The sequence below is a fragment of the Marinovum sp. PR37 genome (assembly GCF_028807375.1).
Lineage (GTDB): Bacteria > Pseudomonadota > Alphaproteobacteria > Rhodobacterales > Rhodobacteraceae > Marinovum > Marinovum algicola.
In genome coordinates, this window is the sequence record NZ_JARAML010000019.1 from 1 (window position 1) to 55,998 (window position 55,998).

Genomic DNA, 55,998 nt, shown 5'->3' on the forward strand with positions numbered 1-55,998 from the left:
AGGGCTTTGTCGGCCATGCCGAGCAATGCAACATCCGGGTCCGCCGCTATGGTGGCGTCAACGTGCCCTACGGCGCAGCCGCGCCGGCCCGCGACGCGGCAGAGTGAGCCCGATCATGGATGTGCCTACCAGAAACAAGGCCGTGATCGCCCGGCTGAGGGCGGCGATGGTGGATTTCGAAGCCGCAGCCGTACGCCGCGCCCTGGACGAGGTCTGTGCGCCCGACGCGGTGTTTCACCTCAGCCATCCGCTCGGCGACAGCACCGGGCCGGAGGCCTTTTACGACGGCGCCTACGCGCCCCTGCTCGCGGCCTGGCCGGATCTGGAGCGGCGCGATTACATCGTCATGGCGGGCCCGGACGAACATGGTGCCGACTGGGTCGGCTGTGGCGGCTATTACACCGGGGTCTTTACCGGGCCCTGGCTGGATATTCCGCCCACCGGCCATCAGGTGACCCTGCGGTTCCACGAATTCTTTCGGATCGAGGCCGGCAAGGTGGTCGAGGTGCAGGCGCTCTGGGACATCCCGGAGGTGATGATGCAGGCCGGGGCCTGGCCGATGGCCCCGTCGCTGGGACGCGAATTCCTGGTGCCGGGCCCGGCCACGCAGGACGGTTTCGTGCCGGGGCCGCATGACCCCGACCGGTCGCTGGCGACGCGGCAACATATTGTCGAGATGCTGGACCATCTCAAGAAGCACCCGAGCGAAGGCGGCCCGGAGGTGATGGAACTGGAGCGGTTCTGGCATCCGCGGATGAACTGGTACGGGCCGGCCGGGATCGGCACCGGCCGCGGAATTGCCGGCTTCCGCAACTGGCACCAGATCCCCTTTCTCGACGCCATGCCCGACCGCGGCAAGGACCGGCACGAGATCACCTATCATTTCTTCGGCGATGGCGATTATGCCGCCGTCACCGGCTGGCCCAACATGGTTCAGACGGTCACCCATGACGGCTGGATGGGGATTGCGCCGACCGGGCAGCGGATCACCATGCGCAGCCTTGATTTCTGGCGCCTCGAGAATGGCCGCATCCGCGAGAACTGGGTGCTGGTCGACCTGCTTGACGCCTATCGCCAGCTTGGGGTTGATGTCTTTGCCCGGCTGCGCGCCTTCAACAAGGCGCGCAACATGGGCCGGATCGAGATACCCGACGGAATGAACGCATGAGGAAACGGCCAGCCCCCCAGTGGTTGCGGCCTGAGGGCCCGCTGTTCCCGGTGACCGGCGGGGCGCGGCCGCTCGCTGGCGGATGGAAGGTGCGCTGATGGCAGAGAAAGTGACATCCCTCAAGGTGGCCGAGCGCGCCGGGGTCAGCCAGTCGGCGGTGAGCCGGGTGTTCACGCCCGGCGCCTCGGTCAGCAAGAAGACCGCGGACAAAGTGCGCAAGGCCGCGGCGGAACTGGGCTATCGGCCCAATGTGCTGGCCCGCGCCATGGTGTCGGGCAAGAGCCGGATCATCGGTCTCGTGGTCGCCTATCTCGAGAATTACTTTTACCCCGAGGCGTTGGAAAAGCTGTCGAATGCCTTGCAGGAAAAAGGTTACCACGTGCTCGTCTTCATGGCCTCGCAGACCGCCGGCAATGTCGACAAGGTTGTCGAGGAGATCCTCGACTATCAGGTCGACGGCATCGTCATGGCCTCGGTCGCCATGTCGTCGGACATTGCCGAGCGCTGTCAGCAGGCCGGCGTGCCGGTGGTGCTGTTCAACCGCTACGAAGATCGCGAAGGCGTTGCCGCCGTCACTTCCGACAATTTCGCCGGCGGCCGCAAGGCGGCCGAGTTCCTGCTGGCCGGCGGGCATCAGCGCATCGCCCTCATCGCCGGCTGGGAAGGCGCCTCGACCCAGCGTGACCGCGAAGCCGGTTTTCGTTCCGCGCTTTCCCAGGCGGGCCAGCCGGTCTTTGCCCGTGGCAAGGGGGAGTTCAAGGCCGAGGCGGCGCGGGATGCGGCGCGCAGCATGTTCGACGTCCCCCCCGACCAGCGGCCCGACGCGGTTTTTGTCGCCAATGACCACATGGCCTTTTCGGTGATGGATGTGATCCGCTTCGAACTGGGCCTGTCGATCCCTGGCGACGTCTCGGTGGTGGGCTATGACGACGTGCCACCGGCGGCCTGGCTCGCCTATGACCTGACCACCCTGCGCCAGCGCGCCAACCTGATGGTCGCCGAGACCGTCGCCACGCTGATGCGCCTTATCGAAACCCCCGATGCCGCCGCGCCCCGGAAAACCGCACTGGACTGCCCGCTAATCGTGCGCGGTTCGGCCCGGGTGCCCCTAGGCTGGACTTCCGAAGGATGACCCAAATGCAAGGCTTTGACCCCAAGTTCGTCGATTTTCCCGATTACATCATCGGCATCACCAAGGAAATCTGGGAAGATCGCGGCATCGCCACGCTGCACGAGTATTACGCCAAGGATATCGTCGTGCGTTCGCCCGCCTCGGTGGTGATCGGCAATGACGGGGTGATCGCGGCCACCATGGCAACGCTGGCCGAATTTCCCGACCGCACGCTGCTGGGCGAGGATGTGATCTGGTCGGGCACGCCCGAGACCGGGATGCTGTCGTCACACCGTTTGCTGTCGACGGCGACGCATCTTGGCGACGGCGTCTACGGCAAGGCCTCGGGGCGCAAGCTTGTCTATCGGATCCTGGCCGATTGCCACGCCAGAAACAATGCCATCGACGATGAATGGCTGATCCGCGACCAGGGCGCGATCGTGCGGCAGATGGGGCTCGATCCCAAGGAATACGCCGCCGCGATGATCGCCCGCGAAGGCGGGCCCGAGGTGGCGGCGCGCCCGCTCTCGCCCGAGACCGACCGGCGCGGACCGTACACCGGCCAAGGCAATGAAAATGCCTGGGGCGACCGCTATGCGGATATCATACGCCGGATCATGACCGCCGACATGGCGGTGATCGAGCGGGACTATGATCGCGCGGTCCATTCGGAATACCCCGGCGGTGTGACCGGGCATGGGCGCGGGCCGGTCGACCGGTTCTGGATGGGGCTCAGAGCCTCCTTTCCCAATGCCGAGTTCACCATCCACCACCAGATTGGGCGCGACGATCCGATGATGCCGCCCCGCGCCGCGCTGCGCTGGAGCCTCTGGGGCAAGCACGACGGCTGGGGCGCCTTTGGCGCGCCGACCGGAGCGCAGGTCTATGTCCTGGGGATCTCGCATGCCGAATTCGGCGCGCTGATCGGCGGCCAGCCGCAGCTGCGCCGGGAGTATACGCTTTATGACGAAACGGCGGTCTGGAAACAGATCCTGATGCACGCCGGCTGACGTTCGACACACGCGTGCCCCGGGCCTGACCCGGGGCCTCATGGTTACCGCAAGAGGTCCCGGATCAGGTCCGGGACGGGAATGGACAAGATGACAAACGACACCCAGATGGCCGACCGCATCGTCCGGTACGGCGCGCTCAAACCCTGCAAGACCGCCTTCATCGACGCCCATACCCCGGGCTCGGACCGCAAGGAGAACTTTACCATCATCGGCGGCGGCGTCTCGGAAAGCCCCGATCAGCACGTTCACGTCACCCTGCCTCACGGCTTCAACATCGGCGCTGCCGGACAGCCGCCGAACTGCCGCAACTCGCTGCATTCGCACCGTACCGCCGAGGTCTTTTTTGTACTGTCCGGTCGCTGGCGCTTTTTCTGGGGCCGCTGGGGCGACGCCGGTGAAGTGGTGCTTGAAAAGGGCGACATCTTCAACATTCCCACTGGCATCTTTCGCGGCTTCGAGAACATCGGCGATGACTACGGTATGATCATGGCTGTGCTCGGCGGCGACGATGCCGGCGGCGGGGTGATCTGGGCGCCGCAGGTGATCGAGGATGCCCGCGACCACGGGTTGATCCTGTCGGAAGAGAGCAAGCTCTACGACAGCAAGCAGGGCGAACATCTGCCGGAGGGCATCTCGCCGATGCCGCTGCTCAGCGAGGACGAGCTGCGCGCCTTTCCCGAACCGGGCACCCGCGATGTCGTGCCCGGCTACGTTGCGCGCTACTGGGATCTGCATGCCCTGGCCGACCGCACGCCGGCGCTGGTGATCGGCGAAAACGGCGTGTTGCGCGACAAGCCCGGCTTCGAGGTGGGTCTGCTGACCCGCGGCTCGTCGACCGAGGAGATGCACCGGCATGACCGGCCTTCGGTGCTCATGCCTGTCACCGGCCACTGGAACGTCGTCTGGGCCGGCAATGACAGCTATTCCGCCGGCGAAACCGTGCTTGCCCCCGGCGACACGATGTCGGTGCCCGAGGGGCTCGATCACACCGCCTATCCGTCGATGTCGGGCGATGCGGCGCTGTATCACGTGGTTGCCACCGGCGACGCCCCCGGCGCCACCTGGACCGAATGACCGACGCAAGGAGGCCCTGAAATGCCCGTATCCACCACCCATGTCGGCTCGTTGCCGCGCAGCCAGAAAGTCGTCGACTTCATCTTTGCCCGCGAGAAGGACGAACCCTACGATCCGGCCGCCTTCGACGCCGCCATGACCGAAGCGGTGTCCGACACCGTGCGGAAACAGGCCGAGGCCGGCATCGAGATCGTGTCTGACGGTGAAACCTCCAAGATCAGCTATGCCACCTACGTCAAGGACCGGTACACCGGGTTTTCCGGCGACAGCCCGCGCAACGCGCCGGCCGATCTCAAGATGTTTCCCGGCTTTCTGAAACGCATCGCCGACGAAGGCGGCACGCCGCAATATGCAAGGCCGATGTGCGTCGATGCGGTGACTTCCAAAGGTCAGGACGAGCTGAACAAGGACATCGCCAACCTCAAGGCGGCAATGGCGGCTCATGGTGTCGAGCGCGGCTTCATGAATGCCGCCTCGCCCGGCGTGATCTCGCTCTTTCTGCAAAACGATTATTACAAGACCCGCGAAGCCTATCTCGCCGCCCTCGCCGATGCGATGAAGGCGGAATACGAAACCATCGTCGCCGCCGGGCTCGATCTGCAACTCGACTGCCCCGACCTGGCCCTGTCGCGCCACATGCTGTTTGGCGATCTCACCGACGCCGAATTCCTCAAGGTCGCGGCCGCCCATGTCGAGGCGCTCAACCACGCGCTGACCGAGGTGCCGCAAGATCGCGTTCGCGTGCACATCTGCTGGGGCAACTACGAGGGCCCGCATTGCTGCGACATCGGCATGGACAAGGTGTTTTCCACCCTGATGGCCACCCGGTCGCGGTATGTGCTATTCGAGACCTCAAACCCCCGCCACGGCCATGAGTGGACCGTGTTCCGCGACCGGAAGTCCGAGATCCCCGATGACAAGGTGCTGGTGCCCGGCGTGGTCGACACGACGACCAATTTCGTCGAACACCCCGACCTCGTGACCCAGCGGATCGAACGCTTTACGGAAATCGTCGGGGCCGAGCGGGTGATCGCCGGATCGGATTGCGGCTTTGGCACCTTCGCGGGCTTTGGCGCGGTCGATCCCGACATTGCCTATGCCAAGTTGCAGGCCCTCTCGGACGGCGCCGCGCAGGCGCGATGACCCCGCTTGTCCTGATCCCCGGAATGATGTGCGACGCGCGGCTGTTCGCGCCGCAGATCGCCGCGTTTTCGGGCAACCGCGGCCTTCATCTGGCACCGATCGCTGCACAGGACAGCGTGCCGGCGCTTGCCGCCCAAATCCTCGCCAGCGCGCCGCCGCGATTTGCGTTGGCGGGGCTATCGATGGGCGGAATCGTGGCGATGGAGGTGCTGCGGCAGGCGCCCGACCGGGTTGACCGGATCGCCCTGATGGATACCAACCCGCGCGCCGAAAACGACGCGGTCAAAGTCCGTCGCCGGCCACAGCTCGAAGCCGTGGCGCAGGGCCGGCTGGCGCAGGTGATGCGCGAGGAGATGAAGCCCAACTATCTCGCGCCCGGACCGCGCCGGGCCGACATTCTCGACCTCTGCCTCGAGATGGCGCTGGCGCTCGGGCCCGAGGTCTTTGCCCGCCAGTCCCGTGCCTTGATGGACCGGCCCGACCAATGCGACACCCTGCGCGCGGCGCGGCTGCCGGCGCTGGTGCTCTGCGGCCGGGCGGATGCGCTCTGCCCGGTTCATCGCCATGAGTTGATGGCCAATCTGATCCCCGGCGCGCGGCTCGAAATTGTCGAGGAGGCTGGCCATTTGCCCACCCTCGAACGCCCCGAGTTCGTCAACGCAGCGCTTGGACGCTGGCTGGAGGCCGCATGAACGACCCGCTGCTGACCTTGCTGTGCAAGGTCGATACCCCCACCGTCTGCAACGCCATCGAAGTGGCCCAGGGCCAACGCGGATTCGATGCCTTCACGCGTGGCACCATCCTGGCCTCGGCGCCGGACAGCCCGGCCATGGTGGGCTATGCCCGCACCGCAAGGATCGCCGCCAACCAGCCCCCCGAGGATCCGGCCGAGGTGATCAGGGCCCGGCGCATGGATTATTACCGCCACATGGCCAGCGGCCCGCGCCCGGCCATCACCGTGGTCGAAGACCTCGATTTCCCGGCCTGCACCGGTGCCTTCTGGGGCGAGATCAACGCCACCGTGCACAAGGGTTTTGGCTTGGGTGGCGCGCTGACCAATGGCGTGATGCGCGACCTCGGCGACCTGCCGACGGGCTTTCCGGTTCTGGCGGGCTCGGTCGGCCCGAGCCACGCCTTTGTTCATGTCCGTGACGTGGGCACGGCGGTCACCCTGTTCGGCCTGACCATCAATGACGGCGATCTCGTCCACGCCGACCGCCACGGCGCGGTGGTGATCCCGCCAGACGTCCTGCCCGGGCTGGAGGCCGCGATCGCCCAGCTGATGGTGACCGAAAGGATCGTGCTCGACGCCGCGCGCCGCCCGGATTTCGATATCGCCCGCTTCGAGACCGCCTGGGCCGCCTTCGAGAAAGCCCGGACCTGAAGCCGGGCATTCGGGCGCCCCGGCCTCAGCTGCGCCAGGCGCCCGCCAACCCGATGCCCCCCACCGCGACCAGCGACACCGCCCAGACCAGATCGAGGTTGAACCAGGTCTTCGAGACCACCCGCACCCCGAGCCAGAGGTAGACCAGCAAGGCCAGGGCTCCCCCGGCCAGCACCATGGCCAGGGTGTGCACCGCCGCGACCGCCAGCGCGGTGCCGAGATTGGCCGCCATGAGCGCGGTCGCCGCCGCGTGCCCGGCGTCGAGGCCATCGGCCGCGCAAAGCCCCAGATACATCGGCACCAGCATCAGCCCCGCGCCATGTGCCAGCGCGGCGAGGAAAGACCAGAGCGCCAGTTTCGATGGCGGCACCCGCGAAAGAATGCGCGGGTGCCGCCGGTTGACCAGCAGATAGGCCCCCATGGCGATGACGATCAGCGCCGCCAGGATGCGGATCTCGCGTTGCCAGTCGACCAGCGCCACCATCAGCGAGAACGGCAGCAGGATCGCCGTCATCGACAGGAAATGCCCGGTCGCCAGCCCCGCCAGCGCCTGTGGCAAGGCCGTGGCCCGGCGCTCCATCAGCGCCGAAGACACCGCCAGTGGCCAGCCCATGCCTGGGTTCAGCCCGTGATAGACGCCGACGGCCACGACCGCCCACCAGAGCCCGGCATCACCGCTCAAGACAACGCCCGCCCCGGACTTGATCCGGGGCCTCTTGGTCAGCCGTAGCGAATAGGTCCCGGGGCGAACCCGGGACGGGCGCGGCGCCGCTCACGCCGACGGGTAGCAGAAGCTGTCGGTCGAACAATCGCCGCCCTCGAGCCGGATCTGGTGGCTGCGATAGCCCTTCGGGAAATCGACCCAGAAATCCGGGTCGAGCGCGAAACTGCCGTTTTCGTTCCGGGCCATCACCATCGCGGCCCCGCGATCGCCAGGATAGAACTGGTCATCCCAGGTCGAATAAAGCGAATTGGTCCAGTAGACCCGTTTGCCGTCGCGGCTGATCTCGACCATCTGCGGCCCATAGCCGAAATCCGCGCCATTGGGATGCTTGGTCTTCTTGACGATGCCACCGATCTCGACCTTGCCGGCAAGCACAGGGTTCATCGGATCGCTGACGTCATACTGATGCATCTCGCCGGTGCCCCAACAGGAGACATAGAGATACTTGTCATCCAGCGACAGGTCGATGTCGGTCACCAGTGGCGGCACCGCCTCGAACCCCTTGAGCAGCTCGGGCAACGCGTCAGCGGCAGCCGGTTGCGGATCGATGGTGACGGTCTTCTTGGCGTCAAAGCTGCCATCCTCGTTGCGCCACCAGGTAAAGATCGCGCCTTGCAGGTTGGTGGTGTCCACCACCACGCCACAGAACCCGTATTGTTTGGCCGGATCATGCGCCGGGCGGATCTCCAGCGCCATCTGATGATTTTCGCCGAGGTCAATGGTCTGCACGCATTTGCGCGCCCGCAGATCCCAGAAGTGGATCGAGTGACCATATTTGTTCGACAGCAGGTCTTCGGGCACGATACCATTCTCGAACTGCGGCGGCAGGCCCCATTCCGAGCTGACCATGTAGTCGCGCGGCAGATTCCACCAGAAATCGTAGTGTTTGTCCTGCGCGCCCCGGTCCATTTCATAGCGGCCGCGGATCTCGAAAGTCTCGCAATCCATGATGAAGATGCCCGGAGGCCCATCGGTGCCGTCCTTGCCGCCGCCGCCCAGGGTCGAGACATAGATGCCCTCGGGGCCGCAATGGATGGTGTGCGGGCGGGAATAGCCGGTCTTTTCGAAGAGTTCTTCCGGCTCGATGATCTTGTGGATCTTGGCCTTCAACGGCTCTTTCACATCGATCACGTAGATCCGCGACGAACGGATGCCGGGAATGATCAGGTAGCGCCGTTCGAGGAAGGCATGGCCGGTCAAAGGCGACAGCGCCGAAGAACAGGCGTTCCAGCCGAAATGGTGAAATTCGTCGCCCTTGTTGGGCATGAAGAGGCTGTGCTTGATCTCGCCGAAACTGTCCGACGCGGGGTCCACGTCGACAACGGCAAGACCATCGGGCTGCGTGCCGTCGGGGCTGAGCAATAGGGTAAAGGCAAGTTTTTCTACAGGCCCCTGCATCGCCGCCTTGGCCGAGGGGTAAAACGTCGGATCCGGTCTCAAAGTCATTACAGTTCCTCCCTTGAAAAAACGATGTGGTGGATCGTAATGCTCGGCCCCTGTTGCGGGCAGCTTGTGCCGCCGCCCTGCAATCTCTTGCGATCCGGGCGACCCTCCCTGCCGCCCGAAGGGTCATCGGCTCAGCCCGTCACATCGACGACGACTCGGCCCTTGACCTGTCCTTTGAGGATATCACGCCCCAGTTGCGGCAGATCCGACAATACCGCCGGCTGCACCATGGCCTCGAGCTTGTCCATCGGCAGATCCCGGGCGATGCGCTTCCAGGCGCGGACCCGGTTGTCATAGGGCTGCATCACGCTGTCGATGCCCAGCAGGTTGACGCCCCGCAGGATGAAGGGGGTGATCAGCGCGCCTTCGATCGCCGCCCCGCCGGCCAGGCCGATGGCCGCGACCGACGAGCCGTATTGCATCTGCTTGAGCACCCGGCCCAGCATCGAACCCGCCACCGCATCGACGCAGCCACCCCATTGTTCGGCTTCCAGCGGCTTTTTCGACACGTCGCTCAGATCGTCGCGAGCGACGATCTGGCTGGCGCCGAGGCCCTTGAGATAGCCCTCCTGTTCCGGCCGCCCGGTGACCGCCGCCACCTCGTGCCCCAGCTTGGCCAGCAGCGCCGTCGCCACCGAGCCCACACCGCCTGCCGCGCCGGTGACCAGCACCGGCCCGTCCTTGAGCCCCTGATCCTCCAGCGCCATCACCGCCAGCATCGCGGTCAGACCGGCGGTGCCCACCGCCATCGCCTGACGGGTGTCGAGACCCTCGGGCAGCGGCACCAGCATGTCGGCCTTGACCCGGGCCTTCTCGGCATAGCCGCCCCAGCGGTTCTCACCGACGCGCCAGCCGGTCAGCACCACCTTGTCGCCGGGCTTGTAACGGGCGTCGTCAGAGCTCTCGACCGTGCCGGCGAAGTCAATGCCGGGCACATGCGGATAGTTGCGCACCAGCCCGCCGCCCGGCCCGATGCAGAGCCCGTCTTTGTAGTTCACCGTCGAATATTCCACCGCCACGGTCACGTCGCCCTCGGGCAGCTGGTCTTCGCTGACCTGCGCCACGCTGGCGGATGTCTTGCCCTCGTCGTTCTTTTCGACAAGCAGTGCCTTGAACATGTGGTCTCTCCTTAAATCCAGAAATTGTCTTTGACGGTCGCCGGGCGCGTACCGTCCGGGGCCTCGACCGTCACTTCGGTGCCGGGGTCCCAATGGGTCATGCGGATCATGCCGATGGCCACGTTGGTGTCGAAATCCGGTGACCAGGCTGCCGAGGACACGCGGCCCACGATCTTGTCTCCCGCCCGGATCGGCCAGAACCGGTCACAGCCGCCGGGCAGCGGATCGCCACCCATGGCGATCGGCCGGATCTGCTTGACCGGCCCTTCCACCGCCACCCGAAGCAGCGCGTCACGGCCGATACAGCCAATCGCCGTCTGGGTGTTGCAGAACTTGCCCAACCCGCATTCATGCGGCGTGTTGTCGTCGGTCATGTCATTGCCGTAAGACAGCAGCCCGCCCTCGACACGCTCGATCCCGTTGGGGCAGCCGGCGTGCACATCCAGCGACCTGCCGGCCTCCATCAGCGCATGCCATAGCGGCATGCCGATGTCGGAGCCTTCGACGTAGATCTCGAACCCGCCCTGCTTGGAATAGCCCGAGCGCGCGACCACCAGATCGCGGCCCTGGAAATCAAGCACCTTGTAGCGGAAAAAGCGGATGTCGCGCACGGTGTCGCCGAACACCGCCGCCATCAGATCATCCGACTTCGGCCCCTGCACCGCCAGCGGCGAGACATCGGGCTCATCCACCAGAACATCGAGCCGGTAGCCATAGGCCAGCCCCTTGACCCAGTAGAGCAGATCACTGTCGGCGATCGAAATCCACCAGCGGTCCTCGGCCAGTTTCACCGCCACCGGGTCGTTCAGCATGCCGCCGGTCTCGTCGACGATGGGCACGTAGTAGCATTGCCCCGGCAGCATCGAGCGCAGGTCGCGTGGAGTGAGCAATTGCATCAGCCGGCTGGCGTCGGGGCCGCGCAGCTCGACCTGCCGTTCACAGGCCACGTCCCAGACCTGCACCGCCTCTTTCAGATGCCGGTAATCCTCCTGCATCGAGCGGAAGACGGTCGGCAGCAGCATGTGGTTGTAGACCGTATAAGCCTTGACGCCGGCGGCCTCGACGCCTTCGGAAAACGGCGTGCGGCGAAGACGACGGGAAGGGGAAATCAGCGCCATCAGCCAAGCTCCTTGATGCGGTTGCGCAGTTGAAATTTCTGGACCTTGCCGGTCGATGTCTTGGGGATCGGCTCGAAGATCACCGATTTCGGCGTCTTGAACCCGGCCAGATGCTCGCGACAGAAGGCGATGATACTGGCCTCGTCGGCCTGCGATCCGGCGCGCAGCTCGACAAAGGCGCAGGGCGCCTCGCCCCATTTCGGATGTGGTCGGGCGACCACGGCGGCAGTCTGGATGTCGGGGTGGCGATAGAGCACCGCCTCGACCTCGACGGAAGAGACATTCTCGCCGCCGGAAATGATGACATCCTTGAGCCGGTCGCGGATCTGGATGTAGCCGTCGTCGAACACCACCGCGCCATCGCCCGACCAGAACCAGCCGTCCTGCATCGCCTCGGCGGTGGCCTGCGGGTTTTTGTAATAGCCCTTCATCACCGTATTGGCGCGGATCGCGATCTCTCCTTGCGTCTCGCCATCGGCAGGCACCAGCCGGCCGGTCTTGCGGTCGAACACCGCGACATCCTCGACCATGGGCAGCGCCACGCCCTGCCGGGCGCGATGGCTGGCCTGGGTGCCGGCGTCCAGCCCGACCCATCCCGGTTGCGGCAGGCATTGCGAGATATGGCCGTAGGTTTCGGTCAACCCATAGACATGCATCACCTCGGCTCCCAGAGCGGCCATCCGTTCGAGGATGGCAGGCGGCGGCGGCGCGCCGGCGGTCATGACGTTGAGCGGCGGGTCGAAGCGCGGCGCGTCGGGGCTCTCGGCCAGCATTTGCAGGATCACCGGCGCAGCCCCGAAATGCGTCACGCCATTGGCCTGGATCGCGGCAAAGAGGTCTTCGGGGGCGTAGGATTTCGGAAACACCATGGTGCCGCCCATGATCGCGACCATCCAGGGATGGCCCCAACCGTTGCAATGAAACATCGGCACCACCGACATGTAGACCGGCCGTTGCGGCATGGCCCAGGCCGCCACCGTGCCCATCGCCATCAGATAGGCACCGCGATGATGATAGATCACACCCTTGGGCCGGCCGGAGGTGCCCGAGGTGTAATTCAGCGCCATCGCCTGCCATTCGTCGGCCGGCAGCCCGTCGCCGTCGAACGGCGCGGCGAGGAAATCGTCAAACGTTGTGGCGCTCTGCGCTGCGCCCCCGGGCAGCGGGATCTCGATGACCTCAGGCCGGTTTTCCGCCAGCGTCAGCGCATCCCGCACCAGCCCGAGCATGTCGGTCGAAGCAAGAATCAGCCGGCTGTCGGAATGGTCGAGGATATAGCCGATGGTCTCGGCTTCGAGCCGGGTGTTCAGCGCCGACAGCACTGCCCCGGCCATCGGCACCGCGAAATGCGCCTCGAACAGTTCCGGCAGGTTGGGCGCGATCACCGTGACTGTGTCGCCGACCCCGATGCCCCGGGCCGTCAGCCCGCCGGCAAAGCGGCGCACGCGGTCGTGAACCTCGCCCCAGGTGCGGCGCACATCGCCCTGCACCGTCGCGACGTGATCCGGGTGGACAACAGCGGCGCGTTTCAGGAAAGACACCGGCGAGAGCGGCACATGATTGGCCGCCCCCGGTGCGAAAGCGTCGAAATGCTCCTGCATCCCCTGCCTCCCGGCGTTAACGTGGTCCGTGCCAGTCGATCTGGCAGATCTCGGCCGAGCGACCGTCGAAATCCCAGACCCGGCCGTGGGCGCGTACCCGGCTCTTGGTGGCGGTGGCGACGGTGATGTCGGGGCCCATCCAGTAATCGGTGTTGGTGATCACGGTTTCCTTGCCCTGGGCGTTGGTCACCGGCACCACTTCGCCCTGGATCTTCTTGCCGACCATCAACCGGCGGGCGTTGCCCTCGGTCTCGAAGCTCACCGGTGCGCGCTCGGCGCCGAGGAATTCGCTGACCAGCATGCCGAAAAGCCCGGTGGTGCCCCGCGCCGCGCCCGAGAAGATGGCGACCAGCGCGTCATAGGCCGCCTCGCTGGCATTTTCGTCGATATAGGCGGCGGCCTTCCAGTTGCCGCGGCCCATGTTGCCGGGGATGTCCATGATCAGCCCGACGTTGAGGCCCGACAGCGTCTCATCGCCATAGGCGCCGTCGTCGATCCGGATGCCGACCCAGGCCTGGCAATAGCCTTCGGTGGGCGGGTGCTTGCCCAGGCTGACAACGCAGGGACAGAACACCGTGCAGTTGCAGTTCAGGATCAGCTCCCCCTTGATGGTCCAATCGGGGATTTGGGTGGCGTCGAGTGGCATGGTTCCTCCCTAGAACAATGGCAGTGCAAAGCCTGCGGCAATCAGCGCCAGGCCCAGCGGTTTCGTCAGATAGCGCCCGATGTCGGGCAGTTTTTCCAAAGTCATCAGCACCATGGCGAGCCCCATGAAGGCCAGGTTCATGGTGCCGCCGATGAAGGCGAGCAGCATCAGCGCCCAGCAGCAGCCCACGCAGTCGAGCCCCAGCCGCAACCCGTTGCGGAACGGGCCTTCCTCCCAATGCTGGATGAAGAAGGTCAGCGGCGCGCGGCAGCGCGACAGGCAGGCGGCCTTCATCTCGGTGAACTGATAGGCCCCGGCGCCGATCAGCAGCAGAGCGGTCAGCGGCACCGACAGGCTCTGCCCGAGCGTGCCGATCAAGCCTGCGCGAAAGAGCGCCACCTGCGCTGCGGCGGCCACCAGCGAAAAGCCGAGCCAGGCGCTCAGATAACCGCCCACCAGCTTGCCGAACCCGGTCGACGTGACATGGCCAAGGTCATCGTAGGTGCGCAGGGCGGGCAAGGCCGTCGGGGCCATCATCGCCGCCGACATCAACGCCCACATGGCAAAGGCGGGGCCAAAGCCCGACGCCCCCAAAAGGCCGCCGCACAGCAGCTCGATCACGCCCGCGCCATAGGTCGCCTCGAGGGCGCGCAGCTCATTGGGGATCGCCATGGCAAACAACGCCAGCCAGGCCAGCAACAGCACCGCGAAGAAGCCCAGCCAGTGCATCCGGCCGACCGAAATGCCACGCAATGCCTGCACGCGCCCTCTCCTTCTTGCCTTGGGCCCCCTGTCTGGGGTAAAAATGCCTGACAATTAAATGTAAGACAAATGAAAAAAACGGAACGAAATCAACGTAGCGATCTGCCAGCACAGATCGCCAAGGCGCTGCGGGATGCGATTCTCTCGGGAGAGCTGACCGCCGATGACCGGCTTCCTTCCGAATCGGACCTGGCCGAAACCTTCGAGGTGTCCCGCCCCACCGTGCGCGAAGCGCTCAAACGGCTGGCGGCGCAATCGCTGATCCGCACCGAGCGCGGCGCCTTTGGCGGGGCCTTCGTGCGGCGGCTGTCTTATGACGAGGCGCAGGCCCAGCACGCCAGCACCTCGACGCTGCTGCTGTCGATCAACGAGGTCGATTTCGCCGTCGCCTGCGAGGCGCGCTATGCGCTGGAGACCTCGGTCACTGCGCTAGCCTGCGCCCGCCGCAGCGCCGACGACCTGGCGGCAATGCGCGAAGAGATTGCGCGGCAGGGGCGCGGCGGCCTGTCGGACGAGGAGTTCTGCGCCTCAGACGTGGCGCTGCACCGCCGGCTGGTCGATGCGGCGGGCAACCCGATCCTCTCGTATCAGCTTGCCGGGGCGGTCGAGGCGATGCAGCCGTTGATGAACATGATCACCTTTTCCGCCCGCTCGCGCGAGGAAATCATCACTCTGCACACCCGCCTGACCGACGCCGTCGAGGCGGGTGTCCCTGAGGCAGCGAATGCCACGCTTGCCGCGCTCGAGCGCTATACGCTGGAGCTGGGCCAAGGCGTGATCGCCCTGCGCGCCAGGCGGTCTCGGCCCGAGACCGGCTGAGGCCGGAGCCCGGCCCGAATTCGCATCGGGCGCGGGTGGTTTTCCATTGCATGCGCCGGAATTCTCCGCTTGCATCCGGTTGCAAGCAGCAGGGGGCATCGGGCATGAAAACGCGAACCAAGGCAGTGGTCATCGGCGGCGGTATCGCCGGGTGTTCGACGCTTTACCACCTTGTACAGGAAGGCTGGAGCGACGCGGTGCTCGTCGAACGTGACGAGCTGACCTCGGGCACCACCTGGCATTCGGCCGCCCAGGTGACCAATTTCGGCATGACCCAGACCATGGTGGGGCTGAAAAGCCATTCCATCGCGCTCTACAAGAGGCTGCGCGACGATCCCGACTATCCGGTCGGCTACCACCACGGCGACGGCGGCATCCGGCTGGCCAATACCGAGGCGCAGATGCAGGGCTATCGCCACTTCGCCTCGATGGCACGCGGCATGGGAGTGGAATTCGATGTGATCGACGCCGCGGAATGCGCCCGGCGGCATCCGCTGATCTCGACCGATAACCTGCTTGGCGGGCTCTGGGACGGCGCGGATGGCGATATCGATCCGGCGCAGCTTTGTCAGGCGCTGGCCTTTCACGCCCGCAGGGGCGGCGCCGAGGTCTATCGCAGCACCGAGGTAACCGGGTTGACGCAAAGGTCCGATGACACCTGGACGGTGCACACCGACAAGGGCGATATCGAATGCGATGTGGTGGTCAACGCCTGCGGCTACCGGGTCAACGAGGTGGGCGCCATGATGGGGGTGCAGCATCCGGTGGCCTCGATGGAGCACCAGTATTTTGTCACCGAGGATATCCCGGCGATTGCCGAGGCCGGCCACCGCATGCCGCTGCTGCGCTGTCCGATCAGCGATTACTACTGCCGGCAGGAAAAGAACGGGCTGCTGCTCGGATTCTATGAACAGGACTGCAAGACCTGGGGGATGGACGGCATCAGCCCCGGGTTTTCAAACGATCTCTGCCCGGATGATCTCGACCGGGTGATGGATGTGCTGGAAGGTGCGTTTGCGCGCATGCCCGCGCTGACCGAGGCCGGTATCAAGCGGGTGGTGAACGGCCCGATCACCTATACCATCGACGGCGCGCCGCTGGTCGGGCCGATCCCGGGCAAGCGCAATGCCTTTTGCATCATCGGCCTGCGCGCAGGCGTTGGCGAAGGCGGTGGCCATGGCTGGCTTCTGGCGCAGCAGATCGTGCATGGCGAAGCCTGTTATGACACCTGGGTGGTGGACCCGCGCCGCTTTGGCCCGCAGTGCAATGTCGAGCTGACCGCGCTCAAAGCGATCGAGGACTACCAGAACGAATTCCGCTTTCACTTCCCGCATGAACACCGCCCCGCAGGCCGCAATGCCCGCGTCACGCCGCTGACCCCGGTACTGGCGGCCGAGGGCGCCGAATTCACCGTCGTCAATGGATGGGAGCGGGTGGACTACATCAAGCCGACACCGGATTTTCACCCCTCGCTGACCTTCGATTTCGACGAGACCTTCGAAACCGTCGGCGCCGAGGTGAAGAATGTCCAGGAAAATGTCGGCCTCTGCGAGGTCAACGGATTCAACCGCTTCGAGATCACCGGCGCCGACCGGCATGAATTCCTTGACCGGATGTTCTGTGGCACGGTCACGCGCCGGCCCGGCCGGGTCGGGCTGGGCTATCTTCTCAACCATCACGGTATGCTCAAGGGCGAGGCCACCATCGCGAACCTGCCGGCCAGCGACCGGGGGCCCGCGCGCGTCTGGTACGGGTCTGCGGCGGCGGCGGAATTGCACGACATGGATTGGCTACAGGCGCATCTGCGCGCCGATGAGGATGTGCAGATCGGCAGCCTGACCAACGCGCAGACGATCCTCGTGCTGGCCGGCCCCAGGGCGCGGACGGTGCTCTCGGCCTGCGCGCGGGGCGATTGGTCGGCCGTGGCCTTTCCCTGGCTTTCGGTGCGGGAATGTTTCATCGGCATCGCCCCGGCCACGGTGCTGGCGGTCAGCTTCTCCGGCGAACCCGCCTATGAGATCCATGTGCCGAACAGCGCGCTTCTTGCCGCTTATCACGCGCTGCGCGACGCCGGCGCGGCGCATGGCCTGCGGCTGTTCGGGGCGCGGGCCGTGGACTCGATGCGCATGGAAAAGGGCTTTCTGCACTGGAAAGCGGATATCCTGACGGAGTTTGACCCTTTCGAAACCGGGCTCGACCGCTTTGTGCGAATGAAAAAGCCCGGATTCATCGGCAAACCGGCATTGCAACGGCGCCGCGCCGAGGGGCCACGGAAACGGCTGGTGACCCTGAGCCTCGATACCCGGCAGGCCCCCGCCCATGCCGGTGCCTCGCTCATGCAGGATGACAGGGTGGTGGGTTCGATCACCTCTGGCGCATGGGGCCACCGGACCGGGCTCAACCTGGCTTATGCCTTTGTAGAGCCCGATCTGGCGAAAGCTGGCCGCGCCTTGCAGCTCGACCTCTGCGGCCGGATGGTGGCCGCCGAGGTCATCGCGCCGAGCCCCTATGACCCGGACTTCGCCTTGCTGCGCGGCTGAAGGCGCCGCGCCGTCAGCTTTCCGAAATCTGTTCCAGCGCCACGCCGGCGGCCGACGGATCGCCATCACTCGAGAGATCGCCCAGCGAGACAATGCCCACCAGCCGCTTGTCGCGGTCCACCACCGGCAGGCGGCGCACCTGGTTCTCGCCCATGTTGCGGGCAACAGCGGCGACCTCTTCATCGTCGCGGCAATAGAGAACGTCGTGTGTCATCACTTCGGAGACCTTGCAATCGGCATCCTTGCCGGCGGCCAGCCCCTTCACCACGATATCGCGGTCGGTGACCATGCCGACCAGGCGGTCGTTGTCTCCCACCGGGACAAAGCCGGTGTCGATCCGTTTCATGATCTCGGCGGCGTCGCGCACGTTCTGCGTTGGTGTTACGGTCACGGGGTGTGCTGTCATCACCTGACTGACTTGCATGATATCCTCCTTGACTGTTGCGGCGGCGCGCCTTGGCGGCCGCCTCATGAACCCGGGAAACAGTCGCCGCGCCTCGATGTTCCAAGCGGGCTGTCCGCGCCGGCATCGCCCGGCCGGTGGAACATCTTCGCCGGCGTCCCGGTTGGTCCCGAAATCGGACCGTCAAGGACGCAGCCATGCCGAAACTCATCCTCATCTCCGGCCCCTCGGGCATCGGCAAGAGCCCGCTGGCCGAAAACCTCTGCCGGATCGACCGCGAATTGGCCGACGAGATCGAGGAACTGGTGCTGTTCAACGACCGTCGCATGCGACCCGGCGAAACAGACGGCGTGGATTACCATTTCCGCACGCGGGACGAGATCGAAAGACTGGGCGAGAACCCCGGGGTTCTTCTGATCGACAATCGCGGTGATCTTCAGGCGCTGGATCTGGCCGAGATCGACCGCATTCTCGAAAGCGGATGCCACGCACTCTACGAGGGCAACCCCGGCCTGCCCGCCAGGCTGCGCGAGGCGGGCATCCTGGCCCGGCATGACAGCCTGTCGATCTTTCTGGCGCCGTTGAGCCGCGAAGAGATCCGCCAGGCCAAGGCCGATGACATCGACCTTCCCGGTCTCTTTGCCGGGATCCAGCGGCGCAAGCTGCTGCACCGCACGTCGCAAGAGGAAGGCACGCTCTCGCTCGGCGATCTGGAGAATATCGAGACCCGGGCCACCAGCGCTTATGACGAATGCCGGCAGGCCTGCCATTTCGATCATGTTGTGCCGCTCCATGACGGTGAAGGCAACGACAATTGGGACCGCTTCGGCCTGCCGATCGGCAGCGCCCGACACGCCACCCGGACGGTGGCCGCGCTGATCCGGGGCGAGGCCGCCGAAGGGGCCGAAACCTGGGAGGCCGACCTGCTGCCATGAGCCTGCAATGACCGTCTTTGTCGTGGTCGCCGCCGTGGCTCTATCGCTGGTCCTTGGCGCCGTCTGGAGCCTCTACCTCCCGCTGCCCGACCGGCTGAAGGGCAATGCGCTGGCCTTTGGCGGCGGTGCACTCTTGTCGTCGCTGATCCTCGAATTGTTCCAGCCCGCGATCGACGCCACCGGCGCCGCGCCGGCCGCGCTGGCGCTGCTTTCGGGTGCCGTGGTCTTTGCGCTGGTCGATCACTGGGTCGACGAGGTCTGGGGCAGCCGCAGCGGGCTGGGCCTGATGGTCGCGGTCTCGCTTGACGGTCTGCCGGAAAATCTTGTGCTGGGGGTGGAACTGATCGGCGCCTCGGCGCGCGACGTGGCGGCCTTTGCCACAGCCATTGTGCTCACCAACTTGCCGGAAGCGGCAAGCGGTGCACAGAACATGCGTGCCAGGGGCTGGTCGGACCGGAGGATCCTGACGCTTTGGGTGGGTGCGGCGCTGATCCTTTCGGCCGTCACCATCGCCGGCCGGTCGCTGCTTGCCGGCGCCGATGACGCGACCCTGGGCCTGATCCGCGCCTTCGCCGCCGGGGCCATCATCGCCGCGCTGGTGACCGAGCTCTTTCCCCAGGCCTATCGCGATGATGACGATCTGACCGGCGTGTCCAGCGCGCTCGGCGTGATCTGCGCCGCCTTGCTGAGCCAATGAGGCTCAATCGCGGTCGACGAACTTGTTGAACCGGCTGGGTTGGCCGTCCTCGGTCAGATCCTGATGCAGAAAGGCCAGCTTCTGCGCTTCGAAGACCTCGAAGAACCGGTCCCAGCCGATCTATTCCAGATTGTCCTCCGGCGGATCGAAGTCGATGCGCAGCAGATCGCTGCCGCCCTCGGCCTGCCGGACCCGCGCCGGCCGGCCACCGCGCGCCTCGGCCCAGTTGCGGATCACCTCGTGGTTGGTGGTCGTCGTGGCTTCGCTCATCGCTGTCTCCTTTCTCTGTTGCCGGTGCGGCTAGGACACCGCGCGATGCCGCCGGCCGGCGGTCATCTCGATCTTTCCGTCAAATCCGCCCGCCGCGCGCCGTTCGACCTGAACGGTGGCCGCGTGATCGCCCAGCGGCAGGCCCTCGATCACCAGCCGGTCGAGATCTTTTGGCAGATAGGGATCATTGAGGCTGATCTTGTCGCCCTCGCGGGTCATGTCGATCTCGAGCCCGATTAGCGCCTTGAGGCAGAGAAACGGGCTGCCCGCCGCCCAGGCCTGGGGCGAACAGGCCGAAGGATAGGACACCAGATGCGGCATGCCCGAGGCACCAAATCCGCAATAGAGCTCCGGCAGCCCGCGTCGTTCGACGTCATGCGCGGCGGCAAAAAGCCCTTCGAGCAACCGCGCCGCGCGCGGTTTCTGGCCGTATCGGCAGAGCCCGGCGGCGACGATGGAATTGTCGTGCGGCCAGATGCTGCCGGTGTGATAGCCCATCGGATTGAATTGCACCGTCCCCGCCGCAATCGTCCTCATCCCCCAGTCGACAAGGAAATCGGCGTCATCGAAGCGCGCGGCAAAGGTGTCGGCGCGGTGGTTCGACGCCGCCCCGGCAAAAAGCACATGGCCGGCATTCGAGGACAGCACCCGCATCGGCTGTTTCGCACCGTCAAGGCCCAGCACCCAGGCGCCGAGGCCATCGTCCCAGAAGGCGGTTTCCAGTTTGGCAAAGATCGCCTTGGCCCTGGCGTCGCAGGCTGCGGCGGCGGTTTCATCCCCCATCGCGCGATAGAGCGCGGCGGCGGATCGGCGGGCGGCGTAGTTGTAGGCCTGCACCTCGACCAGCGCGATCGCACCCTCGGCCAGCGCGCCATCAGCGTGGAACACGGCGTTGGTGCTGTCCTTCCAGCCCTGGTTGCGCAGGCCCTTGTCGCCGCTTTGCAGGTATTCGATCAGCCCGTCGCCGTCGCGGTCGCCAAAGCTGTCGGCCCAGGCCAGCGCCCGGTCGATGGCGGGGCGAAAGCTCTTGAGCCAGTCGAGATCGCCGACCCGGCGGTAATATTCCTCGGCCAGCATGACAAACAGCAATGTCTGGTCGATGCCGCCGTAGTAGCGGTGAAAGGGCACCTCGCCCAGCCGCGCCATCTCGCCTTCGCGGGCCTCGTGAATGATCTTGCCAGGCGCGCTTTCGTTGGGAATGTCCATCCTGTCGGCCTGGGTCGCGGCCAGATAGTCGAGCACCCCGCGCGCCAGTGCGGGATACAGCCAGGCGGTCTGCATCGCGGTGACGATGGCATCACGGCCAAAGGGCGCGGCAAACCACGGCAGGCCGGCAAAGGGATAGGGGCCGGTCGGCAGCTCGGTGATCAGCTGGGCCAGATCGGAGGCGGAATTGGTCAGCCATTCGTCAAACGCCGGCCGATTGGTCCGCAGCAGCGTAAACCGGTCGCGGCGGGCGCGAAAATCATCCACCGTCTCTTGTTTGCAGGTCTCATAGGCGCCATCCACATCACCCGGCCGCGGCAGGGTGACGGCGGGGCCCTCGGCCTCGACATGGACGCGGGTGGTGATCTCTTCCCCGGCGCCGGGCGCGAGTTGCAGGCGGAAATGGACATGGCCGCCTTCGGTGTCGAAATCGCGGTCAAACCTCACGGCGCTGCGCATTTCAACATCGTCGAGCGTGCGATAGCCAAAGATCAGATTGCGGCCGTCGACCTGCGGCGCATGCAGCTGGCCGCGTCGCGCACGCTCGACGCCGCGCACCTCGAAGATGTCGCGAAAATCGGCCCAGCAATCGAGTGTCACGTCGAGATCGACCGGCCCGGCGCTGTAATTCGTGATCCGCAGCCGGTCATGCAGCGACTGACGCAGAAAGCGTTCGCGGTCGATGTGAATGCCATAGGCCGCGATCTCGCGTCCGGCGCTGTCGTGCAGGCGCCGGTTGGCCATGCTGGATGAAAAAACCGAGGCACCCTCGCCCACGACGGCGCCCATCGCCGTGACCCGGCTTCGGTTGAGCCGCAGGATGAACCGCGACAGCGCGCGGGTGTCGCCGACAAAAAGCCCGTCCTTGCAATGCAATTCCGGCACATCGGCCTCGCCGCCGTTCATGCAGCCGGTGGCGGGAAAGACGGCGAAGGCGCTCTGGTACTTGAGAACGTGGAAATCGTCCCGTGTGTCGGGACCGAAATCATTGGGGATGGCCTTGCGGTTTTCTGCGGGCATCAGACCGGCTTTGCCATGGCGCCGCCCGGATTGGGCGTTCTGCGGTCCGACAGGCTCCGCGCGGGGCCGGGATGCGACCGGCCGCGCCGGCGTATCCGGGGGCCGGACCTGCGGTGCAGCCTGCCTTCGATGATCTCGGAATAGAGTTTGACGTGACGCTCGGCCATCACTCGCGAGGAAAAGCGCTCTTCGAAGCATCTCTGCACCTCGGCCCGGTCGAGGCTGGCCAGGCGGCCCACGGCGGCGGCGGCGCTATCCACGTCCTCGACCACGAAGCCGCTGCGCCCGTCGTCGATCACCTCGGGCACCGAGCCGCAGTTGTAGCCGATCACCGGCGTGCCACAGGCCATCGCCTCGATCATCACCAGTCCGAAGGGTTCGGGCCATTGGATCGGAAAGATCAACCCGGCGGCACCGTTGAGGAATTCGGGCTTCTGCGGATCGCCGATCTCGCCCAGGAACCGGATTTGCTCTCCGTCGATCTCGGGCGCGACGCGGGCTTCCCAGAACTCCTGATCCACCTTGTTGATGCGCGCGGCGATCCTGAGCTGGCGGCCTGCGGCGCGCGCAATGCGGATTGCGTCGAGCACGCCCTTTTCGGGGCTGATCCGGCCGAGGAACGCCAGATAGCCGTCCTTGGCCTCGGGCCGGTTGTAGGCCGGCAGGTGATCGCGCGGATAGCCGTGCGGAATGACATCGGCCCAGTTGGCGCCCGGGCGGGTCCGCCTTTGCGCTTCGGAGAGGGCAATCAGCGGGAACGCGCGATACCGCGCATAGAACCGTGACAGCTCGGGCGTATCGACGCGCATGTGACAGGTGGTGACCGTGCGCCGGGCGACATCCTCGAACAGCGGGAAATGCAGGAACCGGGTGTGGAAATGCACGATGTCGAAATCGTCGAAGTGCCGCACCACCCGGTCGAGTTCCAGCAGATGTTCGGCGGCTTCGATCTGATCGCCGGAACCGGCGGTCAGCGGCATTTCGCGACAGGGCACCAACTCGCCATGCACCACGCTATCGGCAGTGGCGAAGACGGTGACCTCATGCCCCATGAAACTCAATTCCTGCGTGAGCGTCGAAATCACCCGCTCGGTGCCGCCATACTGGCGCGGGGGCACGCTTTCAAAAAGCGGGGCAACATGTGCAATCTTCATCGTCTGCTCCCTTTCTGGCCTGCGGCGCGGGCCGGAACGGCCCGCCGCGCGGCTCATTCGGCGGCGGTCAGTTCGGCTCTCAGGCACGTGCGGCGATAGGCTTCGGTGGCCGCGAACCAGCCTTCCTTGCTGCCGCAATCGTAGCGCGCACCGGAAAAGCGGAAGCCGTGCAGAGCCCCGAGCGCGGTGATCGCATCGGTGAGCTGGATCTCGTCGCCGGCCCCGGGCCCGGTGCGCTCGAGCTCGTCCCAGATGGCTTCGGCCAGCACATAGCGGCCGACGGCGGCAAACTGCGAAGGCGCCTCCGCCGGATCGGGTTTTTCCACCAGATCGCGGGCCGGAATTACTTGCGAGACGGCAGCGTCCTTGCCGACGTCGAAAATGCCGTAGTTGCCCACCTTGTCACGATCAACCTTTTGCGCCGCGACCAGGGATTTCATCCGCTCCGGGTCGAAGGCGCGACCCATTTCGGCCAACGTCGGATCGCCGAGGATCAGGTCATCGGGCAGGATCACGCCAAACGGGCCGGGCAAGGCCCGCGCGCGGGCGCAAAGCACCGCATGACCCAGGCCCAGAGGCTCCTTCTGGTCGACGAATTCGACATCGATACCGGCCAGGAAGGAATTCGGCCGGGTCGAGAGTTTTTCAATGTATGAGCCGAACCCGGGCTTTGAGGCGCGGGTCACCAGCACGATCCGTTGCGCCCCGGCAGCGGCGGCCTCGGACAGGGCGAATTGCAGCAGCGGCGTGTCGTAGATCGGCAGCAATTCCTTGGCAATCGCATCCGTTGCAGGGCGCATCCGCGAGCCGTTGCCGGCTACCGGAAGAACCACTGTGTCCAGTCGTGTCATCTGAAGCGTCTCTCTCATATCCAGTCGTCGCAATGTTCCGTTCAGAACAACGGATCACCCCTGATGTTCCAGAACCGGGGGGCGGATTGCCGCCGCCGGCCCATGCGTCCCGGCCCGGCCAGCAAAAGCCCGCGCATGTCCGGCGCGGCGCGCCCCGGATCACGCGACCCGCACGGCCCCGCGCGAAAGCGCCGTCATCAGCCGGCCCCGGGTCGCCGGAGTGGACAGGGCGCGCGAGACCCCGCAGCGGCCGGGGTTGACGATTTCCGCGATCTCGAGGTCGGGCAGATCGATGGGCACCCGTTCGGGCTGTCCTGTCCGGCGTTGGGCGGCCTGCGCGTGGCCAGCATCGGCGTGACCGGGGACGGCCGGTTTTGTCAGGGTTTCCGGGCTTTCGATCTTGGTCAGCAGAATTTCGGGGATCACCCGGAGCTCCTCGCCGGCCCGGATCAACCGGTTGCAGAAAGCGCGCGCGCCGTCGATGCCGTCGGAAAAGCCGCCCAGCCGTTCGAAAACGCCGCGATGAAACAGGCCGGCATTCACATGCGTCCAATCGCCCGGCACGCCGGAGACCTGTTGCAGGTCGGGGCCAAAATCCTCCGTCAGCGGCAGCGCCCGCCGGATAGCCACCCGGCAGCCATCCGCCAGGAGCAGCTCGTGATGGGTCAGCACGGCGCCGACCCGGTTCTTGCGCGTCCACTTGCGGATCGGTTGCACGGTGTCCAGCGGATCGCCGAGCAACCGCGCCTGCCGCAAGACCTTTTCGCGGTGCGGGATGTCGTCGCTGTCGTGAAAGGTGACCGCATCGGTGGCAGACATCAGAATGCCGACATTCCTGGCCGCCGCGGCGCCCATGTTGCGCGCCAGGCGGACATAGACCAGACGGTCTTTGTCGAAAAACCGCGACATCGCCTTGCGGGTGCCATCGGTCGACCCGTCGTCGATCACGATGACGACGGTCCGCGGATGGGTTTGCGCGAGGGCGGCGGTAACGGCGGCCACGGCCGGGGCGGCGCGATTGAAGGTCGGAATGACGATGGAAACCGTGGCCAATTTGCCTGGCCCATCGGTGCGCTTTGAGTGCTGCGCAACTTCGGTGCGGGGCCGGCGCCTGATAGCCGGTTCGACGGCTATGTTTCGGGGGACTGGCGGCATGTAGGGCGACCTCGGTGACCGTTGATGACCTGCGGAAGTCCGCACCGGATCTCGTCTCCCGGATGCGCTGCCCCTAAACAGCAGCGCCTGCAAAAGGTTCCCAACCTCCGGTTGCGGCCTGCAAGGGCGCTCGGGAACATCCGGCCACGGCCCTGTGTTACCCCGCAAACCGGCAAAAGGAGCCTTTGCGATGACCCATCCCAATCCCCCCTTCCCGCAACAGAGCCAGCCAATTCCGGGCCGCACCGACCAGATGCAGCCTCGCCCCGACCATGGCGAAGAAAGTTATCGCGGCTCCGGCAAGCTCGACGGCATGGCCGCATTGGTGACCGGCGGCGACAGCGGTATCGGCCGCGCCGTGGCGCTGGCCTACGCCCGCGAAGGGGCGGATCTGTTGATCTCTTACCTCGACGAACATGACGAGGCGCAGGAAACCCAGCGGCTGGTGGAGGAGGCGGGGAAACGTGCCGTGCTGAAACCCGGTGATCTTCAGGAAGCCGACCATTGCCGCAGCTTGGTGCAGGCGGCACATGAAGCCTTTGGCCGACTGGACATCCTTGTCAACAACGCCGCCCACCAGATGCATTTCGACACGTTCGAGGATATTCCCGACACGGAATGGGAGCGGACCTTCCGCACCAATATCCATGCGATGTTCTATCTCTCCAAAGCCGCTGCGCCGCTGATGAAAGACGGTGGAGCGATCATCAACACTGCCTCGATCAATTCCGACAAGCCCAATCCGGGGTTGCTGGCCTACGCCACGACCAAGGGGGCGATCCAGAATTTCACCGTCGGTCTGGCGCAAATGCTCGCGCCGCGCGGAATCCGGGTGAACTGTGTCGCGCCGGGCCCGGTCTGGACGCCACTGATCCCGGCCACCTTGCCGGAGGAATCGGTGCAGCATTTTGGCGAGAATTATCCGATCGGCCGCCCGGCGCAGCCGGCCGAGCTGGCCACCGCCTTTGTGATGCTGGCCGATCCGCTGTCGAGCTACACGGCCGGCGCCACAGTTGCCGTGGTCGGCGGTCAGGCGATGATGTAACCGGCGGGGCCTGAACCATGTGCCGGCGCGCTCCCTTCGGGGCGCGACCGGATACCCGCACCCGCGTCAGCTGGCGTCGTAGTAGCCTTTGCCATACGACGAATAGGCGCCGTATTTTCCGCCATAGCCGTAGCGCTTCATCCCTCTGGGATCGATCTGCGCCATCACCAGGCCATGGACCCGAATGCCGACGGATTCGAATTGGCGCAGGGCTTCGGTGACCTGGGTCTTACTCGTGCGGTCCCAGGCCACGGAGAAGATGATCGCATCCACAAACTGGCCGATCACCCGCGCATCCGGCACCACAAGCACGGGCGGGGTGTCGATGACGATGTAGTCGTAGCTGCGCCGCAGTTCCTGAAGGAATTCCTGAAACCGATCGGACGAGAACAGATCCGCCGCGTTCACGCTCGCCTTTTCCCCGCGCAGCACGTCGACATCCATTCCCGGCGCGCGCACCACCAGTTCCGAAACCGGCCGCTTGCCGGTCAGAGCGGTCACCAGCCCGCCGGGGCTGTCGCCGAAATCGAAGTATTCCGCGAAGGTCCGCCGGCGGATGTCGCCTTCGATAAGCAGCACTTTCTTGCCAAGGCCCGCGAGGTTGTGGGACAGCGAGATCGACTGGGTCGTCTTGCCTTCGCCGGGGATGGCCGAGGTCGACATGATGATCTGTGGCGCTTGATCGATGTCTGACAACAGGACCGACGTTCGCAGATTGCGGATCGCCTCGGCGGCGGCGGAGGTCGGTTTGTCGTTGAGATAGGTGACCAGATTGTCGCGCCGGCGCAGCGGCATTTTGGGAATCTGGCCAAAGACCGCATGGCCGGTGGCGGCTTCGAGATCCTCGGGCGTGCGGAAGCCGCTGTGCATCATCTGCCGGGCCAGAACCAGGCCAGCGCCGAGCAGCCCCCCCAGGATCAGGCACAGCGCGAGAATGCGTGTTTTGCGGGGCTCGACATATTCGCCAGGGGTGGCCTTGGACAAAACGCGACTGTCGGCCTGCTGGAGCCCACGCTGGACGGTAGTTTCCTTGAGCCGGGTGAGGAAGGTCTCATACAGCGTGCGGGTGGCTTCCGTCTCACGCTCGAGCTGTTGCAGCTTTACCAGGTCGGCGGATTGCTGTTCGATCTGCTCCTGAAGCCGGGCATATGAGGCCTCCAGCGCGGCGACCTGCTGCTCTGCCCGTTCCAGCGCGTTTTCCTCGCGGGTGATCAGCAGGGCAAAACGTTCGTCGAACAGCTCACGCGTCGCGCTGTCGTTGCCGGCGCGGGTGACCAGGCGGTCGAGGGTCGGGTCATTGACGGCCGCCGCCATGGCCGCGGGATCGCTCTCCTGCTGCAAGGACCGCAGGTTTTCGACCCGGGCGCCGACCAGGGCCAGAGCCGTGCGCGAATCCGCCAGCCTGTCGCGCACGTCCTTGGCCTGCTGATTAAGCGCCAGAAGCGCCTCGGCATTCACGAGATCGGTTTCCGCCCGAAGTTCCTTGATCGCGTTTTCACGCTCTTTCAGCTCGGCCTCGAGTTCGATCACCCGTTCTGACAGCCAGGTGACAGCGTTTTCGGTCGCCTGGAACTTGATGTCGATCTGATCCTGGATGTAGAGCCGGGCCAAGGTGTTGGCGATAAGTGCCGACTTCATCGCGTCCGTTGTCTTGGCGCCGATCTGGAAGATGTAGGTGTTCCGCTGGTTTGAGGCCGAGATCGCGTCTCGCACCGTTGCCACCGTGCGGTTCATCTCTTTTTCTTCCGGCGACAGGCCGACGCCCGCCTCTTCTTCCTCGGCTGCCGGCGTAACTGCTGTGCGGATGATTGCCTTCAACTTGCCGATCGAAAACTCTGGCTCAGGACGCAAGGCCCCGTTGAATTCGGGATCCGCCGTCAGATTGAGCTCTGTCACCAGCTTCTCGAGCAGACCGCTAGACCGGATAACTTCCAGTTCGGTGTTGATCGCACTGGTTTCCGTTGAAACCCCCGAAACGACGCTTTCAAGATCGACGACGTTTTCGCTGCGCAATTCAAGCGCGAGCGTTGTCGAAGCCTGGTATTTCGGAATCGCGACCCGGAAAACATAATATCCCCCGATCAGCATCAACAGCGCTGCGCATCCGGCAATAACCCATTTGCCCCGCCAGAGCGTACCGATTACGGCCATCAGATCGATTTCGTCGTCACCGTCCTGCGCGGCAGGCCGCGGCTGCATCGGCGTAAACCGGTTTCCCGGCCGGAGGCCGCTTTGGGACTTCTCTAACATACGCACGCCGCTGTCCGATTGATCGTTATTCTGGTCTTCTCACATTCGCAGGACGGCGGCAACGCCTAAGGGGTCACGCACCATGGCGGCCGAGAACCGTCAGCACGGTACGCCAGAAGATCCAGGTTTCGAGCCGGAAACCGGCGTTTTCGATATAATAGAGGTCGGCGCGGACCTTGGCCGCGGTCGCGTCGAGACCGGCGGCATAGCCCAGCTGGGTCTGTGCGAGGCCGCTGATGCCCGGGCGCACGCGGTGACGGGCACGGTATCCGGGAATCACCCGCAGGTAGTAGCGGGCGTGATGAAAATAATCGGGGCGCGGGCCAATCAGGCTCATGTCCCCGCGTAGGACGTTGAGAACCTGCGGCAGCTCGTCAAGCCGCGACTTGCGCAGGAACTGGCCCAGCGTGGTGATCCGGTGAGTCTCGAGCGGATCGTTCGCGCCACGGGCGATGTTGGCCGCCGGCAGCATCGAACGGAATTTCATCGCCGGAAATGCGCGGCAGTCACGGCCCATGCGCGGCTGAATATATAGTAGCGGACCACGATTGAAGAACGGATTCAGGACAACCAGGCAGAGCGCTGTAAGGCAAAGCATCGGTAGAAGAAGAATGCTGAAAGCAATGTCGAAACTGCGTTTGAAAGTCTGAAATATGATACGGACATCAGGTTGAGAAAAGGCCGCATCGGTGGCTTCCTGCCGCGCAAAGGCGGTGGATGTCGCTTCAAAATCGAGCACTGAAACCCCCGTTTTGTAAAATGATTCCCTTAATATACGATTAACGATCTATCAGTACCATTTGGACGTGCCTAGACCCAGGCAGTGGTTATTTTTGAAACTTTGCGGTGCATTTCACGTGACGCACTCCGATTAAAATCTTGATAATTAAGGAATTTTACATACATCCATGCACTCGCAGAAAGCCGAAAGCCCATTCCAAAAATAACGCTGGTGCACGCTTGGCGTGCATGAAGGGTCAAAAATTTAGCATCAAGGGAAATCGTGGGCTGTGTCAGGTGGCGGCACCCGCCCGGACCCAGGCGGCAATTTGTCGGCCATGACTGCACCTGAAACTTCTTTTCTGTTTGGTTTCCGTTACTTAAACGGAGATACGCGAGTTCAGGCACGCCAAGTGATCCAGATCACAGAATTTTGCCGTACCACGTGGATACTACGTCACCGCAAGCGCGCGGGCTGGCCATCGGCCGCGCGGCGGCAACCGTGTTTTCTGCCAGTTCAGCGAAAACCCGCATATTCGGATCGGATCGATTATTGAAACCCGGCGTATTCGCGCTAGTTTAACGCTTTGGCCTGCCAATTGACCATCGGATCCATTTATGAAACGCGACCAAACGGCGCTGTCCAGACGATATGAAATCCGGCACGAATCGCTCTCGCCGATTGAAACCTATGCGCCGCAATTGCTTCAGGAGTTCCTTCGCGATCTCAATCACGCGGAGGATCGGGCCGCTGTCTGGGGCTTGCTGGAGCAATTATGCGCTGATGTGGGACAGAGTTACATCCTTTATGGGTTTGCCTATATGCACGGCCAACAGAGGGCAGCCTATCACAGCCAGTCCAACCTTCCAAAGGGTTGGAAGGAGTGGGTCGGCAGCCGGCCAAACCTCGCCGAAATCGACTATGGGCGGCATCATTCACTGGAAAAGCTGACTGCCTTTGCCATCGGCGCCGAGTTCATCGAGCTGTATCGGCGCGACGGTTTGCTCACCCCCGAATACGAAGAGATCATCCTCAAGGCGAGCGAGATCGGCTTGCATTCGGGCCTGTTCATACCGCTGCGGTCGTCGCGGCGCGATGAGCGCGGCGGCTTTACCATCGGCGGCGAGATGGCCGAGCCCGAATTTCGCAGGTTCCTGGATGAGCACGGCTGGACGATTTCCATGGCAGCAGTGCAAACCCATAACATTTACCTCGGAATGCTCCAGCGCGAAGAGGCGGAGCGCTTTGACCTGACGCGGCGGCAGCTCGAGTTTCTCAAACTCTCGGCCAATGGGTATGAGGTCAAGGAAATCGCGTTCAACTGGGGGGTCTCGGTGCAATATGTCACCCGTGTCCGCCGCGAACTGTGCGACAGGTTCGGGGTGACGTCCAAAATGGCGGTCATGGCCAAAGCGGTGCGACTTGACTTGTTGACCGAGCAGGACCTCGAAATCAGCCACGCCATTTCGACCTCGTGGTCGTGACGGGCGAGGCGCAGGTGTTTCTTGCGATTTGGCGAAGCCAGTCCGGCGCCTCCGCCTATCGCCCGGCTACCCTGTAGGCCAGCAGGCCAACCGTCTCTTTCATGGCGGTATTAAGCTGATCAAGGTTCTCGGCCAGATTCCATCCAAGACCGTCGCGCAATCTCTCGGAGCGGAAATCGACCGGCCAAGGGACAAGCCCAGGCCAGCCGGCGCGTTTGAAGCTGCGCATGGCGCGGGGCATATGGAAGGCAGAGGTGACGAGGATCCACCGCTCCCCTGCTTCCGGCGCGATCAGCGCGTGAGTCAGAGAGGCATTTTCGGCGGTGTTGCGTGACCGGGTTTCGAGGGTCAGCCGATCGCGGGACAGCCCCAGCGAAAGCAGGAGGTCTTCGGCGATCCCGGCCTGCGTTCCGCCATATGTGCCCAGATTACGCAGTGCACCGCTACCGCCGGTGAAAACCACGCGCGCCTCGGGAAACCGCCGGGCCAAGGCCATCGCCTCGGTGAAGCGGTCGCCCGAGTCGCTGATCTGGGCCCCACCCCAGCGCCGGGCAGCGTTGGTGTCTTCGCCGCCGCCGAGCAGGATGATGCCGGTCGGTTCGGCGACCTGTGGCGCGGCGGGATAGCGTGCCTCGAACCGGGCGAGAAGGAAGTCGCCGAATGGTACGATCCCAACCGCCAGGACAAAGACCACCGTGATCAGCGCCAGCCAACGGCCCCGCCCGGCCCAGACTGCAACACAGGTCAGCGTCACCAAGGTGGCGAGCCAGACGTCGGGCCGAATCAACAGGCCGGCCAGCTTGGCGGCGAGAAAGAATGCCGTATCGCTCACGTCCACAACCCTGCCAATCATAAGGACACGACCCACATGCGACGCCCCGGGCCGAGACGCAAGCCAGCCTGCCTTGCAGCGGCGCTGTGGTTGCGGAATTGTTGCTTTTTGGGCCGGAATGGCGGTTTGCCACCTGTCGCGGAAAAATGCATCGGGATGCGGGGCAATGCATTAATTCTTTGCAAATTCAGAGACGCAAGGGTTTAATTTTGGACATCCATCGGTATAGTCATGGAATTGTGTCCCCCCATGCCGTAGAGCAGTAAACACAACGGCAAAGTTTATTGGAGCTTTTCGCTATGAAAATAATTCTCGCCAGCACGGTGCTCGCCCTTGCGGCCACCGTCTCAAACGCCCAAACCACCGCGCTTGACCTCGCCCTGGCCCAGACGCCTGTGCCCTGCGAAGGCAATATCGCCAGCGCGCGTTTCGAAACCGACGATTCCGGTCAGACGCTTCTGCGCGTGCTCTGCCAGCCGACCGGTCTGTTCGGTGATGCCCAGGCCGGCGCTCCGGCGACCAACGTCGGTTTCCTTGGGCCAGTCATCGGTATCGGTGTTGTCGGTGCGGCACTCGGCCTTTCGGGTGGCGGTGGTGGTTCGTCGACCTCCGACACCCAGTAATCGAACATCCCTCTTTTCCGGCGCGCCCTGATCGGCGCGCCACCGGATGGGATCACGCTCAGCAGCTGGCATAGCCCATCTGGATCAGTTGGCGCCCGGAGATGCGATAGAATCCGTTGATTCTGTAGCGCGCCTTGGTCATGAACCATTGTTGCAATTCCGGCTTGAAGTGACTGGCAACGACGTTGCTCCAGCGTTCGAAATCTTGTGACACCAGGCGACGCCCAAATGACGACGGCCCGTGAAAGCCGAAGCGCGCATTCGGCGAAATGCAAACATTTCCCGCACCGAGATACATGGTGCAGGCCGACATGCAGGTGCCGCGGATCTCGACCCGTTGGCCGCTGGCACGAATCTCGCTTATCTTGTTGGCACGACGCTGGATCAATCCGCCATGATCGTTGCGCACGACAATTGTCTGTTGCGCATCGGCGGTGTCAGGCGCCATCACGCCGGTTCCAAGCAGACACAATGCGGCAATCAGGCTGCGCCGCGCAGCATTCAAAAGAGTCATTTCCCGTACCCCTACGGTTTTTGGCGACCACACCGGCCGCGGTTCCCACGAGGGGCAGAATCGGGATCAAAACTTTCCCAATGCTTGACGCGAAACTCGGTAACGGACTGATAACGTTAATCATTAAAAGCCGAGGTACTTCGGGATTCACGCCCACGGGCGTACAGGACAAGGCGCTTTGGACGGGTCGCATCGACCTTTCGGGCAAAACGCATTAATCAAATGGGTAGAGAAAATGGCCTTCGGTGAAGATTTGACGGACAAGACCACCGGCGCTTTGGGCTCTGACGCGGCCCCGCGTGCTGACAATTGGTTTGTCGCGCAGCTGAAACCCAACGGTCTGGCGCTTGCGCTGCGCAATCTTGGGCGGCAGCGCTTCGCGACCTTTGTGCCCGAGCGCTTCGAAGCCCTTCGAGGCGCGACGGTACGGCGGCCGTTGTTTCCGGGCTATATGTTCGTTCGCTTCGATCCCGTGCAGCACGGATGGCAGGCGATCAACTCGACCCGGGGCGTGACGCGGCTCTTGCTAAACGACCCGCGCCGCCCCAGCCCCCTGCCCGCGCAATTCATGGCCGGTCTCATTGCACGCTGCGATGACAAGGGGCTGGTTCTGCCGCCCGAGGATTTTGCCGCGGGCGATCGAATTCGCGTGATTTCCGGGCCTTTCGCCGATCTGGTGACAAAGGTCGACGCGCTGGACAAGGAGGACCGGTTGCGCGTGCTAATCGAATTGATGGGTCAGAAGGTAAAAACCTCGATCCCGCGGGTGAACGTGGAAAGGCTGGCCTGAAGCTTCTTCCTTGCAAGACCGCCTGTGCAACACTATCTAGACAGGTAGCTAGACAGGAGACTGTGTCATGTTGACCCTTCAAGATGCCAAAAACCGGTTCAGCGCCGTGGTAGAAGCCGCCCTTGCCGGCCGACCGCAGGAAGTTTCGCGCCGGGGCAAGCCGGCGGTCGTTGTCATCGCGTCGGAGGAATATCACCGGCTCGTCAAGGCGGCCCGAGCGGAGCGCGAGAGCTTTGCCGACCACCTGATGGCCTTTCCGGGCGGCGATCAGGTGCGGGCGCAAGCGGCACCGCGCGACGTGACCTTTTGATCCACATTCTCGACACCAATGTGATTTCCGCCGTGCGGCGCCCCGACCGGGCGCCAAAGGTCGCTGCATGGTTGTCTCAGGCGTCGGAGAGCGAGTTATATCTCAGCGTGATCACACTCGGCGAAATCGAGCGCGGGATTCGCCTGCAAGAGCCGAAAAACCGCGAATTTGCCCATGACCTCCGGCATTGGCTGGATCGCACGGTTCAGGTCTTTGCCGACCGAATTCTTGAATTCGATTCCCAGGACGCGCTGATCTGGGGCGAATTGTCGGCGCGGCTGGGCCATCCCGGTGCCGATCTGATGATCGCGGCACAGGCGATTGCGCGAGATGCGGCCGTTGTGACGGGCAATGGCTCGGATTTCTTTCCAAGCGGTGCGCGGGTCATTGACCCCTTCGTCTGACGCCGGTCACTCGACTTCGCGACGCCTTGCACCCTAAGCCACATCGTCGAAGGCACCCGGCGCAAGTTCCTCCCAGAATTCCACCATTTCGCCGACCGACAGCGCAGAGCCCCAGCCGAGACGCTGAAACTCTGCCCGCTCGAGGTCATCGGAGAGGCGCGCGAGAAAGAGCCGCTTGTCGGCGTCGCGCTGTGTGGGGCTGCGGGCGGCGACCAGTTCGCGGATCCGCGCCATGCGCCCTGCCCGCTTGCGGCGCGCGGCTTCCAGCTCGGCATCGCGGGCCGCGGCCTGCTGTTCGGCAAGGCTCGCCTGCATCTTGCGCGTCTCGGCCGCCTTGACGGCCTCGGGTGAGGGCTCGGGCGCGACCTTGTAGTCGTCGCGCAGGGCGGCGGTGAGGTAGCGGACCGGGCTCTTCACACCGTCGCGCCCCTGAAGATAGGCCAGTTTCTCCGCCACGTAGGTTTCGCCGTGTTCGGCAATCCACTGCCGGGCGAGCCGGTCCGAGACCCCGACCTTGAGCAGCCCCTGATAAACCGGCCCCTGGCGGACGCCTTCGCCATCGTCGATGTCCAGCATGGCCAACTGCGGATTTTCACGAATCCTGAACCGCAACTCGCTGACCTGGCGACCCATCTTGCGAAACTCCGGGTCGAGCAGGATGTTGGAGGTCTTGTTGACTTCCTTCACCGCGGGTTTGATGACCTTGGCGTTGAGATGCTTGAAACTCTCGTAATAGGCGCTGCCATCCACGCCCATCAGCCGCCGGAACAGATCGATCGGCCACCAGCCGGTGGAGCCGGTGCGGACGAAGCGATAGCAGTTCTCGTAGAGCGCCAGCGCGTGGCCGGAGGTGAAGCGCCGCTGAATGTTCAGATTGATCAGCGCAAAGACCTTGGGATCATGCAGCTTCTCGGCCAGGGCCGGCGAATAGGCATATTCGCAGATGCCGCCCTTGAGCTTGGCATAAGACAGAAGCGCCGAGACGCCCCATTCGTGCTGGCCATCTGCGCCGAGCATATCCCATTCGGCGGTGGTTTCCGCCAGCGAACGCAAAGACGCCTTGAGCGTTTCCATGTCGTTGGAATTGTAGCCCACCATCATGCAGAGCGTGCGGGCGTCGATCTGATGCTTGGGCCGGCTGACCAGGTGATCATAGGCGTTGAGCAGAAGAACGTTGGACAGCTTTCGTTGCAGCAGTGTCAGCTTGCCGGAAACATGGATGGCGGCCACGTTCTTTTTCACTGAGGGGCGGCGCAGCGGGCCGCTCAGCTGATCGTGCGGGATATCGTCGGTCTGCATGGCCTGTCCTTCTGGTCCGGCGGCCGTGCTGGCTCTTCCGGTCTGCTCGGATGTAGTATGCCGCAAAAGGCACCCGCGCTCAATTGCTCGTTGGGCACCGTATCGCGGCAGGGGCTGGTCCCGTAAACGGGTGCCTGACGCGCGAAACGAAGAGGCTTGAAAGGGCTTGAGGGACCCGTTTACGGGATCGAACGCCGACATTCGGGCAACAGAGGCGGGATTTTTGCCGTTTCCCGAGTCCGGGTGCCGCTTTCCCCGCGAATCGGATCCCCTCTTCCCGCCGGCGGGTACTCCCGGTCCCGCAGATGGGTGCCTATGGACCTGTGGGCGGGTCCCCAAACCTATTTAACATATTAAAAAGGCTGATCTTTTTGCGGGAAAAGATCTTAAATATTCCCAAAGAATCAAAACCTTGTTGGGGTGCTGCGTTCTTTCTTTTTTAGGGTTTGCAGCAGGTTTCGCGTGCGAAACCCCAGCAAGGTGCGCCTCGCATTGGCGATTCACAGATGGATCGGGATGTGCGATGATCTGGCGAATAACAGGCAAATCATACGATCCGAGCGAGGCAAGAGCACAATGGTCCGCAAACAGGACACCCCCCTGCCCCCCTATTTCAACCTCGATCCCAAGGCGGCGGCGGCCAAGTTGGGCGAACCTATCGACACCGCCCGATTCGCGAAAGCCGCGGCCTTTGCGGGGCGCGGGCGTGATGACCTGGCGAAACGGGGTTATGCGCCCGACGGGCGAAAACGGTTGCGGAAATTCTCGACCTGGGAAATTTGCCGCTACCTGATCCCGGTTGCGCCAGCGCATCTGCGGCGGGTGCTGAACAAGCACCCGGACCTGCCGCAGGGCGAAGGCCACGCCGGGGCGAAATGGTTCAGCCTCGAAGAGGTGTTGCGGCTTCGCGACCACTTTGCCGAAGAAGGGGTGAGCACCAAGGAGTATCGTCCCTATCGCCCCGAGGGGCTGCCGGCCAAGGTGGTGGCGGTAGCCAACTTCAAGGGCGGCGTCGGCAAGACCTCGACGGCGGCGCATCTGGCGATGTCGGCGGCGCTCGACGGCTACAAGGTGCTGGTGATCGATCTGGATTCACAAGGCTCGATGACCTCGATCCTCGGCGGGCAGGTGGCGGATGAGTGGCAAACCGTGTTTCCGCTTCTGGCGCGCGATTACGCGCGGCATCTGCAACAGGAAAACAGCGTGCGCGAAGCGGCGGGTGCCCCCCCTGCCCCGCTCGACGAGACGCTCACCGAGGCGCTGGACTTGTCGTTGCAGGACGTGGTTCAGAACACCCATTGGCCCAACATCGATCTGATCGGTGCGCAACTCAATCTCTATTGGGCCGAGTTCCAGATCCCGGTGTGGCGCATGGGGCTGAAATCCTGGCCGCTCTGGGACGCGCTGACCGCGGGGCTCGAGGAAGGCGGAGCGCTCGACGAATATGACATCGTGCTTCTCGATACCCCGCCGGCGCTGGGCTATCTGACGATCAATGCGCTGGCCGCGGCGGATATCCTGCTGGTGCCGCTGGGGGCGTCTTTCCTGGAGTTCGATTCCACGGGGCGATTCTTTGACATGCTCTATTCGACCTTCGCCAGCATCGAAGAGGGCGAGAATGGCGCCCGGCGTCGTGCCGGCCTGCCCGAGATGAAGTTCGAATGGGATGTGGTGCGGGCGGTGATCACCCGCTTCGACGCGGCGCAGCAGACCGATCTGGCGAATGTGATCCAGGCCTATTTCGGCGACATGATGAACGCCTATCGGCAGGAATATACCGCGCTGGTGGGCCAGGCTGGCGAAAGTGTCAGCGGAATCTACGAAGCGGATTACCGCAATTTCAACCGCGAGACTTATACGCGGGGGCGCGAAGCGTTCGATCGGACCTATGCGGAGTTCAAGGAGCTCCTGATCGGGTCGTGGTGGCGTGACGCGCAGATGGCAGAGGCAGACAGGACCAAGGAGGCAGAGCATGGCACGGCGCAGACAGCTTGAACCGCCCTCGCCCGAGGCATTGAAAGAACTCGAAGAAGGGTTTGCGCGGGAAAACCGCAGCGGCCTCAGGATGCCGATCGCGGATGTGGTGGGCGAAGCGGCTGCAATGGCCCAGCCCCTGCCCGCCGAGGCGCGCGCCGAACAGGCCCGTGACAAGGCCGATGCGGCCCGGCTGCGCGCGGCCGAAGAGGACGGGCGGCTGGTAACCATGGTGCCGGTGGCCGAGGTGCATGTCGCCGGCGTCTCGCGCGACCGGATCGAAGTGGCGCAGGACGAGCTGATGGAGCTGGCCACCTCGATTGTCGAGAGCGGCCTGCGGCTGCCGATCGAGGTCTATCCCAACGACGATGGCTACGCGCTGATCTCGGGGTTTCGGCGGCTCGAGGCGTTTCGCCACCTGGCTGCCTCCGAGGGTGGATATACCGAGATCCCGGCCTTTGTGCGGGCGCCGGAGAACGTCGCCGATGTCTATGTCGCGATGATCGAAGAGAACGAGATCCGCGTTGGTCTCAGCCAGTACGAACGGGGTCGCGCGGCGGCCATGGCGGTGTCTGACGGGGTGTTTGCGACGCTGGATGAGGCGGTGAATGCGCTGTTTCGCGCGGCATCCAAGGCGAAGCGATCGAAAATTCGTTCCTTTGCCATGATTCACGAAGAGCTGGCCGACATGTTGGGCCATGCCACCGCAATGAACGAGCGGCAGTGCCTGCGGTTGGCAACGGCGCTTCGGGCCGGTCTCGGGCCCGAGATCAGGGACGCCCTGGAACAGGCCAAACCCGAGGCTGCCGAAGATGAATGGCAGGTGTTGCAGGGCTTTATCAACAAGGCGGAGCAGGCCGAGCGCGCGCCGGGGCGTGGTGGCCGGCCCCGGACGAAACAGGCTGTGACACGCCAGCGTCGTGAGCTTCCCAACGGGATTGCCATCGAGCGCGAGGACGGCGCCAAGGGTTTTGCCATCCGTCTGCATGGGCCGGTGAGCGGTGACATGGTCGATGACTGCATGGCGGAAATCGAGCGGGTGCTGAGCGGCCCGCGATAACGCACCTGATCCGGCATGTCGGGCAAGGGGGTTTCGCTGCGAAACCCCCTTTTTCATGCGCAACGGGCTGCGGGCGCTCTGTTCTGCCGCGGGTAACGAGGCTTGCGGATGCTCCGGGCGGTATTCAGACCGAGGAGTTCCCTGATGCCGATCAACGACCCCTTTGCCAGCCATGCACAAAGCCTGAATGGCCCGGTCACCGGCGGGTTCGACGTGACCCCCGATGACACGACCGACCTTGCCACCCTGCCCCGTGCACTCATGGTGAGCACGGTCGGCGATGTCGCGGTGCGCTTTCCCGATGGCAGCGACATGATCCTGCCGGGCTTGAGCCCGGGTGTGATCTATCCGCTGCGGGCCGCACGCGTCCTGGCGACTGGCACCACCGCCACGGGCCTCAAGGGGCTGGTTTGATGCTGGGGGTCGGGCTAGACCTGCGGCCACAGTTTCCCGCCGAGGTGCCTGTCCCTCTGCCGGCGGGCCTCGGCTGGAACAGCGAGGTCCATCCGGTTCGGATCACCCGTGGCATCGGCGGGTTTCGCAGCGAAACCGTCCCGCGCGATCTCGTCGATCCGGCCATCTGGTCGGGCGCGGCCTTTCATGTCGACGCTGCCAGCGGCAACGACGCAAACTCCGGGCTCGGTGCCGCCGATGGTGATTTTGCCCATGCCAAGCGCACGATCTGGGCGGCATTCGTGGCGGGCAATTCCACGGCGGCGCCGTACCGCGTGATCGTCAAACCGGGGCTGTATGCCGAAAGCGATTTTACCCGCAACGGAAATGACGAGCCGTCGCAGCCGGTGGCGGTGATCGGCTGGGGCGGCGAGGTGCGATATCGCACCGGGCCCTGGCAGGTGAGCTGGATGGATCAGGGCGGCACCTTCAGCACGATCAAAAGCGCGGTCAGCCGGGTGTTTCGGACCGATGTATTGACCGCGCGCGGGCATTACACCGAACTGGCCGAGGTTGCCGATGTGGCGGCTTGCACCGCCACGCCCGACAGCTGGTGCGAGAATGGCGGCACCGTGCATGTCAACATCGGCGGCGCGCCGGGGCCGGGCGACATCGCCTTGATGCGAAGCTTCCACGGGGCGCGCTTTCTGAGCCATGCGGCGGACCTCTACCTCGAAAACATCCATTGCGAGGGCGGTATCTCTGGCGCGCTGCATTGCGATGCGGTGGCCAGTCGAAACGTGGTGGCGGTGAAATCTTCGTTTCGTTATTCCGCGCCGCCCACGCCTTCGGCGGCCCAGGATGCCGCGCGGCTGCGGCGGACCAGCGGGCTCTTGGCGTTTTTCGACTGTGATGCCAGTGCCGGGGCCAAGGACGGCTGGAATTTTCACGAAGACGGCGTCGCGGGAATGCATGTGCTGATGGAGCGCTGCACCGGCTTCGACAATGGCGCGCTTGGCGCGACATCCTGCAATGCGCTGACCAACCACGACGCCGTCAGGATGATCGTTCTGGGGGGCGGCTTTGGCCATTCGCGCAACGGAACCGAGGTCCATTGCATCCAGCAGACGACCAGCTTTCTGGCCGGGTGCCGGGCGGTGGCCCGCGATGTAGATGGCACTTCGGTGGCCTACAAATGTTCGTTCGAAGGCGTGATGTGGCTGTATGAGGCGGTGGGCGACGCCGCTGGCGCCGCCAGCAACCTCGCGATCGAGGCGAATTCGGGCACCGTCTTTACCCGCGGGTTTCAGGCCGTGGCGGGCGGGGTGTCGGCGGCGAGCGGCGGTTCGGTTTCGCCATTTTGAAAGCGGCCCGGGACACGCAGGGCCCCGGGGTTTCGCATGCGAAACCGGGAAAAGTGGGTCATAGGTTCTGACTAACTTCGGTGGGCCAGCGTCGCGTTGGCTGTGCGGGCCTGACGCAGAAAGACCAGCGCCGCGACGGTTTGGCCAAGCGGCAGGGCCCAGAGCGCCTGGGGGTGAGTCAGCACCGGCAGCAGCAGCGTAAGCGAAAGACCGAAGGTGACGGCCGCGAGGCGCAGCGGCAGGCCGCTCTGACCCAGCGCGACCAGCGCTTGGATCAGGGGCATCAGAACGGCCGAAAGTGCGCCGGTCAGCAAGAGCGGCGGCAGCAGCGGCAAGGCGGCCTGCGCCTTCTCCGGCCCGAGGCGAGGCAGAACGGCGGGCGCGAGCGCCGCGGTTGCCGGGTAGACCACTGAGACAATCAGCGCCACGCGCCAGACGCTCTTGCGCAGTTTCGTTGCGAAACCTGCCGTGCCTACCATCGCTTTGAAGCGGGGCAGGGCGAGATAGCGCAGCGGGGCGAGGGCCAGTGTATCGACCAGCTCGACCAGCCGCGCCGCGATCTGGAAAGCGCCGGCAGCGGGCAGCCCGAGCGCGAGGCCGATCAGAAATTGCACGGTCGGAAAGGTCGCCGCGTTCAAAAGCGGCCGCAGGGTAAGCCGCGCCAGCTCGGGAATAAGCGGGAGGGCAGGGCCGTGTGCGGTCAGGCGCGGCGGCGCAAGCACGAGGCTGAAGGCGGCATTCAGCCCGGCATTGATGAGGGCAAAGCCAGTCAGGCTCCAGGCGCCCCATCCCTGCATCAGGCCAAAGAGCGTGAGCCCGGCCGCGAGACCCTGAGCCGCCAGCGTGCGCAGCGCCAGAGCACGCAGGCGCAGGGCGCGGCGTAGCGTGCCTTCCGAAGGTGCCGCGAGGGCGTTGAGAAGCGGCAAGGCGGTCAGCGCCAGCAGATGCGGCCGGCTGTCGGCGGGCAGAACGGCAGTCGCGGCAAGACAGAGCAGGGCGGCGGCAAGGCCTGTGGCAAGCGACAGCAGGAAGATCGGCCGGTCGGGCGCTTCGGCGGTGATGCGAAGTTCGCAAACTCCGGCCTTGTGCAACGTCTGAAGCAGCTTTGGCAGGGCGAAGGCCGTAGCGAAGGCCCCGATCTCGGCCAGCGGCAAAAGGCGCGCGGCCGAGAGAAAGATCGCGGCCGAGAGGCCCAGCCGCGACCATTGCAACAGAATGGCCCATCCCGTCATGCGGCCAGCCGGGTGGGGCGCGGGCCGAGCCATGCGGTCAACGGGCGTTCGACATGGCGATGCACCGCGCGCGCGCCCCAGAGGCAGAGGCCGACAAGCAGGACACAGAAGACCAGCGCCGCCAACGGATGCGCCGGCATCACCGGCACAAGAACCAGTGTTCCCAGACGCAGGGGAAAACGATGGGAGAGGTAAAGCGCATAGGAGGCGTTGCCGATCGATTGCAGCGGCAAGTGGCGATCGGGTGCCAATAGCGTGCCGGCCGCGACAATCATCGTGGCGGGCAGGCCGGCGGCAAGGACGCGGGGCAGGGCGGTCTGGTGCAACACCATCAGCAGCGCGAGGCCGGTCACCAGAGCCAACCCCGCCAGTGGCGCCGAGGGCCGGACAAACCCGCATTGCCAGAGGCGGGCGAGGGCGATGCCGAAGGTGAATTCAAGGATCAGCGGATTGGCATAGAAAACCGTCGCCGTTGTCTGCGGTAGCGCCGGGCCGAGCAGGCAAAGCGCCGCCAGACCGGCGCAGCAGGCCAGCAACGGGCGGGGCAGGGCCAGGCAAAGAGCGAGCAGCGCGTAGAAAAAGACCTCGTAATTCAGCGTCCAGCCGAGCGAGAGCACCGGGGCAATGCGGCCGTCAGCCCGCTCATAGGGCAGAAAGAGGTAAGAGCTGGCGATTTGCGCCGGATCGAGGCTGGTGGATTTCAGCGAGCCGGGCGCGGCGAGCAGCAGGGCCACCATAAGCGTGGTGAACAGCGCATAAAGCGGCACGACACGGCGCAGTCTGCGCCAGAGAAAGGCGCCGGGGCGGGCGGCAAAGCGGGCCGCGGAAAGCGTGATGATGAACCCCGATATGATGAAGAAGATATCAACACCACGGGTCCAGGGCAGTGCCGCGCCGGGCAGGTCGAGCGCAAAGTAATGCGCCGCTTCGGCGCGCACATGTCCGATCAGCACAAGAAGCGCCGCCAGCGCGCGCAGCGATTGCAGTCCCTCGAGGTGCTCAGGCGGCGTCACGGGCCATCTCTCGTCGCGGAAGGAACAGCGGGATGATCTCGGCCCGGGTGCGCACGGCCGGTCGCGCCAGGCGCAGGATCACAGCAACAACGATGAGCGAGGCCAAGAGATTCTGGTGCAGGAGATAGGGCCCGTGCGAGGAAAACAGCAGCGCCGCGCCGAACTGGGCATAGGCGATGGTGGCCAGGAAACTGCTTTGCGCACGGTGAAAGAGCAGCCGGAGCCCAAAGCTCAGCCCGACCAGCACGATGGCCCCTCCGAAGGGGCCAAAATCTACGTAAGGCGCTGTAAGTATTGGAAAAGCACCGCCTCCCCTGACCGCGTCGATGGCCGGAGCCAGCGGCAGAATCGCGTGATCGACGAGACCGTCGGTAAAGGTGAGCACCGCCAGCCCGTGAAAAGTTTCGGCCCCCCAGGTGCGCGGCACATCCGAGGAGATCGGCGCAAAGCCGTTCCAAAGATCGTTCACCGTGTAGAAGGCGAGCTTTTGCAGCCCGACCGGCACGGCCTGGGTAGCGACGGCCGGGTTGATCAGCGTCTCGCGCAGCACCCAGACGGTCAGGAACAGCGCTGCGCCGGTCATCAGCCAGGGCAGGGCAAAGACACGCCGGCGGATCAGGCAGGCGGCGAGATAGGCCGAGAGGGTGAATTGCAGCAGCAACAGGCGCTGGCTCATCACGATGGGCAAGAGCGTCAGGGCGACGAGGTTCATCAGCAGGGTCGCGCGGCACAGGGCGCGGGCCCGCCTCGAAAGTCGGTCCCGCCCGGCCACAAGGATCGCGGCGGCCAGGCATCCGGTGGCGGGCAGCGCGGCGTAGAACAGGCGCATACCGGTGAACAGCTTGTTCTGCAAAAGGAACTCGCGGGCGGTGATGGCCTCCGCCGTGGTCAGGATCACCAGCGCCCGCAATCCGCCAAGCTGCCGCGCGGTAAGTCCGATCCAGAGCAGGGTGACCGCCAGAAGCACGAGATTTGCCAGAAAGGTCAGCCACGCGGCGCGCGACAGGTCTGGCACGCTGCGGGTCGCGACGCGGCGGGGCAGGGCGGCACAGGCCGCCAGGTGGCCGACGACCCAGGCCGAGAGCGCGGTGACATGCCAGAGCGCGCCAAGGCCGGTAAAGGCCGCCGGATCGAGATCATGCCGCGCCATGAAGACCGGCACCAGATCGAAGGCCTCGGGCGCGGCCAGCGCGAGGCAGGCAACCGCGACCGTCAGCCCCCAGCAGACCAGCAACAGCACCAGCGGCGACAACGCAGGCATCAGGCCGCCTGCGGCAGGGCGCGGGCGGCGTCGTAAATCGCCCGGTCAGCGGCGGTCAGCGCCTCGATCCGGCGGCGCAGTTCCCCGGTCAGCTCTTTCGGCACCGGGGCGCGGTTGCGGCGCAGCACAGGCAGCGGCAGGCCGGTCAACTGGCGCAGCGCGCGGGCAAATCCGGTCGGGTCCGCCAGGTCGCCGATCAGCGCGAACCGGGCCAGGTTCTGCTGCGCGCGCCGCAGCGCCGCCGGCAGGTTGCGGCAGCTTGGCCCCGTCTCGCGGGCGAAATAGAACAGGTATTGCGATGCGATGTGGCGCGCCTCTTCGGTCTCGACAAAGGCGGCGAGCGTGGCGGCACGGGCCGGATCCGGGTGGCGCCGCTGAAGGTAGTGATAATGCGAGACGAACCGGGCGACCGGATCGCGCAACAAAGTGACATACTGATAGCCCGAACTGGCGTGCAGTCGCGGATCATAGCGCACATGCCCAGCGATGCAGCGCACCCGGCGTTGCAGCAGGCATTGAAGCACGATGTCGCGGTGGTCGTAGTCCGAGAGGATATGCGCCATGCCGTCGAGCCGCGGATCGCCGAGGCCGAGCGGGATCGTCGATTGCGACAGTACATAGCGCAGCCGCAGCGCGGCGCCAAAGCTCGACCCGCCGCATTTCGGTACGTGAATATAGACAAGGCCGCGCATCAGATCACCTCGCGTTTGCGTTTTGTTAAGGAAAACACGCCCAAGGTTAATGCGGGTTTAACGCCGCAAGGAGGGCGCGATGCGCATCGTCCATGTCGTGACCCGGTTGCTTCGCGCCGGGTCGGAAGAGAACACGCTTGCCTGTTGTCGCTGGCAGGCCGAGGCCGGTCACGAGGTGGTGCTGGTGCATGGCGCCGAGGCCGACGCCGCGCTGGCCGCGGCCGCCGGCGTTCGCTGTATCGCCCTGCCCGAAATGGTGCATCCGATCCGGCCCTACGCCGATGCGCGGGCGCTGGCGGCATTGCGACGGCTGTATCTGCGGTTGGCCCCGGATGTGGTGCACAGCCATCAGAGCAAGGCCGGCGTTCTCGGACGTCTGGCCGCAGATGTGGTGCCCGAAGCACGGGTCATTCATGGCCTGCACCTCTTGCCCTGGGCGCATGTGAGCGGGGCGCGGCGACGGGTCTACCTGGCGGCAGAGCGGGCAGTGGCGGGGCGCACCGACGCTTTCATCGGGGTCAGCCGGGCGCTGTGCGAGGCCTATGCGGCGGCCGGGATCGCTCCGCGCGGGCGGCTGCATTGTGTGCGCTCGGGCATGGATCTGGCGCGGTTTCGCGAGGCCCGGCCGCCGCCCGACTGGCGCAGCCTCCTGCGCCTGCCGCCCGGTGCGCCACGCCCGCCGGTGGCGGTGATGCTGGCCGCCCTGGAACCGCGCAAACGCCATGTGGCCTTCTTGAAGGCCTTTGCAGCCTTACGGCGCCTGATGCCGGAAATGCGGGTGATCCTGGCCGGCGCCGGGCCCGAGGAGGCGCGCATTCGCCGCACGATGGCGCAACTTGGCCTTGGCGACCGGGTGACGCTCTGCGGCCATCGCGCCGATCCCGAGGCGCTGCTGGCGCTGGCCGACATCTCGCTTCTGGCCTCCGAGCGCGAGGGATTGCCACGGGTGGCGGTGCAATCCCTCGCGGCGGGGGTGCCGGTTCTGATCAACGACCTGCCGGGCATCGACGAGGTGCTGTGCGATGGCGTCAACGGCCGCATCCTGCCGGCGCGCGACCCGGCGGCATTGGTGCGCGAAATGCTCGACCTGTCGCGCAGCCCAGCGCGGTTGGCGAAGCTGCGGCAGGGCGCGGCGACGAGCGACCTTGGCGCCTGGGCGCAGGCGCGGCTGGGGCCGGACACCACGGCGCTGTATGGCGCTTCGCGGGCCGGGGTGGCGGCATGAGGCTGGCGATCAACGCCCGGTTTCTGAGCCAGGCGACGTCGGGCGTGCAGCGCTTCGGTCGCGAAATCGTGGCCGCCCTGGATCAGCGCCTGACGATGGACCCGGCGCTGCGCGCGCGTCTCGGCCCGGTGGTGGCCTATGCGCCCGAGGGGGCAGAGCATCCCGGCTGGCAGGCGGTCGAGCTGCACCGGCTGCCCGGCGGGCGGGGCCATGCCTGGGAGCAGACCGCGCTGCGACGAGCGGCGCGCGGCCGGGTCCTGTTTTCGCCGGGCAATTCCGGGCCTCTTTCGCACCGGCGTCAGGTGTTGGTGCTGCATGATGCCAACCTCTGGGAAATCCCCGAAGCCTATGATTGGCGGTATCGTGCCCTGCATCGCGCGCTGCGGCCGCCACTGGCGCGCCGGTCCGCCGCGCTGGTGACCGTGAGCCGCCATTCCGCCCGGCAATTGAGCGCGCTGCTGGGGGTGGATGCGGCGCGGTTCTCACGGGTGCCAAATGCCGCCGACCATGTGCGGCACGTGACCCCGGAGCCGGAGATTCTGGGCCGCCTCGGGCTCGGCCGCCAAGGTTATCTGCTCTGCGTCGGCAACCGCTCGCCCAACAAGAACATTGCCCCGCTTGTCGCCGCCCATGGGCTGGCTGGCGACCTGCCGCCGCTGGTGGTGGTGGGCGGCGCGGCGCCGGGGCTGGCCGAGGCACGGCCGGGCGCGGTAATCGCCCCGGGGCGGGTGTCTGACGGTGCCTTGCGGGCGCTTTACGAAGGGGCGGCTGGCTTTGTGTTTCCTTCGCGTCACGAAGGGTTTGGCATTCCGCCGCTCGAGGCGATGGAGCTGGGATGCCCGGTTTTGGCAGCCCGCGCCGGCGCCTTGCCGGAGGTGCTGGGTCCGGCGGCGCTCTGGTGCGATCCGGCGTCGCTGCCCGACATGGCGCAGGGGCTTCGGACGCTGGCCGGGCTGGGCGCGTCTGAGCGTGCGGCGCTGATCAAGGCGGGGCAGGCGCAGGCGGCGGGCTATCGCTGGGCGCGGAGCCTTGATCTTCTCTTGCCGGTGCTGTTCCGTGCAGGAGCAGGCGGCGTGCCGGCGCTTCGACCCAGCGATGCAGGCGGTCTGCGGCGCACAGGCTGAGCGCGAGAAGCAACGGCAATGCCCAGCCGGGTGCGGCCCGGTCGGCGCTTTCGGTGAACTGCTCGATCAGCTTGAAGCCGGGGATCTGCACCAGCGCATGGACCATATAGAGGCAATAGGAGATGCGGCCCAGATAAAGCAGGGCGCGCGGCGGGCCGGGCCGCCACAGCAGGAGTCCGGCCAGCAGCAGCGGCAGACCGGCCAGAAACAGCGCGTCGGCTTGGCTGGCAATTGCCGCCGCTTGCAGGGCAACCGCAGCCGCACAAAGCGCCCGCCCCAAGCGTGGCGCGTGACGGCCCCCGAACAGATAGGCCAGGCCCATACCCACCAGGAACTCGGGCAGGATGCGCAGGCCGCCGAAATCGTTCTCGAGCCGGGTGAAGGCCAGGCCCGGCGCCGGCAGTGCCGCCTCGATCGCGGTGATCCAGAGCAGCGCCACGGCAAGGCTGGACGCCAGCGCGCGGCCGGGCGGCAGGCGCAGCATCCATGCCGCCAGCAGTGGAAACAGCAGGTAGGCAAAGGCCTCGGCGGCGATGGACCAGGAGGGATAGTTCAGCCCGCCGGTTTCGGTGATCCCCCAGGCGTGCAGCAATACGAGATGCAGCAGCGCCATCTCGCCGATGTCATAGGACAGCGGCCGGGCAGGTACAAACGCTGGCCCAATTGCCAGGATCAGCGCCGCCAGCCCGAGGGTGACGAGATGCACCGGGTAAAGCCGGGCGAAGCGGCGCCAGAGAAACCGGCCGGGGCCGAAGTCGCCGCCACGGATCAGCGGCGCATAGACCAGCATCATCACCGCCCCCGACAGGCAGAAAAACAGATCGACCGCGAGATAGCCCCGGGCTACCAGCAGCGGCACCGGCGCGGCGGTTTGTGGCCAGAAATGAAAGAGCACCACCCAGAGCGCCGCAAGCCCGCGCAACGCGGTCCAGGCGGCAATCTCCGGCGGGCGGCTCATCGCCCGGTCGGGGCGAGGACAAGACCGGCAGTGCGGCAGAGCAGCAGCAGATCAAGCGGCAGGCTCTGTTCCGCCCGGTAACGCCGGTCGAGTGCGACACGCTTGCGATAACAGCCGTCGGGGCGGCCTTCGACCTGCCAGAGCCCGGTGATGCCGGGCTTCTGCGCCAGGTAGGTCTGTGGCTCGCCGTCGTAGAAGGCAAGCTCGCCGGCGGTGATCGGGCGCGGTCCGACAAAGGACATCTCGCCGCGCAACACATTCCAGATCTGTGGCAGCTCGTCGAGCGAGAGCCGGCGCAGGTGGCGGCCAAGCGTGGTGATGCGGGGATCCTGGTGCAGCTTGAACGCCAGCGCCCATTCGACGGCGGCCAGCGGATCGCGAGCGAGGGTTTCGGCCAGAACCCGCTCGGCGTCGGGCACCATGGTGCGGATCTTCCAGCAGCGAAAGCTCTGGCCATCGAGACCGATCCGGGTATGGCCGAAAAACCCCGGCCCGCCGTTGCTGCGAACCAACAGCCAGAGCAGGGCGATCAGCGGAACGATTGCCGGCAAAAGCAGCAGCACGATCGCCAGATCGAGCGCGCGTTTGCCAAAGCTCGCGTAAAAGGTTCGTCCCGGACGAGTGGACAGGGGCAGATCGGTGGAAACTTCCGTCATGCGGGGCCTCAAAGGTCGGTCCCACCCAGCCTTTGGTTAACCGCGATTAACCCTGAATGCGGTTAACAGGCCGTAAACGGAAATTGATTAAAATCAGATGGATAGATTAACCACTCGGTAACCTTTCGGCACCGTTTCACGTCGGGTTCAGAGCCCGCTGGCGTCAGGTGCTTTCAAAGCTCACTTCACCGGGGATCACCCGGGCCACGGTGAGCCGGCCGGTGGCATAGGCGCCGGTGTCGACGGCGATGCGGCCCTGATCGGCGCTGGGGGCATCGACGATCGTGTGGCCGTGCAACACCCATTGCCCGTCGCGGCGCGGCGTGGTCAGGAAATCGGGGTGGCCCCAGGTGAGGGTGCGATGCGCCTGTTGGTCGAGCGGTTTCGCCGGGTCGGCGCCGGCATGTACGACGGTGACGTTGCCGGTTTCGTGCATCAGCGGCAGCAGTCGCATCCAGTCGATCAACTCGGAGCCCATGGCGCGGCGCAGGGCATCGGCGGCGATCTTGAGATCGATGCCCGCCGTTGTCTGGGTCACGCCGGTGACACCAAAGCTTGCCAGCGTCTGCAAGCCGCCGTTGCGAATCCAGCGCGGGCCCTTGTCCTGCGGCGCGTCGAGAAAGGCGAGCAGCATGTCCTCGTGGTTGCCGCGCAAACAGGTGATGTCGGGGCTGGCCTGCAAGCGGCGCAGCACGCCGGCGCCATCGTCGCCCCGGTCGATGTAATCACCGACACAGATCAGCGGCAGGTCATCCGGCAGGCCGCGCAGCACCCGGTCGAGCAGATCCAGCCGCCCATGGATGTCGCCCATGGCATAGAATCCCGATTCGGGAGCGATTGGATCGAAGGCGGCCGGTTTCGGCGCGCGAAAGGCCGACAGCAGGGTCTTTAGTTTCATTTTTAAATCAGTCGCAGTCTCACCCGGCCTCTTATGCGCTGTTTCTGTCAGGAATGGAATCGCGGTCACGCGGAATTGTCAGCCGCAATCCGGGGCTTGCGCTGTGGCCAGTGTCAAAATCGCCACATGATCTGGGGATTACGGCAAAACTTGGGCCAAGGCGGATGTAGCCGACCAATGGCGCATGTAGTTTGCCAGTAATTATTCAGGGGCAGGTGATTTGAGACGCCGGGTGACAACGGGGATTGCTTTTCTGCTGTGCGGGTCGGCGCTGGCCGAGCCGCAGATCCAGTCAGGATACACGACCTATGGCACCCCGGGCCTGATCGAAATGCCCACCGCCCATGCCATGCCCGACGGCGAATTGGCTTATACCTTCAGCTATTCCCGCAACACCAAGCGCAATACGCTGACCTTCCAGATGGCGCCCCGGCTGACCGGCAGTTTCCGCTATGCGCTTCTCAATGACATGGACCCGAGTTCTGGGCCGAACCTCAACGGGGGTATTGGGGCGAGCGGCAGTTTCCGCTTCGACCGAAGCTTTTCGCTGCAATATCTGATCTCCGAGGAAACCGAGCGCTGGCCGGCGGTGTCGGTTGGGCTGAACGACTTTCTCGGCACCGGCATCTACCGGTCCGAGCATGTTGTCGCCAGCAAGACGCTCACGCCTCAGCTTCGGGTGACCGGCGGCATCGGCTGGGGCCGTCTGGCCGGGGTCGGCGCATTCGACAACCCGCTCGGGGTTGTGGCCGACCGGTTCAAGACGCGCGAAGACCGGGTCTCCAACCAGGGCGGCCAGCTCGAAGCGAGCGAGATTTTCCGCGGCGATGCGGCGTTTTTCGGCGGGGTCGAGTTTCAGGCTACCGAAAAGCTGAAATTCAGCGCCGAATTCTCCTCCGACCGATACGAGCTCGAGGACGGGGCGACCTTTGATTACGAGAACCCGTTCAATTTCGGCGTCAGCTATCAGGTGCGCAAGAATATCAACCTCAAGGCGCATTACCTCTACGGCTCCGAAGTGGGCGTCCAGCTGACCTATGCGGTCAATCCCAAGAACCCGCCCAATTACAGCGGGCTGGAAAAGGCGCCGCCGCCTGTGGTGCGTCGCAGCGCCGCCGCGCTGGGCTGGGAGGAAACCTATCGCATCAGCGCGCAGAACAGCACCGAACGGCGCGCCGATCAGGTGCTGAAACAATACGGCATGGGGCTGCACGGGCTGACGATCACCGGCGCCACCGCGCGGATCGAAATCGACAACCGCAGCTATCTGAGCCAGGCGCAGGCCGTGGGCCGCGCGGCGCGCGCGATGACCGGCGTGCTGCCAGCGCAGGTCGAGACTTTCGAGGTGGTGCCGGTCAAAAACGGCATTGCAGGCGCCGAGGTCACCCTGCGGCGGCGCGATCTGGAAACGCTGGAATTCGAGCTCGACGGCGCCTGGGACAGCTATGCCCGCGCGCGGATCGAAAGCGCGACCGACCCGCTGAACCCGGTGCCGGGGCGCTACCCGTATTTCGACTATGACATCGGCCCGTATTTCGCGACCAGCTTTTTCGACCCGGACAACCCGTTCCGGGCCGATGCCGGCATCGAGCTCTCGGCCCGGTTCGAGCCGGTGCAGGGCGTTGTGCTGCAAGGCGCGGTGCGCAAGAAGCTGGTGGGCAATCTCGACGAGTCGACGCGGGATTCCACTTCGGTGCTGCCGCATGTGCGATCCGACTTCAATCTCTACGAAAAACACGGCGATCCGGCGCTCAAGCATCTGACCGGCGGCTATTACTTCAAGCCCGGCGAAGACCTCTATGGCCGCGTCACCGCCGGCTACTTCGAAACGCAATATGGCGGCATCTCGACCGAGCTGCTGTGGAAGCCGGTCGACAGCCGGCTCGCCGCCGGGGTCGAGGTCAACTATGTCCGCCAGCGGGCTTTTGACCAGGGGTTCGAGTTCCGGGATTACGAAATCGCCACCGGCCATGCCTCGCTGTATTACGATTTCGGCAATGGCTATGAGGCGCAAATCGACGCCGGGCGTTACCTTGCCGGCGATTGGGGTGCGACCTTCGCGCTTGACCGGACCTTCAAGAACGGCTGGTCGGTCGGGGCCTTTGCCACGCTGACCGATGTGCCGTTCGACGAGTTTGGCGAAGGCTCGTTCGACAAGGGCATCAGGATCGAGATCCCGATCGGCTGGGTCAATGGCCAGGCCACGCGCGAAACCTATACAAACGTGATCCGGCCGGTCACCCGTGATGGCGGCGCGCGGGTGAATATCAACGACCGGCTTTACGAGACGTTGCGCGACACCCACCAACCGGCACTGGCCGACACATGGGGGCGGTTCTGGAGATGATGCGCAATCTCGTGATCCTCACCCTGGTTCTGCTGGCCGCCTGTAGCCGGCCGGCGCCGGACGTGCGCAGCCAGATTTCCCGCGCGCAGCTCAACGCGGTGACCGAGCCGCTGATGCTGGCCGAGCTCGACGGCCTCGGCACCGCTGCCGGCGTCACCCGGGTCGCGACCAATGGCGATATTGTCACCTGGCAGACCGGCGACAAGGTGGGGCTCAGCTTTCGCTCCGGTGTTCTTGTCGCCACGCGCGGGCTGGGGCAGGATCTGATTTCGGCCGATGTGAGCCATACGCGCGCCGCCCTGCGCGGCGAACGCCAGGGCTATTACACCAAGTTCCACAGCTATCTGGATGGCGAGCATCAGACGCGGTTCCGTAGCTTTCAATGCATCGTCACCGCACGCACGGCCGAGCAGATCGTCATCTTTGAACGGGTCCACGCAACGACGAAGGTCGAGGAGACCTGTCATTCGCCGGGCTTGCGGGTGGACAACGCTTATTGGTTTGGTGACGGGATCATGTGGAAATCGAAACAATGGGTCAGCCCGTTTGCCGGGTATCTTCTGACCGAGCGCCTGGTGCGCTGAGAGTGAATTCCGAGGGAGAAGAAACGTGAATATCTTGGGGAACTTGCGAAACCTGGGGCTTGTCGTCGGCCTCGCGGCACTCGCGGCCTGCGGCGTGACCTATACCAGCCCGACGGTGAAATCCCAGGCCGCCGGGGCCAAGGTGCGGGTCGTGGCGCTCAGCACCCAGAGCGTGCTGCTGGCCAACCGCGAACCCTATGTGCCCCGCTCGCTGCCCGAGGTCTTTTATATGGGCACCGGCGGCGGCACCGCCAATCCCGGCGCGGCACTCCCTCCGGCGCCCTATGTGCCCAACGAAGTGCGCCAGACCCTGACCCTGCGCCTGCCCTCGGACCCGCCGGTCGAGCCCTATCGCATCGGTGTCGGCGACGTGGTGCTTCTGTCGACCAACGGGTCGGCCAGCACCATCGAAGAGCTGTCGGGCATCCTCGCCGTGCAAAATCAGCGCCAGGGCTTCACCGTGCGCGAAGACGGCGCCATCTCGATCCCCAATATCGGACCGGTCTCGATTGCCGGGATGACGCTGGAAGAGGCCGAGGCGCGGCTGTTCCGGGCGCTGGTGGAAAATCAGGTCGACCCGGATTTCTCGCTCGAAATCTCGGAATTCAACTCGAAGAAGATTGTTGTCGGCGGCGCGGTGGCCAATCCGACCATCGTGCCGGTAACCTTGAACACGCCGAACCTGGGCCAGGTGCTGACCGCCTCGGGCGGGCTGGCGCTTCAGGACGAAGAGTTCGCCTCGATCCGGCTCTATCGCGACGGCACGCTCTATCAGATCCCGATCCGCGATTTCTACAACCGGCCCGAACTGCAACGCACCCGGCTGCTGGACGGGGATGCGATCTATGTCGACACCTCTTATGATCTCGAACGGGCCCTGACCTTCTATCAACAGAAAATTAACGTCCTGAGCCTGCGCAACCAGGCGCGGGCGCAGGCGCTGACCGAACTGTCGACCCAGATCGGGCTGCGGCGCGCCGCTCTGGACGAGCAGCGCAGCAATTTCGAGGCGCGGGCCGAACTCGGTGCGGAAAAGCGCGACTACGTCTACCTCGCCGGCGAGGTCAACAATCAGAGCCGCTTTGCCCTGCCGTATGCGCAACAGGCCAATCTGGCGGATGTGCTGTATGACAACGGCGGCTTCAGCACCCAGACCGGCAACCCGGCGCATATCTATGTGCTGCGCGCCTCTTCGAACCCGGCCGATTTCGGAGCAGTCACGGCCTGGCATCTTAACGCCGGAAATGCCGCCAACATCACCATCGCCACCCAGATGGAGATGCGGCCCAACGATGTCGTGTTCATCGAGGAACAGCCGATCACCAAGTGGAACCGCGCGCTCAGCCAGTTCTTCCCGCCGCTGATCAGCATCGCGACCTCGGCGGTCCGGCAATAAGCTCTGCCGGCCCCTGTCCAGGGCAGGCCCCGGACCAATCCGGGGCCGTTTCCGCCTGCGCCGGTTGCGCGGGGCTGATATGGCTGGTTCATGACGCAGGACGGCGCGCTTCGGCTGGCCGCGCGGCGCACGCAGGCGGGCAGGGGATGACGCGGCTCGGCCGCGCCGTCGCCCCGATGCCGCCGATCAGCCCTGCTGATAGCGGCGCAGTGCGGCCTCGACGCCGTCAGCCCAGATCAGGCTGAGCCATGTGGCAAAAGCTTGGGAAAACCGGGCATTTTCGGCCAGGGCGCCATAGAACTGACGCTGTTCGAGCCAGGCTTGCGGGGCGTCCCGGGCGGCCAGCGCGGCGGCGTTGAGTTGATCCCAGACCGGATCGTTGGGCTCGATGCTGCTGCCGTCCTCGCGGGTTCCGGCGCACATCCGGCACCACAGCGCCTGGCTCAGCGCCAGACCTTCGACCGGGGTGCCGGCGGCGAGGCTGTCGCGGATGCCGGGCAGCACCGCGCCGGTGTGGCGCGACGAGCCGTCAAAGGCGACGCGGCGCACGGTGTCGTGGATCTTGGGGTTCGAGAACCGCCGGTCGATCAGGTCGACATATTGCGCCGTGCTCATCCCCGGCACGTCATGCACATGCGGCGCGATCTCGTCGAGCGCGACCTTGCGCAGCAGCGCCTTGATGCCGGGATGGGCCATGGCGCCGGCGATGGTCTCGACGCCCAGAATTTCGGCGGGAGCGGCGATCACCTGATGGCCGCCGTTGAGCATCCGCAGCTTCATCGCCTCGTAGTCATGCACCTGCGCCGAGATCGTCGCGCCGGCCGCTTCCCAGCCGGGGCGGCCGTTGCAGAAATCGTCCTCGATCACCCATTGGCGAAAGTTCTCATGTGTCACCGGCACGTCATCCTCGACGCCGAGCGATCGGACCAGTTCGAGCTCCTTGCGGCCGGTGGCGGGCACGATGCAATCGACCATGGAATTGGGAAAGCTCGAGTTCTCTTCGATCCAGGCCGCGAGATCGGGATCCATCAGCCCGGCCAGCCCGAGAACCACCTCGCGCAGCTTGTCGCCATTGCCGGGCAGGTTGTCGCAGCTCTGGCAGGTGAAGGGCTTGTCGCCCGCTGCGCGCCGCGTCCGCAGGGCGGCGATCATCGCGCCAAAGGCGGTTTTCGGTGCCTCGGGGGTGGCGATGTCGTGCTGGATGTCGGGGTGCGCGGGATCGAAATTCTTGGTCGCGGGATCAAGAAAATAGCCGCCCTCGGTCACCGTCAGCGCAACGATGCGGATTGCCGGATCGGCCAGCTTCTCGATCAGCGGGCCGTTGCCCTCGACGATCGGCACATAGTCGATCATCGATCCCACTACTTCGGCCGAGCTGCCGGCGGGATCGAGCTCGATCAGTGTGGTCAGGTAATCCTGCGCCGCCATTTTCTGGCGCATCGCCTCGTCATAGGGGCGCACGCCGGCGCCGACGATGGCCCAGTCCTCCGCCTGCCCTGCCTGCATCAGCCGGTGCAGATACCAGGCCTGGTGCGCGCGGTGGAAATTGCCGAGTCCGATGTGCACGATGCCGGGGGTCAGTTCCGACCGGTCATACGTCGGCCGCGTGATGGCCTCGGGCAGGTCGTTCAGGGTGGCGTTCGACAGTTTCATGTTCTCGTCCCTTGTCCGGTCAGCTCATCCATTGGCCGCCATCGACGTTGTAGGTTTGCGAAACGATGTAGTTGGCCTCTTCCGAGGCCAGGAACACCGCCATTCCGGTGAGGTCCGCCGGCACCGCAAAGCGGCCGGCGGGGACGCCGGCTTCGACCTCGGCCTTTTTCTGGCCGGGGGCCTTGCCTTCGAGCCTGGCGAACATGGAATCGACATGCTCCCAATGCTCGCCGTCGACCACGCCCGGCGCGATGGCATTGACGTTGATGCCATGCTTGATCAGGTTCAGCCCGGCCGATTGGGTCATCGAGATGACCGCCGCCTTGGTCGAGCAATAGACCAGCACCAGAGGTTCGCCGCGCCGCCCCGCTTGGGACGCCATGTTGATGATCTTGCCGCCCGTGCCCTGGGCGATCATCTGCCGCGCCGCTGCCTGCATGGTGAACAGCACCCCCGCGACGTTGACCGCATAAAGCCGGTCATAGCTGTCGCGGGTGATGTCCACCGTCTCGGCCGCATCGAAGAGCGCGGCATTGTT

Annotated in this window: 52 protein-coding genes and 1 pseudogene (1 of these 53 only partly in view); 26 read left to right on the forward strand and 27 right to left on the reverse strand. The window is 65.0% G+C overall.

Annotated elements, in window-relative coordinates; translation table 11 throughout:
- The first annotated feature begins 115 nt into the window (after positions 1-115).
- The 7 genes from PVW49_RS15475 to PVW49_RS15505 all read left to right on the forward strand — a co-directional run bounded on the left by PVW49_RS15475 (position 116) and on the right by PVW49_RS15505 (position 6,893).
- Positions 116-1,168 (forward strand): ester cyclase, encoded by a 1,053-nt coding sequence (locus PVW49_RS15475; protein WP_274590972.1) that lies wholly within the window; start codon positions 116-118, stop codon positions 1,166-1,168.
- Between the two features lie 97 nt (positions 1,169-1,265).
- Complete coding sequence (locus tag PVW49_RS15480; RefSeq protein ID WP_211568964.1) at positions 1,266-2,300, forward strand: LacI family DNA-binding transcriptional regulator; 1,035 nt, start codon at positions 1,266-1,268, stop codon at positions 2,298-2,300.
- Positions 2,301-2,305: 5 nt separating this feature from the next.
- Positions 2,306-3,289: a nuclear transport factor 2 family protein gene (locus PVW49_RS15485; protein WP_274564037.1), complete on the forward strand. Its 984-nt coding sequence runs from the start codon at positions 2,306-2,308 to the stop codon at positions 3,287-3,289.
- 90 nt (positions 3,290-3,379) lie between these two features.
- Entirely contained in the window at positions 3,380-4,366 is a 987-nt protein-coding gene (locus PVW49_RS15490) for a cupin domain-containing protein (protein WP_274590973.1), read from the forward strand.
- A gap of 21 nt (positions 4,367-4,387) precedes the next feature.
- Positions 4,388-5,509, forward strand: a complete 1,122-nt coding sequence (locus tag PVW49_RS15495) for a cobalamin-independent methionine synthase II family protein (RefSeq protein ID WP_274590974.1) — start codon at positions 4,388-4,390, stop codon at positions 5,507-5,509.
- Complete coding sequence (locus tag PVW49_RS15500) at positions 5,506-6,201, forward strand: alpha/beta fold hydrolase (RefSeq protein WP_274590975.1); 696 nt, start codon at positions 5,506-5,508, stop codon at positions 6,199-6,201. Before PVW49_RS15495 ends, PVW49_RS15500 begins: the two co-directional genes overlap by 4 nt.
- Positions 6,198-6,893 carry an RraA family protein gene (locus tag PVW49_RS15505; protein ID WP_274590976.1) on the forward strand — a complete coding sequence of 232 codons (696 nt, stop codon included), beginning with the start codon at positions 6,198-6,200 and terminating at the stop codon, positions 6,891-6,893. Before PVW49_RS15500 ends, PVW49_RS15505 begins: the two co-directional genes overlap by 4 nt.
- A 25-nt stretch (positions 6,894-6,918) precedes the next feature.
- Here PVW49_RS15505 and PVW49_RS15510 read toward each other — a convergent pair whose 3' ends face one another.
- The 7 genes from PVW49_RS15510 to PVW49_RS15540 form a co-directional block, all read right to left on the reverse strand.
- A complete protein-coding gene (locus PVW49_RS15510) occupies positions 6,919-7,506 on the reverse strand; it encodes a hypothetical protein (RefSeq protein WP_430522464.1) in 588 nt (195 codons plus the stop codon).
- Positions 7,507-7,665: 159 nt separating this feature from the next.
- A complete protein-coding gene (locus PVW49_RS15515; RefSeq protein WP_274590978.1) occupies positions 7,666-9,063 on the reverse strand; it encodes a selenium-binding protein SBP56-related protein in 1,398 nt (465 codons plus the stop codon).
- 131 nt (positions 9,064-9,194) lie between these two features.
- Entirely contained in the window at positions 9,195-10,181 is a 987-nt protein-coding gene (locus tag PVW49_RS15520) for an acrylyl-CoA reductase family protein (RefSeq protein WP_048535999.1), read from the reverse strand.
- An 11-nt stretch (positions 10,182-10,192) separates the two neighbouring features.
- The gene (locus PVW49_RS15525; RefSeq protein WP_048536000.1) at positions 10,193-11,299 is read right to left on the reverse strand and encodes a dimethylsulfoniopropionate demethylase; all 1,107 of its coding nucleotides are present in this window, start codon (positions 11,297-11,299) and stop codon (positions 10,193-10,195) included.
- Positions 11,299-12,900, reverse strand: a complete 1,602-nt coding sequence (locus PVW49_RS15530) for an AMP-binding protein (RefSeq protein ID WP_274590979.1) — start codon at positions 12,898-12,900, stop codon at positions 11,299-11,301. The genes PVW49_RS15525 and PVW49_RS15530 overlap by 1 nt, the downstream gene beginning before the upstream one ends.
- Positions 12,901-12,916: 16 nt before the next feature.
- A complete protein-coding gene (locus PVW49_RS15535; protein WP_074838450.1) occupies positions 12,917-13,546 on the reverse strand; it encodes a DUF1326 domain-containing protein in 630 nt (209 codons plus the stop codon).
- A 9-nt stretch (positions 13,547-13,555) separates the two neighbouring features.
- A complete protein-coding gene (locus tag PVW49_RS15540; protein WP_074838495.1) occupies positions 13,556-14,275 on the reverse strand; it encodes a DUF2182 domain-containing protein in 720 nt (239 codons plus the stop codon).
- A gap of 102 nt (positions 14,276-14,377) precedes the next feature.
- Between PVW49_RS15540 and PVW49_RS15545 the strand changes: the two genes are divergently transcribed.
- Both PVW49_RS15545 and PVW49_RS15550 read left to right on the forward strand, forming a co-directional pair.
- Positions 14,378-15,127, forward strand: a complete 750-nt coding sequence (locus PVW49_RS15545) for a FadR/GntR family transcriptional regulator (protein WP_074838447.1) — start codon at positions 14,378-14,380, stop codon at positions 15,125-15,127.
- A gap of 104 nt (positions 15,128-15,231) precedes the next feature.
- Positions 15,232-17,667, forward strand: a complete 2,436-nt coding sequence (locus PVW49_RS15550) for a GcvT family protein (protein WP_274590980.1) — start codon at positions 15,232-15,234, stop codon at positions 17,665-17,667.
- Between the two features lie 13 nt (positions 17,668-17,680).
- On the opposite strand, the gene PVW49_RS15555 is transcribed toward PVW49_RS15550, so the two are convergent.
- Positions 17,681-18,091 (reverse strand): CBS domain-containing protein, encoded by a 411-nt coding sequence (locus PVW49_RS15555; protein ID WP_274590981.1) that lies wholly within the window; start codon positions 18,089-18,091, stop codon positions 17,681-17,683.
- A 176-nt stretch (positions 18,092-18,267) separates the two neighbouring features.
- On the opposite strand from PVW49_RS15555, the gene PVW49_RS15560 reads away from it, so the two are divergent.
- Entirely contained in the window at positions 18,268-19,005 is a 738-nt protein-coding gene (locus PVW49_RS15560; protein ID WP_274590982.1) for a guanylate kinase, read from the forward strand.
- 7 nt (positions 19,006-19,012) lie between these two features.
- Positions 19,013-19,702, forward strand: coding sequence for a zinc transporter (locus tag PVW49_RS15565; RefSeq protein WP_274590983.1), 690 nt, complete (start codon positions 19,013-19,015; stop codon positions 19,700-19,702).
- A 120-nt stretch (positions 19,703-19,822) separates the two neighbouring features.
- On the opposite strand, the gene PVW49_RS23720 is transcribed toward PVW49_RS15565, so the two are convergent.
- The 5 genes from PVW49_RS23720 to PVW49_RS15590 all read right to left on the reverse strand — a co-directional run bounded on the left by PVW49_RS23720 (position 19,823) and on the right by PVW49_RS15590 (position 25,256).
- Entirely contained in the window at positions 19,823-19,972 is a 150-nt protein-coding gene (locus tag PVW49_RS23720; protein WP_338020391.1) for a hypothetical protein, read from the reverse strand.
- A gap of 30 nt (positions 19,973-20,002) precedes the next feature.
- Positions 20,003-22,198 (reverse strand): amylo-alpha-1,6-glucosidase, encoded by a 2,196-nt coding sequence (locus PVW49_RS15575; RefSeq protein ID WP_274590984.1) that lies wholly within the window; start codon positions 22,196-22,198, stop codon positions 20,003-20,005.
- Complete coding sequence (locus PVW49_RS15580) at positions 22,198-23,352, reverse strand: glycosyltransferase family 4 protein (RefSeq protein WP_274590985.1); 1,155 nt, start codon at positions 23,350-23,352, stop codon at positions 22,198-22,200. The genes PVW49_RS15575 and PVW49_RS15580 overlap by 1 nt, the downstream gene beginning before the upstream one ends.
- Before the next feature lie 53 nt (positions 23,353-23,405).
- Complete coding sequence (locus PVW49_RS15585) at positions 23,406-24,203, reverse strand: UTP--glucose-1-phosphate uridylyltransferase (RefSeq protein ID WP_274590986.1); 798 nt, start codon at positions 24,201-24,203, stop codon at positions 23,406-23,408.
- A 159-nt stretch (positions 24,204-24,362) separates the two neighbouring features.
- Positions 24,363-25,256 carry a glycosyltransferase family 2 protein gene (locus tag PVW49_RS15590; protein WP_274590987.1) on the reverse strand — a complete coding sequence of 298 codons (894 nt, stop codon included), beginning with the start codon at positions 25,254-25,256 and terminating at the stop codon, positions 24,363-24,365.
- Between the two features lie 292 nt (positions 25,257-25,548).
- On the opposite strand from PVW49_RS15590, the gene PVW49_RS15595 reads away from it, so the two are divergent.
- The gene (locus PVW49_RS15595; protein WP_074838419.1) at positions 25,549-26,403 is read left to right on the forward strand and encodes an SDR family oxidoreductase; all 855 of its coding nucleotides are present in this window, start codon (positions 25,549-25,551) and stop codon (positions 26,401-26,403) included.
- Between the two features lie 66 nt (positions 26,404-26,469).
- Here the strand turns inward: PVW49_RS15595 and PVW49_RS15600 are convergent, their stop codons facing one another.
- Both PVW49_RS15600 and PVW49_RS15605 read right to left on the reverse strand, forming a co-directional pair.
- A complete protein-coding gene (locus PVW49_RS15600; protein ID WP_274590988.1) occupies positions 26,470-28,602 on the reverse strand; it encodes a polysaccharide biosynthesis tyrosine autokinase in 2,133 nt (710 codons plus the stop codon).
- A gap of 124 nt (positions 28,603-28,726) precedes the next feature.
- Complete coding sequence (locus PVW49_RS15605) at positions 28,727-29,392, reverse strand: sugar transferase (protein WP_244526560.1); 666 nt, start codon at positions 29,390-29,392, stop codon at positions 28,727-28,729.
- 599 nt (positions 29,393-29,991) lie between these two features.
- Here PVW49_RS15605 and PVW49_RS15610 point away from each other — a divergent pair.
- The gene (locus tag PVW49_RS15610) at positions 29,992-30,858 is read left to right on the forward strand and encodes a helix-turn-helix transcriptional regulator (protein WP_274590989.1); all 867 of its coding nucleotides are present in this window, start codon (positions 29,992-29,994) and stop codon (positions 30,856-30,858) included.
- A 55-nt stretch (positions 30,859-30,913) separates the two neighbouring features.
- On the opposite strand, the gene PVW49_RS15615 is transcribed toward PVW49_RS15610, so the two are convergent.
- Positions 30,914-31,690 (reverse strand): YdcF family protein, encoded by a 777-nt coding sequence (locus PVW49_RS15615; protein WP_274590990.1) that lies wholly within the window; start codon positions 31,688-31,690, stop codon positions 30,914-30,916.
- Between the two features lie 299 nt (positions 31,691-31,989).
- On the opposite strand from PVW49_RS15615, the gene PVW49_RS15620 reads away from it, so the two are divergent.
- The gene (locus tag PVW49_RS15620) at positions 31,990-32,313 is read left to right on the forward strand and encodes a hypothetical protein (RefSeq protein WP_074838408.1); all 324 of its coding nucleotides are present in this window, start codon (positions 31,990-31,992) and stop codon (positions 32,311-32,313) included.
- A gap of 58 nt (positions 32,314-32,371) precedes the next feature.
- On the opposite strand, the gene PVW49_RS15625 is transcribed toward PVW49_RS15620, so the two are convergent.
- Complete coding sequence (locus tag PVW49_RS15625; protein WP_048536023.1) at positions 32,372-32,827, reverse strand: hypothetical protein; 456 nt, start codon at positions 32,825-32,827, stop codon at positions 32,372-32,374.
- 178 nt (positions 32,828-33,005) lie between these two features.
- Between PVW49_RS15625 and nusG the strand changes: the two genes are divergently transcribed.
- The 3 genes from nusG (at position 33,006) to PVW49_RS15640 (ending at position 34,331) form a co-directional block, all read left to right on the forward strand.
- Positions 33,006-33,617: a transcription termination/antitermination protein NusG gene (nusG, locus tag PVW49_RS15630; protein ID WP_274590991.1), complete on the forward strand. Its 612-nt coding sequence runs from the start codon at positions 33,006-33,008 to the stop codon at positions 33,615-33,617.
- Between the two features lie 67 nt (positions 33,618-33,684).
- Positions 33,685-33,927: a type II toxin-antitoxin system Phd/YefM family antitoxin gene (locus tag PVW49_RS15635; protein ID WP_274590992.1), complete on the forward strand. Its 243-nt coding sequence runs from the start codon at positions 33,685-33,687 to the stop codon at positions 33,925-33,927.
- A complete protein-coding gene (locus PVW49_RS15640; protein ID WP_274590993.1) occupies positions 33,924-34,331 on the forward strand; it encodes a type II toxin-antitoxin system VapC family toxin in 408 nt (135 codons plus the stop codon). Before PVW49_RS15635 ends, PVW49_RS15640 begins: the two co-directional genes overlap by 4 nt.
- Before the next feature lie 33 nt (positions 34,332-34,364).
- On the opposite strand, the gene PVW49_RS15645 is transcribed toward PVW49_RS15640, so the two are convergent.
- Positions 34,365-35,630, reverse strand: a complete 1,266-nt coding sequence (locus PVW49_RS15645; protein ID WP_274590994.1) for a replication initiation protein — start codon at positions 35,628-35,630, stop codon at positions 34,365-34,367.
- Positions 35,631-36,206: 576 nt separating this feature from the next.
- Here PVW49_RS15645 and PVW49_RS15650 point away from each other — a divergent pair.
- The 4 genes from PVW49_RS15650 (at position 36,207) to PVW49_RS15665 (ending at position 40,421) form a co-directional block, all read left to right on the forward strand.
- Complete coding sequence (locus tag PVW49_RS15650; RefSeq protein WP_048535904.1) at positions 36,207-37,625, forward strand: AAA family ATPase; 1,419 nt, start codon at positions 36,207-36,209, stop codon at positions 37,623-37,625.
- On the forward strand, positions 37,603-38,664 hold the full coding sequence (locus PVW49_RS15655; protein ID WP_274590995.1) for a ParB/RepB/Spo0J family partition protein: 1,062 nt from the start codon (positions 37,603-37,605) through the stop codon (positions 38,662-38,664). Before PVW49_RS15650 ends, PVW49_RS15655 begins: the two co-directional genes overlap by 23 nt.
- Before the next feature lie 144 nt (positions 38,665-38,808).
- Positions 38,809-39,078, forward strand: a complete 270-nt coding sequence (locus tag PVW49_RS15660) for a spike base protein, RCAP_Rcc01079 family (protein ID WP_274590996.1) — start codon at positions 38,809-38,811, stop codon at positions 39,076-39,078.
- Positions 39,078-40,421, forward strand: a complete 1,344-nt coding sequence (locus tag PVW49_RS15665) for a hypothetical protein (protein ID WP_274590997.1) — start codon at positions 39,078-39,080, stop codon at positions 40,419-40,421. Before PVW49_RS15660 ends, PVW49_RS15665 begins: the two co-directional genes overlap by 1 nt.
- Positions 40,422-40,492: 71 nt before the next feature.
- Here PVW49_RS15665 and PVW49_RS15670 read toward each other — a convergent pair whose 3' ends face one another.
- The 4 genes from PVW49_RS15670 to PVW49_RS15685 are packed head-to-tail and all read right to left on the reverse strand — an operon-like array spanning position 40,493 to position 44,619.
- Complete coding sequence (locus PVW49_RS15670; protein ID WP_274590998.1) at positions 40,493-41,653, reverse strand: oligosaccharide flippase family protein; 1,161 nt, start codon at positions 41,651-41,653, stop codon at positions 40,493-40,495.
- On the reverse strand, positions 41,650-42,666 hold the full coding sequence (locus tag PVW49_RS15675) for an acyltransferase family protein (RefSeq protein ID WP_274563898.1): 1,017 nt from the start codon (positions 42,664-42,666) through the stop codon (positions 41,650-41,652). The genes PVW49_RS15670 and PVW49_RS15675 overlap by 4 nt, the downstream gene beginning before the upstream one ends.
- The gene (locus tag PVW49_RS15680; RefSeq protein ID WP_274590999.1) at positions 42,653-43,927 is read right to left on the reverse strand and encodes an O-antigen polymerase; all 1,275 of its coding nucleotides are present in this window, start codon (positions 43,925-43,927) and stop codon (positions 42,653-42,655) included. Before PVW49_RS15680 ends, PVW49_RS15675 begins: the two co-directional genes overlap by 14 nt.
- Entirely contained in the window at positions 43,927-44,619 is a 693-nt protein-coding gene (locus PVW49_RS15685) for a sulfotransferase family 2 domain-containing protein (protein ID WP_274563902.1), read from the reverse strand. The genes PVW49_RS15680 and PVW49_RS15685 overlap by 1 nt, the downstream gene beginning before the upstream one ends.
- Positions 44,620-44,698: 79 nt before the next feature.
- Here PVW49_RS15685 and PVW49_RS15690 point away from each other — a divergent pair, with 79 nt between their 5' ends.
- Complete coding sequence (locus PVW49_RS15690; protein WP_274591000.1) at positions 44,699-45,844, forward strand: glycosyltransferase; 1,146 nt, start codon at positions 44,699-44,701, stop codon at positions 45,842-45,844.
- Entirely contained in the window at positions 45,841-46,968 is a 1,128-nt protein-coding gene (locus PVW49_RS15695; protein ID WP_274591001.1) for a glycosyltransferase family 4 protein, read from the forward strand. The genes PVW49_RS15690 and PVW49_RS15695 overlap by 4 nt, the downstream gene beginning before the upstream one ends.
- Before the next feature lie 46 nt (positions 46,969-47,014).
- On the opposite strand, the pseudogene PVW49_RS15700 reads toward PVW49_RS15695, so the two are convergent.
- From PVW49_RS15700 to PVW49_RS15710, 3 genes and pseudogenes are all read right to left on the reverse strand, one after another.
- Positions 47,015-47,926, reverse strand: a pseudogene (locus PVW49_RS15700) (acyltransferase family protein); the annotation flags it as partial.
- Positions 47,923-48,582, reverse strand: a complete 660-nt coding sequence (locus tag PVW49_RS15705) for a sugar transferase (RefSeq protein ID WP_074838376.1) — start codon at positions 48,580-48,582, stop codon at positions 47,923-47,925. The pseudogene PVW49_RS15700 and the gene PVW49_RS15705, both read right to left, overlap by 4 nt.
- A 163-nt stretch (positions 48,583-48,745) precedes the next feature.
- The gene (locus tag PVW49_RS15710; protein ID WP_274591002.1) at positions 48,746-49,480 is read right to left on the reverse strand and encodes a metallophosphoesterase; all 735 of its coding nucleotides are present in this window, start codon (positions 49,478-49,480) and stop codon (positions 48,746-48,748) included.
- Between the two features lie 232 nt (positions 49,481-49,712).
- Here PVW49_RS15710 and PVW49_RS15715 point away from each other — a divergent pair, with 232 nt between their 5' ends.
- The 3 genes from PVW49_RS15715 to PVW49_RS15725 are packed head-to-tail and all read left to right on the forward strand — an operon-like array spanning position 49,713 to position 53,807.
- Entirely contained in the window at positions 49,713-51,827 is a 2,115-nt protein-coding gene (locus PVW49_RS15715; RefSeq protein WP_274591003.1) for a YjbH domain-containing protein, read from the forward strand.
- Positions 51,824-52,411, forward strand: a complete 588-nt coding sequence (locus PVW49_RS15720; RefSeq protein WP_274591004.1) for a YjbF family lipoprotein — start codon at positions 51,824-51,826, stop codon at positions 52,409-52,411. Before PVW49_RS15715 ends, PVW49_RS15720 begins: the two co-directional genes overlap by 4 nt.
- A gap of 25 nt (positions 52,412-52,436) precedes the next feature.
- Positions 52,437-53,807 carry a polysaccharide biosynthesis/export family protein gene (locus tag PVW49_RS15725; protein WP_274591005.1) on the forward strand — a complete coding sequence of 457 codons (1,371 nt, stop codon included), beginning with the start codon at positions 52,437-52,439 and terminating at the stop codon, positions 53,805-53,807.
- A gap of 186 nt (positions 53,808-53,993) precedes the next feature.
- Here PVW49_RS15725 and PVW49_RS15730 read toward each other — a convergent pair whose 3' ends face one another.
- On the reverse strand, positions 53,994-55,460 hold the full coding sequence (locus PVW49_RS15730; RefSeq protein WP_274591006.1) for a mannitol dehydrogenase family protein: 1,467 nt from the start codon (positions 55,458-55,460) through the stop codon (positions 53,994-53,996).
- A 19-nt stretch (positions 55,461-55,479) separates the two neighbouring features.
- Positions 55,480-55,998: the 3' portion of an L-iditol 2-dehydrogenase gene (locus PVW49_RS15735; RefSeq protein WP_170850588.1), read on the reverse strand. 252 nt of this gene lie beyond the right edge of the window; only the last 519 of its 771 coding nucleotides appear in the window; the start codon falls outside the window, past its right edge; it ends in the stop codon at positions 55,480-55,482.

Bases quoted from the DNA above. Each gene is read 5' to 3' on its own strand.
- PVW49_RS15600 (WP_274590988.1), bottom strand. From the start codon at position 28,602: ATGCAGCCGCGGCCTGCCGCGCAGGACGGTGACGACGAAATCGATCTG.
- PVW49_RS15645 (WP_274590994.1), bottom strand. From the start codon at position 35,630: ATGCAGACCGACGATATCCCGCACGATCAGCTGAGCGGCCCGCTGCGC.
- PVW49_RS15650 (WP_048535904.1), top strand. From the start codon at position 36,207: ATGGTCCGCAAACAGGACACCCCCCTGCCCCCCTATTTCAACCTCGAT.
- PVW49_RS15625 (WP_048536023.1), bottom strand. From the start codon at position 32,827: ATGACTCTTTTGAATGCTGCGCGGCGCAGCCTGATTGCCGCATTGTGT.
- PVW49_RS15655 (WP_274590995.1), top strand. From the start codon at position 37,603: ATGGCACGGCGCAGACAGCTTGAACCGCCCTCGCCCGAGGCATTGAAA.
- PVW49_RS15545 (WP_074838447.1), top strand. From the start codon at position 14,378: ATGAAAAAAACGGAACGAAATCAACGTAGCGATCTGCCAGCACAGATC.
- PVW49_RS15705 (WP_074838376.1), bottom strand. From the start codon at position 48,582: ATGACGGAAGTTTCCACCGATCTGCCCCTGTCCACTCGTCCGGGACGA.
- PVW49_RS15485 (WP_274564037.1), top strand. From the start codon at position 2,306: ATGCAAGGCTTTGACCCCAAGTTCGTCGATTTTCCCGATTACATCATC.
- PVW49_RS15480 (WP_211568964.1), top strand. From the start codon at position 1,266: ATGGCAGAGAAAGTGACATCCCTCAAGGTGGCCGAGCGCGCCGGGGTC.
- PVW49_RS15670 (WP_274590998.1), bottom strand. From the start codon at position 41,653: ATGACGGGATGGGCCATTCTGTTGCAATGGTCGCGGCTGGGCCTCTCG.
- PVW49_RS15525 (WP_048536000.1), bottom strand. From the start codon at position 11,299: ATGGCGCTGATTTCCCCTTCCCGTCGTCTTCGCCGCACGCCGTTTTCC.
- PVW49_RS15520 (WP_048535999.1), bottom strand. From the start codon at position 10,181: ATGTTCAAGGCACTGCTTGTCGAAAAGAACGACGAGGGCAAGACATCC.
- PVW49_RS15505 (WP_274590976.1), top strand. From the start codon at position 6,198: ATGAACGACCCGCTGCTGACCTTGCTGTGCAAGGTCGATACCCCCACC.
- PVW49_RS15580 (WP_274590985.1), bottom strand. From the start codon at position 23,352: ATGAAGATTGCACATGTTGCCCCGCTTTTTGAAAGCGTGCCCCCGCGC.
- PVW49_RS15550 (WP_274590980.1), top strand. From the start codon at position 15,232: ATGAAAACGCGAACCAAGGCAGTGGTCATCGGCGGCGGTATCGCCGGG.
- PVW49_RS15710 (WP_274591002.1), bottom strand. From the start codon at position 49,480: ATGAAACTAAAGACCCTGCTGTCGGCCTTTCGCGCGCCGAAACCGGCC.
- PVW49_RS15660 (WP_274590996.1), top strand. From the start codon at position 38,809: ATGCCGATCAACGACCCCTTTGCCAGCCATGCACAAAGCCTGAATGGC.
- PVW49_RS15500 (WP_274590975.1), top strand. From the start codon at position 5,506: ATGACCCCGCTTGTCCTGATCCCCGGAATGATGTGCGACGCGCGGCTG.
- PVW49_RS15540 (WP_074838495.1), bottom strand. From the start codon at position 14,275: ATGCACTGGCTGGGCTTCTTCGCGGTGCTGTTGCTGGCCTGGCTGGCG.
- PVW49_RS15680 (WP_274590999.1), bottom strand. From the start codon at position 43,927: ATGCCTGCGTTGTCGCCGCTGGTGCTGTTGCTGGTCTGCTGGGGGCTG.
- PVW49_RS15595 (WP_074838419.1), top strand. From the start codon at position 25,549: ATGACCCATCCCAATCCCCCCTTCCCGCAACAGAGCCAGCCAATTCCG.
- PVW49_RS15720 (WP_274591004.1), top strand. From the start codon at position 51,824: ATGATGCGCAATCTCGTGATCCTCACCCTGGTTCTGCTGGCCGCCTGT.
- PVW49_RS15565 (WP_274590983.1), top strand. From the start codon at position 19,013: ATGACCGTCTTTGTCGTGGTCGCCGCCGTGGCTCTATCGCTGGTCCTT.
- PVW49_RS15695 (WP_274591001.1), top strand. From the start codon at position 45,841: ATGAGGCTGGCGATCAACGCCCGGTTTCTGAGCCAGGCGACGTCGGGC.
- PVW49_RS15685 (WP_274563902.1), bottom strand. From the start codon at position 44,619: ATGCGCGGCCTTGTCTATATTCACGTACCGAAATGCGGCGGGTCGAGC.
- PVW49_RS15730 (WP_274591006.1), bottom strand. From the start codon at position 55,460: ATGAAACTGTCGAACGCCACCCTGAACGACCTGCCCGAGGCCATCACG.
- PVW49_RS15585 (WP_274590986.1), bottom strand. From the start codon at position 24,203: ATGACACGACTGGACACAGTGGTTCTTCCGGTAGCCGGCAACGGCTCG.
- PVW49_RS15560 (WP_274590982.1), top strand. From the start codon at position 18,268: ATGCCGAAACTCATCCTCATCTCCGGCCCCTCGGGCATCGGCAAGAGC.
- PVW49_RS23720 (WP_338020391.1), bottom strand. From the start codon at position 19,972: ATGAGCGAAGCCACGACGACCACCAACCACGAGGTGATCCGCAACTGG.
- PVW49_RS15635 (WP_274590992.1), top strand. From the start codon at position 33,685: ATGTTGACCCTTCAAGATGCCAAAAACCGGTTCAGCGCCGTGGTAGAA.
- PVW49_RS15665 (WP_274590997.1), top strand. From the start codon at position 39,078: ATGCTGGGGGTCGGGCTAGACCTGCGGCCACAGTTTCCCGCCGAGGTG.
- PVW49_RS15690 (WP_274591000.1), top strand. From the start codon at position 44,699: ATGCGCATCGTCCATGTCGTGACCCGGTTGCTTCGCGCCGGGTCGGAA.
- PVW49_RS15620 (WP_074838408.1), top strand. From the start codon at position 31,990: ATGAAAATAATTCTCGCCAGCACGGTGCTCGCCCTTGCGGCCACCGTC.
- PVW49_RS15510 (WP_430522464.1), bottom strand. From the start codon at position 7,506: ATGGGCTGGCCACTGGCGGTGTCTTCGGCGCTGATGGAGCGCCGGGCC.
- PVW49_RS15495 (WP_274590974.1), top strand. From the start codon at position 4,388: ATGCCCGTATCCACCACCCATGTCGGCTCGTTGCCGCGCAGCCAGAAA.
- PVW49_RS15575 (WP_274590984.1), bottom strand. From the start codon at position 22,198: ATGCCCGCAGAAAACCGCAAGGCCATCCCCAATGATTTCGGTCCCGAC.
- PVW49_RS15475 (WP_274590972.1), top strand. From the start codon at position 116: ATGGATGTGCCTACCAGAAACAAGGCCGTGATCGCCCGGCTGAGGGCG.
- PVW49_RS15535 (WP_074838450.1), bottom strand. From the start codon at position 13,546: ATGCCACTCGACGCCACCCAAATCCCCGATTGGACCATCAAGGGGGAG.
- PVW49_RS15515 (WP_274590978.1), bottom strand. From the start codon at position 9,063: ATGACTTTGAGACCGGATCCGACGTTTTACCCCTCGGCCAAGGCGGCG.
- PVW49_RS15555 (WP_274590981.1), bottom strand. From the start codon at position 18,091: ATGCAAGTCAGTCAGGTGATGACAGCACACCCCGTGACCGTAACACCA.
- PVW49_RS15490 (WP_274590973.1), top strand. From the start codon at position 3,380: ATGACAAACGACACCCAGATGGCCGACCGCATCGTCCGGTACGGCGCG.
- PVW49_RS15530 (WP_274590979.1), bottom strand. From the start codon at position 12,900: ATGCAGGAGCATTTCGACGCTTTCGCACCGGGGGCGGCCAATCATGTG.
- PVW49_RS15610 (WP_274590989.1), top strand. From the start codon at position 29,992: ATGAAACGCGACCAAACGGCGCTGTCCAGACGATATGAAATCCGGCAC.